The organism is Vibrio sp. DNB22_10_4, from assembly GCF_052879755.1.
Genome location: NZ_JBNNXW010000002.1, coordinates 171453 through 229123, shown reverse-complemented (window position 1 = coordinate 229123; position 57671 = coordinate 171453). Strand labels below are relative to the sequence as shown.

Annotated in this window: 53 protein-coding genes and 1 pseudogene (2 of these 54 cut by a window edge); 33 read left to right on the top strand and 21 right to left on the bottom strand. The window is 47.0% G+C overall.

What is annotated here, in order from left to right; genetic code table 11:
- From ACVA6Q_RS09105 to ACVA6Q_RS09095, 3 genes are all read left to right on the top strand, one after another.
- A protein-coding gene (locus tag ACVA6Q_RS09105) for a Dyp-type peroxidase (protein WP_446647323.1) crosses the window boundary here: on the top strand, window positions 1-678 show its 3' portion. Its footprint begins 228 nt before the window's first position; the window shows 678 of its 906 coding nt (coding positions 229-906); the start codon falls outside the window, past its left edge; its stop codon occupies window positions 676-678.
- A 134-nt stretch (window positions 679-812) separates the two neighbouring features.
- Window positions 813-1949, top strand: a complete 1137-nt coding sequence (locus ACVA6Q_RS09100) for a flagellin (protein WP_446647322.1) — start codon at window positions 813-815, stop codon at window positions 1947-1949.
- Between the two features lie 227 nt (window positions 1950-2176).
- Window positions 2177-3310: a flagellin gene (locus ACVA6Q_RS09095; protein ID WP_353496851.1), complete on the top strand. Its 1134-nt coding sequence runs from the start codon at window positions 2177-2179 to the stop codon at window positions 3308-3310.
- 50 nt (window positions 3311-3360) lie between these two features.
- On the opposite strand, the gene ACVA6Q_RS09090 is transcribed toward ACVA6Q_RS09095, so the two are convergent.
- From ACVA6Q_RS09090 to ACVA6Q_RS09080, 3 genes are all read right to left on the bottom strand, one after another.
- Window positions 3361-3645, bottom strand: a complete 285-nt coding sequence (locus tag ACVA6Q_RS09090; RefSeq protein ID WP_446647321.1) for a SelT/SelW/SelH family protein — start codon at window positions 3643-3645, stop codon at window positions 3361-3363.
- Window positions 3646-3715: 70 nt separating this feature from the next.
- The gene (locus ACVA6Q_RS09085; RefSeq protein WP_446647320.1) at window positions 3716-4234 is read right to left on the bottom strand and encodes a regulatory protein ToxS; all 519 of its coding nucleotides are present in this window, start codon (window positions 4232-4234) and stop codon (window positions 3716-3718) included.
- 13 nt (window positions 4235-4247) lie between these two features.
- Window positions 4248-5072, bottom strand: coding sequence for a winged helix-turn-helix domain-containing protein (locus tag ACVA6Q_RS09080; RefSeq protein ID WP_446647319.1), 825 nt, complete (start codon window positions 5070-5072; stop codon window positions 4248-4250).
- A gap of 259 nt (window positions 5073-5331) precedes the next feature.
- On the opposite strand from ACVA6Q_RS09080, the gene htpG reads away from it, so the two are divergent.
- The 3 genes from htpG (at window position 5332) to hemH (ending at window position 9248) form a co-directional block, all read left to right on the top strand.
- Complete coding sequence (gene htpG, locus ACVA6Q_RS09075) at window positions 5332-7236, top strand: molecular chaperone HtpG (RefSeq protein WP_446647318.1); 1905 nt, start codon at window positions 5332-5334, stop codon at window positions 7234-7236.
- A 290-nt stretch (window positions 7237-7526) separates the two neighbouring features.
- Window positions 7527-8171 carry an adenylate kinase gene (adk, locus tag ACVA6Q_RS09070; RefSeq protein WP_042497123.1) on the top strand — a complete coding sequence of 215 codons (645 nt, stop codon included), beginning with the start codon at window positions 7527-7529 and terminating at the stop codon, window positions 8169-8171.
- 117 nt (window positions 8172-8288) lie between these two features.
- On the top strand, window positions 8289-9248 hold the full coding sequence (gene hemH, locus ACVA6Q_RS09065) for a ferrochelatase (protein ID WP_446647317.1): 960 nt from the start codon (window positions 8289-8291) through the stop codon (window positions 9246-9248).
- Between the two features lie 86 nt (window positions 9249-9334).
- Here the strand turns inward: hemH and ACVA6Q_RS09060 are convergent, their stop codons facing one another.
- The gene (locus ACVA6Q_RS09060; RefSeq protein ID WP_446647316.1) at window positions 9335-10720 is read right to left on the bottom strand and encodes a peptide MFS transporter; all 1386 of its coding nucleotides are present in this window, start codon (window positions 10718-10720) and stop codon (window positions 9335-9337) included.
- Window positions 10721-11048: 328 nt separating this feature from the next.
- Between ACVA6Q_RS09060 and rfaH the strand changes: the two genes are divergently transcribed.
- Window positions 11049-11543, top strand: a complete 495-nt coding sequence (gene rfaH / locus ACVA6Q_RS09055; RefSeq protein WP_446647315.1) for a transcription/translation regulatory transformer protein RfaH — start codon at window positions 11049-11051, stop codon at window positions 11541-11543.
- Between the two features lie 109 nt (window positions 11544-11652).
- Here rfaH and dapD read toward each other — a convergent pair whose 3' ends face one another.
- The 3 genes from dapD to ACVA6Q_RS09040 form a co-directional block, all read right to left on the bottom strand.
- On the bottom strand, window positions 11653-12684 hold the full coding sequence (gene dapD, locus ACVA6Q_RS09050) for a 2,3,4,5-tetrahydropyridine-2,6-dicarboxylate N-succinyltransferase (RefSeq protein WP_446647314.1): 1032 nt from the start codon (window positions 12682-12684) through the stop codon (window positions 11653-11655).
- A 305-nt stretch (window positions 12685-12989) separates the two neighbouring features.
- Window positions 12990-13286, bottom strand: a complete 297-nt coding sequence (locus ACVA6Q_RS09045) for a YebG family protein (RefSeq protein WP_353496842.1) — start codon at window positions 13284-13286, stop codon at window positions 12990-12992.
- A gap of 100 nt (window positions 13287-13386) precedes the next feature.
- A complete protein-coding gene (locus ACVA6Q_RS09040; RefSeq protein WP_446647313.1) occupies window positions 13387-14319 on the bottom strand; it encodes a LysR family transcriptional regulator in 933 nt (310 codons plus the stop codon).
- Window positions 14320-14415: 96 nt separating this feature from the next.
- Between ACVA6Q_RS09040 and ACVA6Q_RS09035 the strand changes: the two genes are divergently transcribed.
- The 4 genes from ACVA6Q_RS09035 (at window position 14416) to recD (ending at window position 25150) form a co-directional block, all read left to right on the top strand.
- On the top strand, window positions 14416-15390 hold the full coding sequence (locus ACVA6Q_RS09035; RefSeq protein ID WP_446647312.1) for a TDT family transporter: 975 nt from the start codon (window positions 14416-14418) through the stop codon (window positions 15388-15390).
- A gap of 68 nt (window positions 15391-15458) precedes the next feature.
- A complete protein-coding gene (recC, locus tag ACVA6Q_RS09030; protein ID WP_446647311.1) occupies window positions 15459-18965 on the top strand; it encodes an exodeoxyribonuclease V subunit gamma in 3507 nt (1168 codons plus the stop codon).
- A gap of 378 nt (window positions 18966-19343) precedes the next feature.
- Entirely contained in the window at window positions 19344-22976 is a 3633-nt protein-coding gene (recB, locus tag ACVA6Q_RS09025) for an exodeoxyribonuclease V subunit beta (RefSeq protein ID WP_446647499.1), read from the top strand.
- Window positions 22976-25150, top strand: coding sequence for an exodeoxyribonuclease V subunit alpha (gene recD, locus ACVA6Q_RS09020; RefSeq protein WP_446647310.1), 2175 nt, complete (start codon window positions 22976-22978; stop codon window positions 25148-25150). The genes recB and recD overlap by 1 nt, the downstream gene beginning before the upstream one ends.
- Window positions 25151-25285: 135 nt before the next feature.
- Here the strand turns inward: recD and ACVA6Q_RS09015 are convergent, their stop codons facing one another.
- Window positions 25286-25471 carry a hypothetical protein gene (locus ACVA6Q_RS09015; protein ID WP_353496838.1) on the bottom strand — a complete coding sequence of 62 codons (186 nt, stop codon included), beginning with the start codon at window positions 25469-25471 and terminating at the stop codon, window positions 25286-25288.
- 204 nt (window positions 25472-25675) lie between these two features.
- A complete protein-coding gene (argA, locus tag ACVA6Q_RS09010) occupies window positions 25676-27013 on the bottom strand; it encodes an amino-acid N-acetyltransferase (RefSeq protein ID WP_446647309.1) in 1338 nt (445 codons plus the stop codon).
- A 145-nt stretch (window positions 27014-27158) separates the two neighbouring features.
- Here argA and ACVA6Q_RS09005 point away from each other — a divergent pair, with 145 nt between their 5' ends.
- From ACVA6Q_RS09005 to ACVA6Q_RS08990, 4 genes and pseudogenes are all read left to right on the top strand, one after another.
- Window positions 27159-27614, top strand: a complete 456-nt coding sequence (locus ACVA6Q_RS09005) for a DUF2850 domain-containing protein (protein WP_446647308.1) — start codon at window positions 27159-27161, stop codon at window positions 27612-27614.
- 70 nt (window positions 27615-27684) lie between these two features.
- Window positions 27685-28776, top strand: a pseudogene (mltA, locus tag ACVA6Q_RS09000) (murein transglycosylase A); the annotation flags it as partial.
- Window positions 28777-28960: 184 nt separating this feature from the next.
- Window positions 28961-29773, top strand: coding sequence for a tRNA cyclic N6-threonylcarbamoyladenosine(37) synthase TcdA (gene tcdA / locus ACVA6Q_RS08995; RefSeq protein WP_446647307.1), 813 nt, complete (start codon window positions 28961-28963; stop codon window positions 29771-29773).
- A 12-nt stretch (window positions 29774-29785) separates the two neighbouring features.
- Window positions 29786-30217: a SufE family protein gene (locus tag ACVA6Q_RS08990; protein WP_446647306.1), complete on the top strand. Its 432-nt coding sequence runs from the start codon at window positions 29786-29788 to the stop codon at window positions 30215-30217.
- A 79-nt stretch (window positions 30218-30296) separates the two neighbouring features.
- On the opposite strand, the gene csdA is transcribed toward ACVA6Q_RS08990, so the two are convergent.
- From csdA to ACVA6Q_RS08970, 4 genes are all read right to left on the bottom strand, one after another.
- Complete coding sequence (gene csdA, locus ACVA6Q_RS08985) at window positions 30297-31496, bottom strand: cysteine desulfurase CsdA (protein WP_446647305.1); 1200 nt, start codon at window positions 31494-31496, stop codon at window positions 30297-30299.
- Window positions 31489-32094, bottom strand: coding sequence for a DJ-1 family glyoxalase III (locus ACVA6Q_RS08980; protein WP_353496832.1), 606 nt, complete (start codon window positions 32092-32094; stop codon window positions 31489-31491). Before ACVA6Q_RS08980 ends, csdA begins: the two co-directional genes overlap by 8 nt.
- Window positions 32087-32980 carry a 2-dehydropantoate 2-reductase gene (locus tag ACVA6Q_RS08975; RefSeq protein ID WP_446647304.1) on the bottom strand — a complete coding sequence of 298 codons (894 nt, stop codon included), beginning with the start codon at window positions 32978-32980 and terminating at the stop codon, window positions 32087-32089. Before ACVA6Q_RS08975 ends, ACVA6Q_RS08980 begins: the two co-directional genes overlap by 8 nt.
- A gap of 135 nt (window positions 32981-33115) precedes the next feature.
- Entirely contained in the window at window positions 33116-33901 is a 786-nt protein-coding gene (locus ACVA6Q_RS08970) for an outer membrane protein OmpK (protein WP_446647303.1), read from the bottom strand.
- A 300-nt stretch (window positions 33902-34201) separates the two neighbouring features.
- Between ACVA6Q_RS08970 and ACVA6Q_RS08965 the strand changes: the two genes are divergently transcribed.
- The 3 genes from ACVA6Q_RS08965 (at window position 34202) to ACVA6Q_RS08955 (ending at window position 36150) form a co-directional block, all read left to right on the top strand.
- The gene (locus tag ACVA6Q_RS08965) at window positions 34202-34798 is read left to right on the top strand and encodes an LON peptidase substrate-binding domain-containing protein (protein ID WP_446647302.1); all 597 of its coding nucleotides are present in this window, start codon (window positions 34202-34204) and stop codon (window positions 34796-34798) included.
- 91 nt (window positions 34799-34889) lie between these two features.
- Window positions 34890-35468, top strand: a complete 579-nt coding sequence (locus ACVA6Q_RS08960; protein WP_446647301.1) for an RNA polymerase sigma factor — start codon at window positions 34890-34892, stop codon at window positions 35466-35468.
- Window position 35469: 1 nt separating this feature from the next.
- A complete protein-coding gene (locus ACVA6Q_RS08955; protein WP_446647300.1) occupies window positions 35470-36150 on the top strand; it encodes a ChrR family anti-sigma-E factor in 681 nt (226 codons plus the stop codon).
- Window positions 36151-36223: 73 nt separating this feature from the next.
- On the opposite strand, the gene ACVA6Q_RS08950 is transcribed toward ACVA6Q_RS08955, so the two are convergent.
- The 4 genes from ACVA6Q_RS08950 to ACVA6Q_RS08935 form a co-directional block, all read right to left on the bottom strand.
- Window positions 36224-37597, bottom strand: a complete 1374-nt coding sequence (locus tag ACVA6Q_RS08950; protein ID WP_446647498.1) for an AmpG family muropeptide MFS transporter — start codon at window positions 37595-37597, stop codon at window positions 36224-36226.
- 95 nt (window positions 37598-37692) lie between these two features.
- Window positions 37693-38241 carry a peptidylprolyl isomerase gene (locus ACVA6Q_RS08945; RefSeq protein WP_042496861.1) on the bottom strand — a complete coding sequence of 183 codons (549 nt, stop codon included), beginning with the start codon at window positions 38239-38241 and terminating at the stop codon, window positions 37693-37695.
- Window positions 38241-38810, bottom strand: coding sequence for a YajG family lipoprotein (locus tag ACVA6Q_RS08940; protein WP_353496825.1), 570 nt, complete (start codon window positions 38808-38810; stop codon window positions 38241-38243). Before ACVA6Q_RS08940 ends, ACVA6Q_RS08945 begins: the two co-directional genes overlap by 1 nt.
- Before the next feature lie 113 nt (window positions 38811-38923).
- Window positions 38924-40060 (bottom strand): methyltransferase, encoded by a 1137-nt coding sequence (locus tag ACVA6Q_RS08935; RefSeq protein ID WP_446647299.1) that lies wholly within the window; start codon window positions 40058-40060, stop codon window positions 38924-38926.
- A gap of 154 nt (window positions 40061-40214) precedes the next feature.
- On the opposite strand from ACVA6Q_RS08935, the gene bolA reads away from it, so the two are divergent.
- From bolA to ACVA6Q_RS08870, 13 genes are all read left to right on the top strand, one after another.
- Window positions 40215-40523: a transcriptional regulator BolA gene (gene bolA / locus ACVA6Q_RS08930; RefSeq protein WP_418642018.1), complete on the top strand. Its 309-nt coding sequence runs from the start codon at window positions 40215-40217 to the stop codon at window positions 40521-40523.
- Window positions 40524-41042: 519 nt separating this feature from the next.
- Complete coding sequence (locus tag ACVA6Q_RS08925) at window positions 41043-42383, top strand: Na(+)-translocating NADH-quinone reductase subunit A (RefSeq protein ID WP_446647497.1); 1341 nt, start codon at window positions 41043-41045, stop codon at window positions 42381-42383.
- A 4-nt stretch (window positions 42384-42387) separates the two neighbouring features.
- Window positions 42388-43629 (top strand): NADH:ubiquinone reductase (Na(+)-transporting) subunit B, encoded by a 1242-nt coding sequence (locus ACVA6Q_RS08920; RefSeq protein WP_446647298.1) that lies wholly within the window; start codon window positions 42388-42390, stop codon window positions 43627-43629.
- A complete protein-coding gene (locus tag ACVA6Q_RS08915) occupies window positions 43619-44386 on the top strand; it encodes a Na(+)-translocating NADH-quinone reductase subunit C (RefSeq protein WP_112462090.1) in 768 nt (255 codons plus the stop codon). The genes ACVA6Q_RS08920 and ACVA6Q_RS08915 overlap by 11 nt, the downstream gene beginning before the upstream one ends.
- Window positions 44386-45018: an NADH:ubiquinone reductase (Na(+)-transporting) subunit D gene (locus ACVA6Q_RS08910; protein WP_112462091.1), complete on the top strand. Its 633-nt coding sequence runs from the start codon at window positions 44386-44388 to the stop codon at window positions 45016-45018. Before ACVA6Q_RS08915 ends, ACVA6Q_RS08910 begins: the two co-directional genes overlap by 1 nt.
- A gap of 7 nt (window positions 45019-45025) precedes the next feature.
- Complete coding sequence (gene nqrE, locus ACVA6Q_RS08905; protein WP_038229250.1) at window positions 45026-45622, top strand: NADH:ubiquinone reductase (Na(+)-transporting) subunit E; 597 nt, start codon at window positions 45026-45028, stop codon at window positions 45620-45622.
- A gap of 17 nt (window positions 45623-45639) precedes the next feature.
- Window positions 45640-46863 (top strand): NADH:ubiquinone reductase (Na(+)-transporting) subunit F, encoded by a 1224-nt coding sequence (gene nqrF, locus ACVA6Q_RS08900; protein ID WP_353496819.1) that lies wholly within the window; start codon window positions 45640-45642, stop codon window positions 46861-46863.
- Between the two features lie 201 nt (window positions 46864-47064).
- The gene (locus ACVA6Q_RS08895) at window positions 47065-48048 is read left to right on the top strand and encodes an FAD:protein FMN transferase (RefSeq protein WP_446647496.1); all 984 of its coding nucleotides are present in this window, start codon (window positions 47065-47067) and stop codon (window positions 48046-48048) included.
- Between the two features lie 12 nt (window positions 48049-48060).
- On the top strand, window positions 48061-48294 hold the full coding sequence (nqrM, locus tag ACVA6Q_RS08890; RefSeq protein WP_042496878.1) for a (Na+)-NQR maturation NqrM: 234 nt from the start codon (window positions 48061-48063) through the stop codon (window positions 48292-48294).
- A gap of 118 nt (window positions 48295-48412) precedes the next feature.
- Window positions 48413-49483 (top strand): DNA polymerase IV, encoded by a 1071-nt coding sequence (gene dinB, locus ACVA6Q_RS08885; protein WP_446647297.1) that lies wholly within the window; start codon window positions 48413-48415, stop codon window positions 49481-49483.
- A 1-nt stretch (window position 49484) separates the two neighbouring features.
- Window positions 49485-49988 (top strand): transcription elongation factor, encoded by a 504-nt coding sequence (locus ACVA6Q_RS08880; protein ID WP_446647296.1) that lies wholly within the window; start codon window positions 49485-49487, stop codon window positions 49986-49988.
- 54 nt (window positions 49989-50042) lie between these two features.
- Window positions 50043-50822 carry a YggN family protein gene (locus tag ACVA6Q_RS08875; protein WP_446647295.1) on the top strand — a complete coding sequence of 260 codons (780 nt, stop codon included), beginning with the start codon at window positions 50043-50045 and terminating at the stop codon, window positions 50820-50822.
- A 393-nt stretch (window positions 50823-51215) separates the two neighbouring features.
- Window positions 51216-52583 (top strand): sodium-dependent transporter, encoded by a 1368-nt coding sequence (locus tag ACVA6Q_RS08870; protein WP_418642023.1) that lies wholly within the window; start codon window positions 51216-51218, stop codon window positions 52581-52583.
- Window positions 52584-52644: 61 nt separating this feature from the next.
- Here the strand turns inward: ACVA6Q_RS08870 and ACVA6Q_RS08865 are convergent, their stop codons facing one another.
- The 3 genes from ACVA6Q_RS08865 to ACVA6Q_RS08855 form a co-directional block, all read right to left on the bottom strand.
- On the bottom strand, window positions 52645-52836 hold the full coding sequence (locus ACVA6Q_RS08865; RefSeq protein WP_112462096.1) for a DUF4250 domain-containing protein: 192 nt from the start codon (window positions 52834-52836) through the stop codon (window positions 52645-52647).
- A 9-nt stretch (window positions 52837-52845) separates the two neighbouring features.
- Entirely contained in the window at window positions 52846-53052 is a 207-nt protein-coding gene (locus tag ACVA6Q_RS08860) for a YaeP family protein (RefSeq protein ID WP_446647294.1), read from the bottom strand.
- Between the two features lie 137 nt (window positions 53053-53189).
- Window positions 53190-54659, bottom strand: a complete 1470-nt coding sequence (locus tag ACVA6Q_RS08855; RefSeq protein WP_446647293.1) for an aminoacyl-histidine dipeptidase — start codon at window positions 54657-54659, stop codon at window positions 53190-53192.
- Between the two features lie 891 nt (window positions 54660-55550).
- On the opposite strand from ACVA6Q_RS08855, the gene ACVA6Q_RS08850 reads away from it, so the two are divergent.
- Window positions 55551-56843 carry a solute carrier family 23 protein gene (locus ACVA6Q_RS08850; RefSeq protein ID WP_112462098.1) on the top strand — a complete coding sequence of 431 codons (1293 nt, stop codon included), beginning with the start codon at window positions 55551-55553 and terminating at the stop codon, window positions 56841-56843.
- Window positions 56844-56874: 31 nt separating this feature from the next.
- Window positions 56875-57339, top strand: a complete 465-nt coding sequence (gpt, locus tag ACVA6Q_RS08845; RefSeq protein ID WP_042477599.1) for a xanthine phosphoribosyltransferase — start codon at window positions 56875-56877, stop codon at window positions 57337-57339.
- Between the two features lie 108 nt (window positions 57340-57447).
- Here gpt and ACVA6Q_RS08840 read toward each other — a convergent pair whose 3' ends face one another.
- A protein-coding gene (locus tag ACVA6Q_RS08840; protein ID WP_446647292.1) for a DMT family transporter crosses the window boundary here: on the bottom strand, window positions 57448-57671 show its end. The gene runs 715 nt beyond the window's last position; 224 of the gene's 939 nt are visible here — the last part of the coding sequence; its start codon lies off the right edge, out of view — the gene reads right to left on this strand; its stop codon occupies window positions 57448-57450.

Here is a 57671-nt window from a genome sequence, read left to right as displayed (position 1 = left end):
CCGTTCCCAGAGCTAGGTGAAGGCGACACGTTTGCACCATCAACGGATGTGGATGTATTAATCCATTGCCACTCACAGCGACACGATTTGCATTTTTACCTGCTGCGTAAGCTAATGGGACAAATTTCTGAGCACGTCACCGTTGTCGATGAAACACAAGGCTTCCGCTTTATGGATTCGCGAGACATGACAGATTTCGTTGACGGTACTGAGAACCCGAAAGGCGAACAGCGCGCTGAGGTAGCTCTAGTGGCAGACGGTGAGTTCGCTGGTGGCAGCTATGTCATGGTACAGCGCTTTGAGCATAACCTACCAGCTTGGAACCGTTTGAACGTTGCTGCGCAAGAGAAAGTAGTTGGCCGTACTAAGCCAGACAGTATCGAGCTCGAGGATGTTCCAGCTGCCTCGCACGTGGGTCGAGTTGACATTAAAGAAGAAGGCAAGGGACTGAAAATCGTTCGTCATAGCCTGCCTTACGGCACGGTTAGTGGCCCTCACGGTCTTCTGTTCATTGCTTACTGCAATACGGTTCACAACTTCGACGCAATGCTAGAAAGCATGTACGGCGCTACTGATGGCAAAACGGATCAATTGCTTCGCTTTACTAAAGCGGTCACAGGTGCTTACTTCTTTGCTCCGTCACAAACAATGCTAGCGGCGTTAACCGTCAAAGGTTAAGCACAGCCAATTTTCCATAAGATACTCTCAAAGGCATATCACTTGTCTTTGAGAGTTCCTCTCTATATCTCTCAAGTTTCCAAAGTGTTGGTCGATAACTAAGCTATTCAATTCATCCTGTTTTTGGAAGCGACATGTCGATCACTGTAAATACCAATGTCAGCGCAATGGTGGCGCAAAACCACTTAGGTGCGGCGAGCAAAGCGCTCAGCCAGTCCTTAGAGCGTTTGTCGTCTGGGCATCGTATTAACAGCGCCAAAGACGATGCTGCGGGATTGCAGATTGCCAATCGACTCGATGCTCAGATCAGTGGGCTTGGCGTCGCACAGCGCAACGCCAATGACGGTATCTCCATCATGCAAACAGCAGAAGGGGCGATGAATGAAGCAACACAAATCCTACAGCGCATGCGTGATCTTTCTCTGCAAAGTGCCAACGGTGCTAACTCTTCACAAGACAGACAAGCGTTAGAACAAGAGTTTGTTGCGCTAAATGATGAACTAAACCGTATCGCAGAGACTACAAGCTTTGGTGGTCGGAAGCTCCTGAATGGCACGTTTGGTAGTTCAGCGTTTCAAATTGGTGCTCAATCGGGAGAAGCGCTGCAAGTCGGGCTTGCGAATTTGCGAACAGATCAATTGTCCATGGGCGGTGCTGTGTATCAAGCCGGAAACAGCGCACCACCTGAATGGCGAGTCGGGCAGAGTAATAATGCTCTGGCATTCAGCTATGTTGATGCTCAAGGTGTCAATCAATCTGTCGCGATTGAACTCAAACAAGGTGACGATATAGAGCAGGTCGCCACTTATATTAATGGTCAAACCGATGTGTTTGCCGCTTCGGTGGATGAGAATGGCCAACTTCAGATTTTTGCTGATTCGGACAAAGTGACCGGAGCGGTGAGTTTTTCTGGCACCTTTGCCAGTGAAGTCGGTTTGCAGACTGGCCAAGTCGTGACCGTCAACGACATGTCCATTGGTACTGTCGGCGGCGCGCAACTGTCAGTGTCCGTGCTAGATAAAGCGATGAAGTTTGTTGATAGCCACAGAGCAGAGCTTGGTGCGACTCAAAATCGTCTCAACCATACCATCAATAATCTCGCCAATATGGAAGAGAACCTTTCCGCATCACAAAGTCGTATCCGCGATACCGACTATGCCAAAGAGACCACTCAAATGCTTAAGCAACAAATCTTGCAGCAAGTGAGTACGACGGTATTAGCTCAAGCGAAACAAACGCCGAACTTGGCGTTAACTCTATTACAAGGCTAAGGGCATCGACCGTTTAAAGTCGAACTTTAGTCTTTTTTTGATAAAACATTTCTTTTTACCATTTCTGTCACATCTTCTATTCGATAGCTCAAAAAATCACAATTTTGTTCATTTTTTATCTCAAGTGTTAGGTTTTAAGGACGATAAAGAAAGTAACTTTGAGAGAACTACTTGGTTTTCCGAGACGTCGGAAACCGCTACACCGGAAAATCAATTGGAGAAACAACATGGCAGTGAATGTAAATACAAACGTATCAGCGATGACAGCGCAGCGTTACCTAAACAACGCGAACCAAGCTCAACAAACCTCAATGGAGCGTTTGTCGTCTGGTCACAAAATTAACAGCGCTAAAGATGACGCAGCGGGTCTACAAATCTCTAACCGTTTGAACGTGCAAAGCCGTGGTCTTGATGTTGCCGTTCGTAACGCGAACGATGGTATCTCAATCGCACAAACCGCTGAAGGTGCGATGAACGAGACCACCAATATCTTGCAACGTATGCGTGACTTATCACTTCAATCATCAAACGGCTCTAACTCAAAAGCTGAGCGTGTTGCGATTCAAGAAGAAGTAACAGCACTAAACGACGAACTAAACCGTATCGCAGAAACAACCTCATTCGGTGGTAACAAGCTGCTCAACGGTACTTATGGTACTCAATCATTCCAAATTGGCGCTGATAATGGTGAAGCTGTGATGCTAAGCCTTCGTGACATGCGTTCTGACAATGCTCAAATGGGTGGCAGTAGCTACCAAGCAGGCAACGCAAAAGACAAAGACTGGACAGTAGCGGCAGGTACTAACGACCTAACGATTGACCTAACAGACAGCTTCGGTGATGCGCAATCCATCACTATTAACGCCAAAGCGGGTGATGACATTGAGCAGTTAGCGACGTACATCAATGGTCAAACGGATTTAGTCAAAGCCTCTGTTGACCAAGACGGTAAGCTGCAAGTGTTTGCTGGTAACAATAAAGTTGATGGCGCAGTGGCTTTCTCTGGCGGCCTAGCGGGCGAGCTAGACATGCAAGCAGGCAACGCAGTCACGGTCGATACGATTGATGTAACATCTGTTGGTGGTTCGCAAGAATCGGTTGCTATCCTAGACTCGGCACTAAAATACGTGGACAGCCACCGTGCAGAACTTGGTGCTTTCCAAAACCGTTTCAATCACGCAATCAACAACTTGGATAACATCAACGAGAATGTGAACGCATCGAAGAGCCGTATTAAAGATACTGACTTCGCGAAAGAAACGACGTCGATGACCAAGAGCCAAATCCTATCGCAAGCATCAAGCTCAATCCTGGCACAAGCGAAGCAGGCACCAAATGCAGCATTGAGCCTACTGGGCTAGCCCATTCTAAAAATAAAAAAAACAGAGCTTTTGCTCTGTTTTTTTTATTTTTAGCGGTTCGTACTGTCCACATGTCCCAAGTCGCGATCTGGCGCGATAATATCTCGCACTTTCTGCTTAAGAACTTTTGCTTCTGGAAAGCCGCCATCACGCTTACGCTCCCAAATTTGAACTTCGTTACAATAGATCTCAAATCGCCCACCGGTGTCTGGGTGTAGACGGATCGTTTCCACTTCTTCGCTAAAAGTGTGTAGCAGCTCTTGGGTCATCCAAGTGGCGCGCAGCATCCAGTTACACTGACGGCAATAGTAAATGTCGATGGTCGCTTTTTGCATATTCATCCCTGTTGTCATGACTAAAAAAGGAGGCTTGCGCCTCCTTTGAATACTTCATATCTGAACTGAATTAGTTTGAAAATAGGATTGAAGAACCTTGGTTCAAACTGGTCAGCAGCAGTGTTTTCTCGTTTACAATATCGATACGGCGACTTTGCTGCGCTTCCATTTTCAGAAATTGCTTAATCATCGCAAGTTGCTCATGAGTAAACTCATCAGATTGTGCGGTCGCTGTGTCCTTAAACTCACGAGGCGAAATCAGTAGATAGTTGTCACTGATAGTCCACGCACCCATTTCAGAAATTTTAATCAGCGTATGAGTTTCTGGATCATCGCCAAACAGACGCATAGAGGACTCACGAATATACTCACCACCCGGTAGGTATTTCACGTTTGCTGACATTTCTAGGCGGCTTAACGGGCCAATATCGGTATCAGGGTAATGCCTTGCTGCAATGATGCCAACCATGTTGGATTGCCATTCATTTGAGGTGAGGACTTGCTCCAACTTGAGGTCGCTTCCCCAATATAACCAGGCGCTCAATGCAGTTGAGATTGCCAGTAGGATAGCGGCGTATTTCATTTTCATCAGTTACGACTCCTTACTGGCACACTTTAGACAAGTCAGATTGTTCAGTGAAAATACGCATGGTGCTGTTTTCACGTGAATGCTCGACTTTGTGGATAAAGTTAAGCGCGATTTGATCGCTTTGGTCGCCAGTGACAATGACCTCTTCTGGTAACATATCACCAGTGTGGGTCTCTACATATTTTGCCACGCACTGTTCAATTTTTGGTAGCCAGCTCGTCACGTCTGGGTGGCTTTCCGGTGTCACAATTTGAACCTCATTGACTATGCTCAGTGGTTTAAAGGTCGATTGCGCTGGATTGGTGCCCATTAAGACTAAAATTGGTAGCAAAATAGCAGCGGCGACCATAGCCCAAACACTTGGTGGTGTTTTTGGCCTTGATGCAACAGTCGCAGTGGCTGCTGGTGCAGCTACGCTAGCTACGGTTTCAAGCTTGTCTGTTGGCAATTCAGCAACCGGCGCTTCATCCACTGTGTCTGAAGAGGCTTTTGGCGCAGAGCGTTCAACGGCTGAGATCAACTGGTAGCCACGTTTTGGCACCGTTTTAACAAACTGAGGAGATTTTGTAGGGTCTTTCAGCATTTTACGCAGCGTAGAGATAGCTTGTGTAAGGCTAGAGTCGTCAACCTCGAAGCCTTGTTCACGCCAAACGAAATCATGCAATTCGTTTCGAGTGATTACTTCATTCGGTCTTTCAGCAAGTAGAAGTAGGATGCGACTTTCATTACTACCAAGACGAACGACTTCATCGTTATTGGTTTGGTCGACCAACGAATTGCTGTTTGGGTCAAAAATGTACCTCTGGCCGAGTATAAACTTAGTGCCTATGTTACTCATTGCATTCTTCTTTTTAATGCCGCAGGGCGACGGAACAGATATTCAGGCGCTGCATGTCTTCAGAGCCAATTATAGAATTTTAGGATTTTTTTATAGTCAGGTGCAGTAGGATAATAAAAACAAATCAAAAAAACAGTATTTTTATTTATCTTTACCTTGAATTTACAATCTTCATCCTCATCTCTTTAATCAACTAATCATAGAGATATCGAGTGTGACTTTAGCGAAACTCGATATGAAATGTGTAAATGGAGATAGCATGAGCACCGTTGAGACTAAGAACAAAGAGACCCGTGGCTTTCAGTCTGAGGTAAAGCAACTTCTTCACCTTATGATCCACTCTCTGTATTCAAACAAAGAAATTTTTCTAAGAGAGCTGATTTCAAACGCATCAGACGCCGCCGACAAGCTGCGTTTTCAAGCCCTATCTAATACAGAGCTATATCAAGGCGATGCTGACCTGGGCGTTAAGTTATCGTTTGATGAAAAGAACAATACTTTGACCGTTTCGGACAACGGTATTGGTATGACTCGTGACGATGTGATTGAGCATCTTGGAACGATCGCTAAATCTGGAACCAAAGAGTTTTTTGCCAAACTGTCTGAAGAGCAGAGTAAGGACTCACAGCTTATTGGCCAGTTTGGTGTTGGTTTCTACTCTGCCTTTATTGTGGCTGATGCAGTGACCGTGCGCACTCGTGCTGCAGGCACGTCAGCGGATCAAGCTGTGCAATGGCACTCTGCTGGTGAAGGTGATTACACCATCGAAGACATCACCAAAGAGACTCGCGGTACGGACATCGTGCTTCACATGCGTGAAGAAGGTAAAGAGTTCCTATCAGAATGGCGCCTGCGTGATGTGATCAGTAAGTACTCTGATCATATCGGTATTCCAGTGTCTATCTGGACCCTTGAGCGTGACGAAGAAGGTAAAGAGACCGACCAAGGTAAGTGGGAGCAAATCAATAAAGCTCAAGCGCTTTGGACTCGTAATAAATCTGATATCAAAGACGAAGAATATCAAGAGTTCTACAAACACGTTTCTCACGATTTCGCAGATCCACTGGTGTGGAGCCACAACCGTGTTGAAGGCAAAAACGACTACACCAGCCTGCTTTACATCCCAGCAAAAGCACCATGGGATATGATGAACCGTGACCACAAGAGCGGTCTAAAGCTTTACGTGCAACGCGTGTTTATTATGGATGACGCTGAGCAGTTTATGCCGTCTTACCTGCGTTTTGTGCGCGGTTTGATAGATTCAAATGATCTCCCACTAAACGTTTCTCGCGAAATCCTTCAAGACAACAAAGTGACTCAATCGCTGCGTGGTGCCTGTACTAAGCGCGTGCTCACTATGCTTGAGCGCATGGCGAAGAATGACGAAGAGAAATATCAGTCTTTCTGGAAAGAGTTTGGCCTAGTGCTAAAAGAAGGTCCTGCCGAAGACATGGCGAACAAAGAGAAAATCGCCGGTCTAATGCGCTTTGCTTCGACGGAAGTGGATTCAGCTGAGCAGACGATTTCTCTAGCGTCTTATGTTGAGCGCATGAAAGAAGGCCAAGATAAGATCTATTACCTAACAGCAGACAGCTACGCAGCCGCGAAGAACAGCCCTCACCTTGAGCAGTTTAAAGCGAAAGGCATTGAAGTTGTGTTGATGTATGACCGAATCGACGAATGGCTAATGAACTACCTCACTGAGTTTGATGGTAAGCAGTTCCAGTCAATCACTAAAGCGGGTCTTGATCTGAGCAAGTTCGAAGGCGAAGAAGAGAAAGAGAAGCAAAAAGAAACGGAAGAAGAGTTCAAGTCAGTGGTTGAGCGCACGCAAACTTACCTAGGTGAGCGCGTTAAAGAAGTTCGCACCACGTTCAAGCTAGCAAACACACCAGCGGTAGTCGTCACTGATGATTTCGAAATGGGTACACAAATGGCGAAGCTGCTAGAAGCGGCGGGTCAAGAAGTACCAGAGGTGAAGTACATCTTTGAGATTAACCCTGAGCATGAGCTGGTTAAGCGCATGGCAGATGAAGCCGATGAAGAAGCGTTCGGTCGTTGGGTTGAAGTGCTACTTGGTCAAGCGATGCTCGCAGAGCGTGGCTCGATGACCGACCCTTCGCAATTCTTGGGTGCGATCAACAAGCTTTTGGCTAAAGTCTAATTCCCTTGCAGAGTCTGACACCCTAGTCTAATTCAAGAGCTCGAGGATTCGAGCTCTTGTTTTCTCAGGGCTAAACGCACACTTTTAGGTAACTTTAGAGTGCAAAGCAGGATCTTTAGACACTTTTGGCGTCAAGCAAGCGATTTCTATGATAGAATGCGCGCCAAGTAAAAGATTCAACTATTTTTGAATAAACCGTTTATACCGAAACGTATCGCAGCAAACATGCCAATAGGGCATCAAAGCAGTAGGCTTCGGTATAAATCTTTTTTTATATAAGAGGACAAGTCATGCGCATCATTCTTTTAGGTGCTCCAGGTGCAGGTAAAGGCACACAAGCTCAATTCATCATGGAAAAATATGGTATCCCACAAATTTCTACTGGTGACATGCTACGTGCAGCAATCAAAGCAGGCACTGAGCTTGGTAAGAAAGCGAAAGCAGTTATCGATGCAGGTCAACTTGTATCTGACGACATCATTCTTGGTCTAATCAAAGAGCGTATCGCTCAAGACGATTGCGAGAAAGGTTTCCTACTTGACGGCTTCCCACGCACGATCCCTCAGGCTGATGGCCTAAAAGAGATGGGCGTAGATGTAGACTACGTGATCGAATTTGACGTTGCTGACGACGTAATCGTAGAGCGTATGGCTGGCCGTCGTGCTCACCTAGCTTCTGGTCGTACTTACCACGTTGTTTACAACCCACCTAAAGTGGAAGGTAAAGATGACGTAACAGGTGAAGACCTAGTGGTACGTGATGACGACAAAGAAGAAACCGTTCGTGCTCGTCTAGGTGTATACCACGATCAAACTGCACCACTAATCTCTTACTACGGTAAAGAAGCAGAAGCAGGCAGCACTAAGTACCTAAAATTTGACGGTACTAAGCAAGTGGCTGACGTTAGCGCAGACATCGAAAAAGCACTGTCTTAATCGACATTTGTGAATTCGCTAAAAAAACGACCTTTCGAGGTCGTTTTTTTTGATCCAAGAAAAGCGCACATAGGTATATAATTCGCTTAGAAATACTATTAAAAACAAAGGAAGTCTATGAGCGATTCGTCAAAAATGGGTGTGTTGTTGGTTAACCTTGGCACGCCAGATGAACCGACAGCAAAAGGGGTGAGACGCTTTTTAGAGCAGTTTCTTCACGATCATCGCGTCGTAGATATGACCCGCTGGATTTGGTGTCCGGTGCTGCACGGTATCATTCTTCCTATTCGCTCTCCTAAGGTCGCTAAAGCTTATCAATCGGTATGGATGGACGAGGGCTCACCGCTGATGGTGTACTCTAAGCGTCAGGCCGATAAGCTGGCTCAATCAATCAACCTCCCTGTTGAACTAGGCATGAGTTACGGCAATCCATCGCTGCAAAGCGGGATCACTAAACTGCTCGACCAAGGTGTAGAAAAGATAGTGGTACTGCCGCTTTATCCGCAGTACTCGGGCACCACAACAGCAGCCGCGTTTGATGGTATCGCGAAGGCGTGTAAGTCGATTTCAACCTTACCGGCCTTTTCTATGATTCGTGACTATCACGATCATCCAATGTACATCAAAGCGCTCGCTGACAAGGTCAGAGCTCACTGGGAGCAAAATGGCCGTGCTGATTACCTGTTGTGTTCCTACCACGGCATACCAAAGCGCTATGCAGACAACGGGGATGTGTACCCACTGCATTGTCAGGCAACCACTGACCTGCTGCGCCAAGAGCTCGGTTTGGATGAATCGCAGATGGGAATGAGCTATCAATCGATATTCGGTCGTGAAGAGTGGCTGCAGCCCTACACTGACAAAACCTTAGAGAAGATGCCAAGCGAGGGTATCAAAACCATCGATGTTATGACGCCAGCATTCTCGGTCGACTGTTTGGAAACTCTGGAAGAAATCGCTATAGAGGCCAAAGAGACCTTTATTGAAGCTGGAGGTGAGCGCTTTAATTACATCGAGTGTCTTAACGACTCAGATGCCCATGTCGCCATGATGGCAGAGTTGGTGAATAATGCTTAGCGCGTCAAATTAAACGAGTTTAAACAAATAAGGCCAGTCATGTTGACTGGCCTTTGTCATTTCTATTCGATCCAACGAATAAACAATTAAGCGATTTGAGCTTGCTGCTCTTCTACTTGTTCTGCATTGCTCACTGAGCTTTGCTCTGCGCCGTGCATCCATTTTACTAAGGTATTAGCAAACAACAGTAGGATAACGCCACAGATAACGGCTGTGATAGCGATACCACTAAAGATTGCCATAGCACCTAGCTCGCCTACGTGTGAGCCGACTACACCTGCGACGTAGTTCGCAATGGCGTTGAAACCAAACCATGCACCCATCATCAAAGATGCAAGGCGCAGTGGCGCAAGCTTAGTCACCAGTGATAGACCAATTGGAGATAGACACAGTTCACCTAGTGTGTGGAAGAAGAATGCGCCGACTAACCATAGCATTGAGGTTTTAACGCTGGTGTCGCCGCCTTGCTCAAGTACTGCGCCAACCATGCAAAGGAAGCCTGCTGCTAGGAAAAACAGTGCAAGTGCAAATTTAACCGGAGAGTTTGGTTCACGCTTGCCCAGTTTCACCCAGATAGCGGCAAGTACTGGTGCAAGAGTGATGATGAAAAATGGGTTTAGAGACTGGAACCAGGCTGCTGGTACTTCAAAGTCGCCAATCATGCGATCGGTGTACTGCTGGGTGTAGATGTTCATCAAACCACCCGCTTGCTCGAAGCCCGCCCAGAAAACGATAACGAACAGACCCATAATTAGGATAACCTTCAAGCGATCCATCTCTTCTCGAGTGAGTGGTGCTTTAGTTTTTGATGGGTTCAGTTCACGAGCACGCGCAGCTGCAGGTACGTTACCAATGTCGCCTAGCCATGAGTTTGCCATGGTCATTTGCATTATTAGGCTGATTACCATGCCGACACCTGCCACGATAAAGCCTGCTGACCAACCGAACGAGTTGGTTGCTGAGCCAACAACGATACCCGCTAATAGTGCACCGAGGTTGATACCCATGTAGAAGATAGTGAATGCGCCATCACGACGGTTGTCGCCTTCAGCGTAAAGGTCACCTACCATGGTCGAAATGTTTGGCTTAAACATACCGTTACCAGCAATAAGCAGTGCTAGACCACCGTAGAACATCTCGGCACTTGGTGCACCAGATGCCGCAGCAGCTAACACAAACTGGCCTGCAGCCATTAGTACGCCACCGATGATGATGGACTTACGTTGACCTAGGTAGTTGTCGGCAATGTAACCACCGATAAGCGGAGTGATGTAAACAAGTCCAGTATAGATACCATAGAGATCTAGAGCATCTTTAGTAGACCAGCCCATACCACCATTGATTGTGGTGTCTGTTAGGAACAAAACTAATATTGCGCGCATAGCATAATATGAGAAACGTTCCCAAAGTTCGGTACCGAACAGTAGGAATAGGCCGCGAGGGTGGCCGAAGATGTTGCGTTGTGCTGTCATAAGTTTTACTAATTTTTATCATCAAAGAATTTAATGTGCCAAATGGTATACCTGACAACATTAACATCCGCAAGGGGTTGATTTTGTAGAGTTTGTGAAATAAATGTTTAAAGCAATGAAATGTAAGAAAATTTTTCAGTGATGGTACGTAATTTTCGTGCTGCAATCTAACTTTTCATTTTTACCGTTCACCATCCATTCGGATTTTTCATCGGTTTGATCGCAGACAAGAGAGGGTTATACGGGCACAGTGTTGGGTTTAGTGGTACGATGCAGACAAACAAAAACATCGAATAATCAAATTAAATAGTTAAATCGAACAGTTAAAATGAAACGTTGGTATTTGCTTTATTGTAAGCGCGGTGAACAAGGCCGAGCGAAAATGCACCTCGAGAATCAAGGCTTATCCTGCTACTACCCTGAAGTAGAAGTAGAAAAGATCCTCAGAGGAAAAAGACAGAAGGTGAAAGAGCCGCTCTTTCCTTCTTATGTGTTTGTAGAATTTGATTACGAACAAGGTCCATCTTTCACCACAGTGCGCTCTACGCGCGGTGTGGTCGATTTCATCCGTTTTGGCTCTCATCCCAAAGAGATCGACTCTGCACTTATTGACGAGTTGCAGCTGTTAGCGGAGCTTCCGGATGAACCGGAAACAGACAGTTTACCAAAGCACGGTGAGACAGTTCGCGTAACGGGTGGTCAGTTCGCGGGTATCGAAGCGATTTTCCAAGAAGCTGACGGAGAAGCGCGTTCGATCATGTTAGTGAATATGATAAGTCGCCCGGTTGCCGTGAGCATCGAGAACAAAGATCTGGATATCTAGCGCGCTCAATAACTTAGTGTTAGGGCGTTAGTTGATATAAAAAACCTCAGTACCAAAAGATGGACTGAGGTTTTCTGTTTTGGGGTATTAACCCTTCAGCAACCGATAATTAGTTGTTGCTGTGAAGCTCGCTGTTCAGTTCAACGGCTGTTTTGTTCGTCAGGCATTCAATCTGACCGGTCACTGAGTTGCGGCGGAACAGAAGATCCGGCTTGCCAGCTAGGTCGCGAGCTTTAACAATTTCAACTTCTGCACCAGTCGCATCTAGCATGCGAACTTTAGAGCCTGCTGTTACGTAAAGACCAGACTCAACAGTACAACGATCGCCTAGTGGGAAACCAAGACCCGCGTTTGCACCTAGTAGTGAGTTTTCGCCGATAGAGACAACAACCGTGCCGCCACCAGATAGCGTACCCATGATAGATGCGCCGCCGCCGATGTCTGAGCCGTTACCAACTACAACACCTGCAGAGATACGACCTTCAACCATGCTCACGCCAGTTGTACCTGCGTTGAAGTTGATGAAACCTTCATGCATAACCGTTGTGCCTTCGCCAACGTGAGCACCAAGACGTACGCGAGACGTATCTGCGATACGAACGCCTGTTGGAACCACGTAATCAACCATTTTAGGGAACTTGTCTACGCAATCGACAGTGAGTGTTTCGCCTGCTAGACGCGCTTCGATTTGACGCTCAGCCAGCTCTGGAAGGTCGATTGCACCTTGGTTAGTCCAAGCGATGTTGTGAAGTAGACCGAAGATGCCATCAAGTACTGTACCGTGAGGCTGTACTAGGCGGTTTGAGATAAGTTGCAGTTTTAGGAAGCCTTCTGCAACAGATTGAGGCTTCTCGTCTGTTGCCAGTACAACCAGTACTAGCGGCTGTGACGAGCTTGCTGCTTTTTCGGCAAATGCGGCGTTTTCTGCGTCATCATTGCTAGAGAATGCGGTTGCTAGAGCCGCGCTTTGCGCTGCAGAAATTTCGATAGCTTGGTTGCCTTCCGCGTAACCTGACACCTCTGCCACTGCTGCGATAAGCGCATCAGATGGGTTTAGACGTGGGTGAGGGAAGAATGCTTCGATGATTTTACCGTCGCGGTTTTTGGTTGCAGTACCAAAAGCGATTGAGAATGCTGCCATGACTCTATGTCTCCATGTATAGATTTGTCTCAAAGCCGCAGCGATTGGCGGCGACCTTGACTGATTTGTTAGCAATCATCTTAAAGAGACGTGATGGCAGATGAAAGGGCAAAAACGACAAAAGTCTGTAAAACGATACCCTTTGTCTTTTCAGCGATGTTTTTTCCTAATAAGAAATTTTAACGGCTTGCATTCGCTTATTCGCTCGCAAATACTTACTTAGGCGCAAAAAGCAAAATAGCCAGTAAAACTCTGCGTTCTACTGGCTATTTGATTTACTTTTGCAATTTTAGCAAGTTAACGCATTAGGCTGCGTCTTCTGCATCTTGCTCTTCAACAGGCTTAACCACTTTTGGCTTTTTTGGCGTTGGCTTGCGCTTCGCACCAAGAGCGTAAAGCACTTCTTCTTTACGCTGTGCAAGATATAGCGATAGCTCTTCTTGCTTCTCTTCATCTTCGATAAGCTTGCTTTCACTTAGCAGAGAAAACAGCTCATCCGCCATATCCAACATTTTGTCATAAGCGTCAGCTTCTGCTTTAGAGGTAAAAGTCATCTTTTCTTCTCCGTTGCGTTCCACCACGTACTTGACGATTACAGCCATGGTTAATCCTCTAGTTAAATTTAAGATTCTAATACTGTCTGTTTATACAGAGGGTCAAAGTTAATGTCCAGTCGAGGGCGCAAAAGTGAGAGCTGTTTGCCTAATTCCTACTCGTATTGCGGCGCGTTTTTTTGGCTATAGTCGTCGCACGCCATTGCTGGCAAAACAAGATAAAGCGTTCCAGTAGGGGGCTTTGGTACTTCTCCTTATGAACCAGCAGCCAAAAGCGGCGTTTCATGTCGAGCGAAACTGATATAGGTACTAAGCGACCATCATCAATGGCGCTTTGTGTCGCTAAAGTCGAGAGGCAGGCCAAGCCAAGATTGGCGGATACGCTGTTAATAATGGCTTCGGTGGTATTGAGCTCAAAGGCTTCATGCCAAATCTCAATTCTAGGGGCAACCGTTCGTAGGAAAAACTCCCGAGTGCCGGAGCCTGGTTCTCGTAAGATCCAATCACTATTTTCCAAGTCTTCAAGCGTGACGTTCGATTTGTTGGCAAGAGGATGCTTGGGAGACACCACTATGCACATTTCATCTTCACTAAATGGGTAGCTATCAAGCTCAGGGTGCAAGGTTTTACCTTCGACTAAGCCGATATCGAGTTGATAGTCGATGAGCTTTTGACAAATCAAAGCGGTGTTGGAGATAAACAGTTGCTGGGACTTATGCTGATGCTCTTCGCGAAAATCACTGAGCAGGAATGGTGCGACTTGGTTACCCACAGTGTCACTGGCACCGATACGCAGTACGCCGCGATAACTCTGCTCATCACCAAACAGTGATTCAATATCTCGGCTTCGGCTGAGCAGTTCATCGGCAAGGGGCAACAGTTTTTGTCCCTCTTGGTTAATGACCAAGCGGTTGTTGACCCGATCAAACAGGGCGTGACCTATCTGTTTTTCTAGCTCACTCAGCGACATGCTGACCGCCGCTTTAGAGAGAAAAAGCGTGTCCGAAGCTGCAGTAAGCGTTTGGTGCTGAGTCACCGCAACAAAGACCTTGAGCTGTTTTAACGAGATATGTGGCTTCATGTTCAGTTTAACTTAACGAATAGATTGAATAATTGAATATATATAAACATAAGCAAGGTTTACAATCACCGCAACTGAAGAATTGAGGTGATTGTGATGATTGCGAGAGTGACAAAAGCACATAACAGAGTAAAAGCAGCGCCAACCCCAATGGCTGGATTGGCTCTAGGTATCGCCAGCCTTGGCTGGTGCTGGGAAAATGCGCTGCCGCTACATCATGTCGCGCAGTGGACTGGCGCTGCAATTGCCAGCGTGTTGCTCGCTATCCTTGCTTATAAATACTTGTTCCATAATCACGTGTTGCGTCAGGAGCTAGCACACCCTGTGGTAGGCAGTGTTGCCCCAACGTTTGCTATGGCGACCATGGTGGTGTCTCACTCTGTTGGCCAATTTGCGCCCAATGTCGGTGATGCACTCTGGCTTGGCGCTGTGGCGCTACACATCGTGTTCTTGGCAAGTTTTACTTACCACCGCATGCGAGACTTCGAACTGCATCATATGGTACCAAGTTGGTTTGTGCCACCGGTCGGCATTATCGTGGCGGATGTGGCCTTCTCGGGTAATCCAGACTTAGCGTGGATTGCCAACAGCGCTTTAGTATTCGGCCTTGTTGCTTACGCGGTCATGCTACCAACCATGATCTACCGTTTGGTGTTTACTCATGAGATCCCAGATGCAGCCAAACCAACCATGGCGATTATGGCAGCGCCAGCGAGCCTATCGCTTGCCGGTTACCTAACCGTAGCTTCAGAGCCATCTGCCATCATTATTGCGCTGCTATTTGGTATTGGTGTGTTGATGACACTGTTCATCTACCTTGCGTTTATCAAACTGATGCGATTGCCATTCAGCCCGGGTTACGCTGCTTTTACCTTCCCAATGGTGATCAGCGCAACGGCGCAATACAAACTCGCAGCTTGGATGAGCGCACAGCACGCGCCAGTTGAGATGGTGAAACAGATCACCGCGCTTGCCAATATCGAGCTTGTTGTGGCGACGATTGTTGTCAGCTATGTTGCGATTCGTTACCTCGTTGCTTATTTACCCAAACAAGCAAATATCACGGCGTAAAAGGTCTTAGATACACAGGGACTGTGTTAACCTTGAGGGAGGAAAATTAGCGAAAGGCGCGCCGTCACGTGTTCACCGTTTACCACTCAAATCAGATAGATGTGCTTAAATCCTTGTTGGTTCAGCTCATCAAACTCGACCCTATTGAAAACCCGTTTGAGAAAGAACAAATTCTCGTCCAAAGCCCAGGCATGTCTCAATGGCTGAAAATGGCGTTGGCACAAGAGTTTGGTATTGCGGCCAACATTGACTTCCCACTTCCAGCCACCTTTATATGGGATCGCTTTGTTCAAGTGTTAGATGATGTGCCTGCGCGCAGTGCATTCAACAAAGAAGCGATGACGTGGAAGATCATGCACCTTTTGCCTGAGCACTTAAACGACCCGGACTTTGCGCCGCTCGCCCAATATTTAACCGATGACCAAGATGCATCGAAACGCTATCAACTGGCAGAAAAAATCGCCGATATCTACGATGGATACTTGGTATATCGTCCCGAATGGATAGCCGCGTGGGAAGCCGGTTTACCGGTTTTTGAGCTTGAAGACGAGCAGCCGTGGCAGCCAAAACTTTGGCAAGCACTGTACGATCATACTGTGGCGCTTGGTCAGTCCCCTTATCACCGTGCCAACCTATATGAGCACTTCATTGACGTACTCGCCAATAACCAAGATGTCAAAGCGCAGGGACTCAACCAGCTTCCTAAGCGTTTGTTTGTGTTTGGTATTTCTTCACTTCCGCCTCGTTATCTCGATGCACTGAAAGCCCTTGGTGAGCATATCGATGTTCATCTGATGTTTACCAACCCGTGCCGATTCTATTGGGGTGAGGTGCGCGATCGTAAATACCTAGCAAAACTCGCCGCCGCCAAGCGTAAGCAGCTCAATGATCTTGATGCTTTTGCTGACAGCCAGCAGTGGCAAGAAGGCGAGTGGGAGTTAGCGCCGCAGCTTAAAGGCGATGTGGAAGCGAACGTTGATGACGAGCTGCATCTCTCTGAAGTGGGTAACAGCTTACTGGCATCGATGGGTAAACTGGGTAGAGACAACCTGTACTTGTTGTCACAACTTGAATCCAACGAGATTGAAGCCTTTGTTGATGTCGATAGAGCCACCCTACTTGGCAATCTTCAGGCAGATATTCTCAATCTAGAAGAGCATCAAGACGATGCTTCGTTACTCTCATCTAGCCACAAACCCGCGATTGCCGCGGGTGATACCTCGCTATCGGTGCATGTTTGTCATAGCCCAATGCGCGAGGTGGAAGTGCTGCACGATAATTTGCTGGCGATGTTCGACCGCAATCCGGAATTGAAGCCGCGTGACATCATCGTCATGGTGGCTGATATCAATGCCTACAGCCCGGCGATTCAAGCGGTGTTCGGCAATGCCTCTGGTGAGCGTTACATTCCGTTCTCTATTTCTGATCGCACGGCCGATAAAGAAAGCCCGCTACTCAACGCCTTTAACCAGCTTTTGCAACTGCCTGACTTACGCTGCACCAGCAGTGAAGTGCTTGAGCTGTTGGAAGTGCCTGCAATCATGGCGCGATTTGATATCAGCGAACATGAGTTTTCGCTGCTGCGTGCTTGGGTGGAAGAGGCGCAGATCCGCTGGGGTATTGATAACCAAACGGCAAGCGAATTTGATTTGCCTGAATTTGGTCAAAACTCTTGGATGTTTGGTATTTCTCGTATGTTGGCGGGTTATGCGGTGAGTGAGCACGCAGGCCTACTCATGGTCGGCGACGAGAGCATTTCTCCTTACGAGCAAACTCAAGGCATGCAAGCCGAGACCGCCGGTAAACTGGCGCAGTTTATCGATAAGCTGGCGCATTATCGCAAGGTGTTAAATCACACCATGGGTATCGAGCAGTGGCAGCGCGGCATCAATCAATTGGTTGATGACTTTTTTGCCGTGGATATTGAAGGTGAGGTCGTTGTTAAGTCGATTCGCGATACTTTGTCGGCACTTGGCGATCAGTTATTGGATGCGCGATACGACGAGGCACTGGCACCGCGCATCGTGCGTCAGTACTTCATTGATAAGCTTTCTGGCTCACGCGTTAGTCAGCGCTTTTTGGCAGGACAAGTCAATTTTTGTACCCTGATGCCAATGCGCTCTATCCCGTTCAATACCGTGTGCCTGCTTGGTATGAACGACGGTGTATACCCGCGGAGTGTGCCGCCTGAGAGCTTTGACCTCATGGTAGGACGAACCAAGCCAGGCGATCGCTCAAGACGCGACGATGACCGTTATCTATTCCTAGAAGCGCTGCTTTCAGCGCAGCAAAGCCTCTACATCAGTTACGTTGGGCGTTCCATTCAAGACAATACTGAGCGCGTGCCATCGGTGTTGGTTTCAGAGCTTTTAGAATACTGTGAGCAAAACTACTGTTTGCAAGGTGATGAAGCGTTAGACGTTGATAGCTCTGGCGCCAAGCTCACTCAATCACTGCTGCGTGAATACCCTATGGTGCCATTCAGCGCTGCTCAGTTTGATGCTACGAGTGCACTACAAAGTTACGCCGCTGAGTGGTTACCATCGGCGCAGCAAACAACGCTTGAGGCGACGCAAAGCTTATCGCTGCCGTTTAATTTAGAGCCCATTGCCCGAGCGCAAGGTGAAAAGGTCGAATTGGAGTTGACCGAGTTACAGCGCTTCTGGCGCTTGCCGGTGCAGTATCTGTTTAATCGACGTCTGCAAGTTAACTTTGAGGAAAGCCTTCTCGGACTAGAAGATGAAGAGCCATTTGCGCTGAGTGGATTGGAAAGTTTTGGTCTTCGCAAATCTTTATTAGATGCCATGATAGAGGCCAAAGGTCACATTGAAGGCGATAAACTGAACGCATTTAAAGCGGAACAAAAAGCCAAGGGCTATTTGCCCGTCAATGAGTTTGGCGAGCTGGAGTTTGCCGCTAACGTGTCGCAAACCCAAGAGTTGGCGCAGGCCATTGCGCCGTTAGTGAGCCAAGAAGCTGAAGATGTCGAAGTCGATTTGACCTTAGACATTGATGATTGTCATGTCGCGCTGCAAGGCTGGGTAACCGGGTGTTATCAAAGTGGTGTAGTGCGCTATCGAAGCGGTAGGCTGCGCGCTACCGACTATCTCGCCGCATGGATAGATCATCTGTTGGTGGCCGTGGCAGGCAGACAAAGTAAAACTCATATGCTGGCTTACGATAAAAAAGAAGGCGTAGTGCATCGCATTTATCCAGCGCTTAGTGCTGAGAGTGCCAAGGATTATTTAACCCAGCTAGTCCGCTTGTATCTGCAAGGTCTAGATAAGCCGCTTTGCTATTTCCCTGAAACGGCACTGGCGGGTATTGAGGCTAACTACAGCCGCGGCCAGTGGACACCGAGTGATGAAAAAATGCTCAGTAAAATGGCTGGCCGTTTCCAAGGGGGCTTCATGCAGATCGGTGAAGGAGACAACCCTTATATCTCTCGGGTTTGGAATGAATGGAGTGAAGCATTGGCTAGTGAAGCTAAAACACTCGCGCACTTAGTATTGGAAGCGCCGCGAACAATGAGTATCAGTGCAGAAGAGTACTACTCGGCAAGCTCAACGGGCTGAAGCCTTTATCCTTGAGAGCCTTTCTAATCGAAAGAAAGGCCTTTGAAAGGGAGTGGCCGCCAGTCTTAATTATAGTGTGTAGGGAGAGTGCTGGACGGCCGGGGAGGGTCAGAGGGACCCGTATTTCTGAGCGGAATAGTAGAGTGTGAGGGTGATTAATTCCGTGAATGGGATCGCAACTTACATAGTTATTAATTATATCCGCTTGTTTTAAATTAGATTTTAAGCGTTAGATCACAGTAGAGTTCAGACATGAAGCCAAATGAGCACTCTTCAGACAACCCATTTTTGGATAGCGATTCGCCACAGTATTCAGAGAATGCGGCAGGCCAAGCGTTAGCTAGTGCATCGGTATCGAAACCGACTGCGCTGAACACCATGACCTTTCCATTGCATGGTGCCCGGCTGATTGAAGCATCCGCGGGTACGGGTAAAACCTTTACTATCGCAGGTCTCTATCTAAGATTGCTGCTCGGTCATGGCAAAGATGGCAGTGGTCATCGTCAACCGCTAACGGTTGACCAGATCTTGGTGGTGACCTTTACCGAAGCGGCGACGGCAGAGCTTCGCGACCGTATTCGCGCCCGTATCCATCAGGCACGTATTGCTTTTGCTCGAGGAGAAAGTGACGATCCGGTTATTCAGCCACTGCTTTTGGAAGTGAGTGATCATCGCTACGCCACAGAAACCTTGCTTCAGGCTGAGCGCCAAATGGATGAAGCGGCGGTATACACCATTCACGGCTTCTGTCAGCGCATGCTGACCCAAAATGCGTTCGAATCAGGCTCTCGTTTTAACAACGAGTTCGTGACGGATGAAAGCCGGTTAAAAGCGCAGGTCGCCGCAGATTTTTGGCGCAGTCAGTTTTATCCGCTAAACCTTGCGATGGCGTCTGAAATCCGCAAAATTTGGGCAACGCCAAGTGCGCTACTAAGTGATATCGGCCGATACCTGACAGGCCCTGCGATCACCTTGCAAGATATTGACTCAGCCACGGATAGCGATGGTCAAGGTGTCGACATTGCCGCTCTACATCAAGCCAATTTAGATACAATTAAAGCCCTAAAAGCTAGCTGGTTGGCAGTCAGTGACGACGTGGTGACTTGCATCGCCCAGTCTGATGTGAATAAACGCAGTTACACCAAAAAATCCCTGCCGACTTGGGTGGCAAGCATTACTGAATGGGCTCAGCAAGAGACGCTAGATTACAGCTTACCAAGCGCACTTGAAAAGTTCTCCCAAGCGGTACTGATTGAAAAAACGCCCAAAGGCGAGCCGCCAACGATGGCAATTTTTGCCGAGATTGAAGCCTTTCTAGCCACGCCTCCTGAGCTGAAAACCCCGTTACTCGCAATGGCGATTAAAGCGTGTCGACAGCGATTAGCGTTAGCCAAACAGCAAAAGCAGTGGCTCTCTTTTGATGATCTGCTGACTCAGCTTAGCGCGGCTTTAGAGCTGGAATCCGGCGAGCGCTTAGCCGAAAAAATTCGCAGCCAATTTCCAGTGGCGATGATCGATGAATTCCAAGATACCGATCCACTGCAGTACCAAATATTCAGCTCAGTGTATTTGGATAATCCCGAGTGTGGCTGGTTTATGATTGGCGATCCTAAACAGGCGATTTACGGTTTTCGTGGCGCGGATATCTTCACCTATATCCAAGCCAGAAATCAGGTTGTGGATCACTACACCTTGGGCACCAACTGGCGATCCAGTGAGCGTATGGTCAGCAGCGTCAATGCGCTGTTTGAACAGGCAGATTCGCCGTTCTTGTACGACAGCGACATACCCTTTTATCCGGTCAATGCCAGCCCTAAAGCTGGAAAACGTCGGTGGCTACAACATGGTGAGAGTCAACCTGCGCTGCAGTTTTGGCTCCAAGACGCCGATGCGCCTGTCGCTAAAGGTGACTATCAGCAGCATATGGCTGCTGCCACGGCTCAGCACATCAAAACGGTGCTGATGGAGTCGCAAACCAAACAGGTAGTGCTTGCCGATGGTGATAGCGAACATCCGGTTGAAGCGGGTGATATTGCTGTGCTGGTTCGAACCGGAAGTGAAGGGCAACTGATCAAACAAGCGCTGGCTGAGCGCGGCATTGCCAGTGTTTATTTGTCGAATCGAGATAGTGTGTTCTCCAGCGCGGTAGCAGAAGATATGCTGCACCTGCTACAAGCGATTTGGTATCAAGACGATGAACGACTACTAAAAAGTGCGCTCGCCTCAGAGTTGTTTGCGCTACCCGCTGACGTGCTTGATGGCCTGAACAACGATGAGAATTTGTGGGAGCAAGTGATTGCGGAGTTTCGTGATTACCGTCAGTTGTGGCAGTCGCGCGGTGTATTGCCCATGCTGCGCTCGGTGCTGTTTAAGCGAGAAATGTCGAATCGGCTATTGGCTACCGTAGGTGGAGAGCGTTTACTGACCGACTATTTGCATTTGGGTGAGCTATTGCAAGCCGCTAGGCAAGATGTGGAAAGTGACACCGCATTGCTACGTTGGTTTGCCCAGTCTATCGAAGATGCTAAGCAAGGGTTAGGTGCATCCGATGAGCACATTCAGCGTTTGGAGTCGGAGCGAAATCTAGTGCAAATCATCACGATTCATAAGTCGAAAGGCCTTGAATATGATTTGGTTTACTTGCCGTTTGTGGTCAGCTATCGCGAGGCGATGGAAGCGAAATACTATGATGCTACAAATCAGGAATCGGTGCTGGATCTTAGAAAGTCCAAAGCTGCACTGGCTCAGGCAGACAAAGAACGCCTAGCGGAAGACTTACGTCTTATCTATGTAGCGCTGACTCGAGCTGTGTATGGCTGTTTTATCGGTATTGCGCCGCTTCGCAACGGCCGCTCTACTAAAGAGCCCACCGGCGTGCACCACAGTGCGCTAGGCTTCTTGGTGCAAAATGGCCAAGAACTGGGCGTCAGCGAGCTAGAAACCATGCTGAACCAATTAGCTAAATCTTGCAGTGATATTGCCATCACTGCGCCACCAGAGCCCGATGGTGAGTCGTATCGTTTACCGTTAGCATCCACGCCTGAGCTCGGCGCGAAAATTCAGCGTCACACCATTGACCGTGATTGGCGTCTGACGAGCTATTCGGCCTTGGTAAAACAGAGTCACCATGGCAACAGTGATGAGGTGTTTATTGAAGAGTCGGGTTTAGATATCGACTCTTCAGACGAACAGCAGCTTGACCCGCTGTTGGAGCCGGAGAAAACCATCTTCCATTTTCCAAAAGGCGCTCGTCCAGGCACCTTCCTTCACACGGTATTTGAAGAAATTGAGTTTACCGAGCCCGCTGGCTCTGAGCATAACGCAAAGGTCATCGCCGAGCTGCTAGCCAAAGAGCAGTATGACGCAGAGTGGCTGCCAGTGATTGTTTTGCTGGTGGATCAGGTGATGAACACAGCGCTAGACGGTGAGAACCTATATCTTAGAGATAAAAGCCCCGTGCAGCGCTTGGTGGAGATGGAGTTTCTATTGCCGATAGATGTGCTGGATGCCCCTTCGCTTAATCGAGTGATTCAGCGCCACGACAGCTTATCTGCCAAGGCTCATGAGTTGGGCTTTTATACGGTCAAAGGCATGTTGAAAGGCTTTATTGACTTGGTGTTCGAGCATCAAGGCAAGTACTACGTCCTCGACTGGAAATCGAATCACCTTGGTGAAGATAGCAGCAGTTACCAGCGAGCTCAGCTCGAACATGCCATGGTCGACCATCGCTATGACTTGCAATACCAACTTTATGCGTTGGCGCTGCATCGCTTCTTAAAAACGCGTATTCGTGATTACGACTATGAGCAGCATTTTGGCGGCGTCTACTATCTGTTCTTACGCGGCATTGAGCCGAACTCCGACGCGGGAATTTTCAACGCGCGTCCTACCAAGGCAATGATTGAAAACCTTGATGCGCTTATTTCCGGTGAACTATCGGCGAATGCCATCGATACTGATAACAGTGATACCGGCGACGGAGAGAATCAACAAATGGGGCTTGGATTTTAATGACTGCACAGCGCGCTTTTTCACATTGGATTGCCGATCTGGTTGATAAAAAATGTTTGCGACCGCTGGATCATCAGTTCGCCAAGTTTGTCGCATCTATTGAAACTGAGTTTCCTGATGAAGTGATGTGGCTGGCGGCACTCGCAAGTAGCCAGCTTGGTCAAGGCCACATTTGTGTCAACTTAGATAGTGACTTAGATAGCGACGTAGCTGAGCAGGCTCTACCACCGTTACCAAGCCTGATTGGACTCTATGGCGCCGCTGCTACGCCGTTGGAAGATAAGGTCAATCAGGTTGATTGGCAGCAGGTCATGGAAAGTGCGTCAACGATCAGTGTGTTGGCGCCTGGTGCATCCTTAGAAGGCACGGTCACACCTCTAGTCTGGCAGCAAAATCGGCTCTATTTACAGCGCTATTTTTACTATGAGCAAACCATCGCAGAGCGCCTGTTGTCGATGGCGACGCCGATTGAGTTGCCGAACTCTCAACTTAAGCAAGCGGCGCAGATCCTTGATCAGCTGTTTGCCCGAGAGTATCACTATTTGTACTCGGCAATCGCTTTGATCCCTGCAGAACAAAACAACCAAGTTTCACGACAGCAATTGGTGTGTGATTTCCTAGACGTTGTTGATGATGGCTCGATCGATTGGGATCAGGTGGATCGCATTGTGACGTCAGCGAACTCCGCCAGTGAGCTTCAATTGTTGGATGTTGCAATTCCGCTCACTGCCTGCTTGAACTGGCAAAAGGTAGCGGCTGCGGTAGCGCTAACGCGTCGTTTCGCCGTCATTTCCGGAGGCCCTGGTACCGGTAAAACCACGACAGTCACCAAACTGCTCGCGGCAATGGTGCATCAGGCGAGCGCGCAAGGAGAAACGCCCACCATTAAGTTGGTTGCGCCAACGGGGAAAGCGGCGGCGCGTCTGACTGAATCGATTGGTAAAGCGGTGGATGTCTTGGCGCTGTCACCGGATCTTAAACAGCGCATTCCAACCGATTCGAGTACCCTGCATCGATTGCTTGGTGCCATTCCTGGCCGTGTTGAGTTTAGGCACGATAAAACCAATCCTTTGCATTTGGATGTGTTGGTGCTCGATGAAGCCTCTATGGTCGATTTGCCTATGATGCACCGATTACTCGATGCCCTGCCAAGCCACGCGCGGCTTATCTTATTAGGTGATAAAGATCAGCTCGCCTCAGTAGAAGCGGGTGCGGTGCTATCCGATATCTGTGACTTCTCGTCTCAAGGTTACAGCCAAAAACAAAACGAACGGGTGAAAGCACTCACTCAGTTTGATTGTCAGTTTGGGCGTACTGCCAAGCAGTTGGTATCGCCACTCGCTGATAGTCTTTGCGTTCTGCAAAAAAGCTACCGTTTTGACGCGCGCTCCGGCATTGGCCAACTGGCTAAACAGGTTAACGCTGCAAGTAGCCGAGGCTTCGAACAAGTTTGGATCAAAGGGTTTGAGGATATTGAATGGCTGCCACTCAGTGGTGATAGCTATCAAAAACTGATTGATTCTATGGTGCGGGCTTACAAGCCGTATTTGACCGAATCCAGAGCAGCGTCACCACAAGGTGAATCGTTGCAAAGCGCGGATGCTTTGGTGAATTGGCAGCACGGCGTGGCGCGTCAAGTCTTAGGTCTATTCGCACAAAACCGATTGCTGTGTGCAGTGCGAGAGGGCGATTTTGGCGTGACCGGACTCAACCAGAGAATAGAGTCGCGTCTTAAGCAGCGCGGTTTGATTTCGCGCGGTGAGGAGCTTTGGTATGTGGGCCGACCATTAATGGTGACGAAAAACGATCATGGGCTTGGACTTTACAACGGTGATATTGGAATTTGTCTATGGGATCATAGTGCGCAAACACCAAGGCTGAAGGTCTTCTTTGAGCTCCCTGATGGCAGCATAAAGTCGGTATTGCCGAGTCGAATGCCAGAGCATGAAACGGCTTATGCCATGACGATTCATAAATCTCAAGGCAGTGAGTTTGCCCATACCTTTATGATATTGCCGGGCGAATTTAGCCCGCTGCTCACCAAAGAGCTGATTTACACCGGAATTACCCGCGCAAAAACTCGTTTCACCTTAGTGGCCGATGGCAAAGTCTTGGGTAAGGGGATACGTCATAAAACGCTGCGTCACAGTGGGCTGTCATTGCGTTTGGCGTAATAGAGGTTGGTTTAATAAATAGTTTTGGGAAAGATAATTGTGTGGCTAAATCGGAAAGTGGCTAAGGGAGAAGCTCTACCGTCCTTGGCAGTACCTATTCTGGTAATAATTTGGTCTGGGAATAATTAGGCCGCGTTAGGCTGGATTAAAGACCTCAGAGTAGGTGATTTGCTTGATCCGATACTGCTGCTGGTAAATCGCCATTAACGATTTGACTTTTTCGGATACAGGAAAAACACAGTGGACGTTGAGTCCTTCTAGGAAGTGGTTTTCCGCCATATCCCAGAAACTTTGAATCGAATTACAAATAACCGTTCGCATAGATGTCACTCTTGAATGTGGTGTTCACCTAGCATTCCTTGCACTGCCCGCCAGCACGTTGCTTTTTGGGAGTCCTGTCACATAAATAGCTGTGATTTGGGTGAATTTTAAACAGGAGTTGACCTTTTGTAAAACGATTTGTGCTAATTCATGACGGCAATCGATTTCATAAATTGAAAGTCGCCATGAATGTTTCTGTAAAAGCTACACCGAGACCGATAGGATCTTTGAGCGCCTTTGTAAATTATAGAGGTCTTGTTTCGCCATCGGCAGCGATTCTACTCCTACTTCGAGAAAACCTTGCTCTCTAAACCAGTGCAGGCTGTGTGTGGTGAGTACGAATATATGCTCAATCCCCATCATTTTTGATTGCTGCTTCATATGATTCAGGAGCAGGACGCCGCGATTGCCATCGCGATAATCAGGATGGATCGCTACACAAGCCATTTCGGCCATCTTTTCTTGCTGGTAGGGATAAAGTGCTGCGCAGCCAATGACCAGACCATCTTTTTCGATCAAGGTGAACTGGTGGATCTCTTGCTCAAGCTGCTCTCTAGAGCGGCGAACCAGAATCCCTTTTTCTTCCAAAGGTCGAATCAGCTCAAAAATGCCGCCAATATCATCAATGTCAGCCTGTCTGACTTGCTCAGCACTGGCCATCACAATCTGTGTGCCGATACCATCAATAGAGAACAGCTCCTGAATCAGAGCGCCATCGATTTTATAACTAATTAAGTGGCAACGTGGAATCCCTGCACGACAAGCAGATTGCGCACCGCGTAAGAAACGCAGAGTCCCGCTACTATGGCCTTCATCAGACAGCTCTTTGACTTCAAGCTGTTCAATCAGTTGATTGACTTCAGAAGGGAACAGCTCAGCGATGGCATTGCCGGCTTCATCGAGCACCCCTTGCTCTGAACAAAAGCCAATTAACTTATCTGCATTTAATTTTATAGCAACTTGGGTCGCCACTTCTTCAGAGAGAAGATTGAAGGTCTCGCCGGTTACCGAGCCCGCTACCGGACCGAGTAGAGCGATTGAACCTTGCTCAAGAACGCGATTGATACCTTGAATATCAATGCGGCGTACGCGACCACTGTGGCAGTAGTCTATGCCATCATCAACGCCGAGCGGTTGGGCAATGACAAAGTTGCCACTAATAACATTGAGCTGGTTGCCCGCCATGGGGGTGTTATTCAGGCTCATAGAGAGACGTGCAGTGATATCCAGTTGCAGACGCCCCGTTGCCTGCATCACATAATCTAAGCACTTTTCTGTCGTAACGCGAATGCCCTTGTGATACGGACAGTGACAATCATTGTGTTCAAGAAGTTGGTTTATTTGCGGCCTTGCGCCATGCACCAGCACTAACTTGACGCCCAAACTGTGTAGTAACGCGATGTCACTCACAATATTGGTGAAGTTCTTGTCGGTGAATGCTTCTCCACCCAGCATGATGACCATGGTTTTGTTGCGGTGAGCATTAACATACGGAGTGGACTGCCGAAATCCTTTTACGAGGGCGGTACTGCGGATCTTCACAATGATTACTCGTAGTTTATTTATGTTGAAATAATGACTTTTTATTCAATGATGCGCAAGGAAAATTTAGCATGGAGCAATGGAGAGACTTGCCCCGTTATGAATCAAGTGACACACTGACCCAGAATAGAGAAGAAGGCGAACTATGAGTGAAGGCAAAGAGAGTGGTATTGTCAGTAACGTGGATGTCACGTTAACGCCTCGCAGTACGATTAGACCCAATAAATGGTTGGAACGAGCACTAATTTTGTTGGCATTAGTGGGCACAGCCTCTGTGGTTGGCCTATACAACGATTTATATGGTCGAGTTCAAGACCACATCAACCCTAAAGCGGGGGTGTTTGGGGTGTGGGTAGAGAAAGATGTAGCTCCTTATGCGAGAGCGTCGTTTGAGCTTGGTGACAACAAGGTGGTGATCAATAACCGAGTGGTCGCCACCTCTTTTGAACTGTCCGCGACAGAGCTTTGGTTTACCGTTGGGGTGACCGAGTATCGTTATCAATTTCTTAACCGCAACAAGACCGAGATTCGACAGCTTTCACCAACTCATTACAACCCAACGTTTGTTTTGTCAGGAAAACACAAAAAAGACCTGAGATAAGCGTCGGTTTTATTGCGCTTTTTTATAGAGTTTGCCATCCTGAATGCACGAACCATAAGGGATGACTAACTTGATCAAACGTATACTGCCTCTTGCTTCTGTTTTATTGGTGTTTGGCTGCGCGCAAAGCGATCGCGCTCAGCAGAAACACGATGGTGATTTCACTAGCCTACTAAATAAAACAGAGCAAATTGAATCCAACAAACCTCGTAACTTTCATACATTTGCTGCCCAAGCGAATGAGGTGGTCACTGCCTCGCCATCTATGGCGAAAACCTATCAACCATTATACGAACAGCTAGAAGTATGGGCTGTGCAAAGTGGTGATCCCAAACAGTTGGCAAATTACGGAGTTCAAGCGGCGCAACTTGGCGGTGGTGATAACAAAGGTAATGTACTTTTCACTGGCTATTTCTCACCTGTAATGGAGCTTCGTCACGAGCCGGATGAGAAGTTCCGCTATCCGGTGTACTCGATGCCAGATTGTCAGCAAGAATGTCCAACTCGCGCAGAAATTTATGGCGGTGCACTCAATGGCCAGGGGCTTGAACTAGGTTATGCCGAAAACCTCATCGATCCATTTATTATGGAAGTGCAAGGCAGTGGCTTCGTTCACTTTGAAGATGACGACACCTTAGAGTATTTTGCCTACGCAGGAAAAAACAATAAAGCGTACGTGAGTATTGGCCGTGTGTTGATAGAACGCGGTGAAGTGCCAAAAGAGAAAATGTCACTCAAAGCGATCAAAGATTGGGTGATGGCACAAGATGAGAAAACGGTTCAGGCATTGTTAGAGGAAAACCCATCGTTTGTATTCTTCCAGCCTCAAAATGCAGCGCCAGTAAGAGGTACTGCAGGTATTCCACTATTACCGATGGCATCGGTTGCGGGCGATCGCTCTGCATTTCCAATGGGGACTCCGATACTGGCGGAAGTGCCGCTGCTTAACGCTGATGGTACGTGGAGTGGCGCACACGAGTTAAGACTGCTAATCGTGCTGGATACAGGTGGTGCAGTGAAAGGTAACCACTTCGATCTTTATCACGGTATGGGCGAGTTTGCCGGTACTCAAGCCGGTCACTACAAGCACTTTGGTCGCGTGTGGAAATTGGGGTTAGAAAACTCGACAACAGCAGACCCATGGTTGATGCCGGGAGAAAAGACCTCTCCAGCAACCACGCCGGAGGCGTCGGTTAAGCCTTCAACATCTTCGCAAGACAAGCCTGATACCGAAAGCAAATAGGCCATTATGAGTAGCGGCTTCTAAGCGGACAGAGTTGACCTTTTTAGTAAGAGTGCGTATAAATCGCACTCTTCTTTTTTACTTGGACAATGCAAGGTAACCCATGCGCGAATTGAACCAACCTGCCTCTGACAGCTACAACCAACGTTTTGGTGGCACACGCCGACTTTATGGTCATAGTGAGGTCGACATTTTACGTGCAGCGCACGTGTGTGTGGTTGGTATTGGTGGCGTAGGCTCTTGGGCAGTAGAAGCGTTAGCGAGAACCGGTGTGGGTGAGTTAACACTCATAGATATGGATGACGTTTGCGTGACTAACATTAACCGTCAAATCCATGCGATGTCGGGTACCGTAGGTCAAAGTAAAATCGAAGTGATGGCAGAGCGCGTTAAGCTCATTAACCCTGAGTGCAAAGTGAATCTGGTGGATGACTTTATTACTCCAGACAATGTAGCCGAGTACATCAGCAAAAATTTTGATTACGTGCTGGATGCGATTGATAGCATCAAGCCGAAAGCTGCGTTACTGGCCTATTGCCGCAGTAACAAAATTAAGGTCATCACGACCGGCGGTGCGGGCGGTCAGGTTGACCCAACGCAAATCATGGTGGCGGATTTGACCAAGACGATTCAAGATCCGCTAGCTAAAAAGCTTAAAGATACCTTGCGTCGTCATCATAACTTCACTAAGAACCCTGCTCGTAAGTTTGGTATCGATTGTGTGTTCTCGACCGAGCAGCTTAAATATCCTCAAGCGGACGGTAGCGTGTGTGGCGTGAAATCCACAGCAGAAGGTCCAAAACGTATGGATTGTGCCAGCGGTTTTGGCGCGGCAACGGTTGTGACTGCGACATTTGGTTTTGTCGCGGTATCGCGCATTGTTGAAAAAATTCTGCAAAAGTACGCAGCGAAGTAATAGGCAGTCGAGATGAGTAATAGCAATCCATTTGGCAGTGAAATCCAAGCGCAGCAAATTGTCGATACGATGACTCAGTTGAAAGGCTGGGAAGATCGTTACCGCCAAGTCATTCAGTGGGGTAAGAAATTACCCATCATGGATGACGCTGATAAACAAGAGCAAGTGCTGGTGGCGGGCTGTGAAAGTTCAGTGTGGCTAGTGCTTGAACAGGTTGATGAGGCTTGGGTAATTAAAGCGGATTCTGATGCACGTATCGTTCGTGGTTTGATTGCGATTGTGTTGGCCGCCTTCAATGGCAAAACCTCACAGCAAATCGTTGAGTTCGATCTCGAAGGCTATTTCGAGCAGTTGAACCTCATCAACCACCTTAGCCCTTCACGCGGGAATGGCCTCAAGGCCATCGTGAATACGATTCGCGAACAGGCGCAGCGCTCTCTCTAACAGCGTTTAGCAGCCGCATCGAATGCAGTGATTATAAAAAGGCCATTGGCGGGCATTCCTACCAGTGGCCTTTTGCGTTTTAAAGCATATCAACGGCTTTTTCTACCGCCGCAATAAAGCGGTCAACATCTTGCTCAGAGTTGTAGATTGCGAACGAGGCTCGCACGGTACCTTTTACGCCTAGCGCGTCCATAAGCGGATGAGCGCAGTGGTGTCCAGCCCGTACGGCTACATTTTGCTGGTCGAGTAGCGTGGCCAAATCTTGATGATGCACGCCATCCATGACAAAGGTGATGACGCTAGCACCTGGCTGATAGCCGATGATTTGAATTTCATCGAGTTGGTTAAGGGCGTCGTAGGCGCGTTTTTGTAGCGCACAGATGTGCTTTTCAAGATCGGTATGGCTGTATTGACTTAGCCATTCAATAGAGCAGGCAAGCGCCAAAGCGCCGGCAACATTGGGTGTTCCAGCTTCAAACTTACCTGGCAACTCACTAAATGTTGTCCCCTCAAACGAGACCTTCTCGACCATTTTTCCGCCGCCATGCCAGGGTGGCATTGCTTCGAGCAGAGCGAGTTTTCCATACAGCACGCCAATACCTGCAGGTGCATAGAGTTTATGTCCCGAAAAGACGTAGAAATCGGCATCCAGCGCTTGAACGTCAGTCGGTTGATGTACCACGCCTTGCGCGCCATCGACCACTACGATGGCTTGGCTATTGGTGCGAGTAATGGCGATGATGTCGTTGAGTGGCAGCACGGTGCCAGTCACATTGGTGACTTGAGCCACGGCGACGATTTTAGTTTGGCTGCTTACCAATGTTCGGAATACATTGAGGTCAAACTGACAACCTTGACCCATTGGTACCTTGACCACTTTGGCACCGGTTTGCTCGGCGACAATTTGCCACGGAACGATGTTAGCGTGGTGCTCCATTTCAGAGACCAAGATCTCGTCACCTGGCTGTAATTGATTACGAGCGTAAGTTTGAGCGATGAGGTTAAGCGCCTCGGTCGCTCCCCGTGTCCAGATGATCTCTTTCTCGCTGCTGGCGTTAATAAAACGTGCGACCGTTTCACGTGCCGCTTCAAAACGCGATGTCGCCAGTGCAGTCAGCGAGTGGGTACCACGATGGACGTTGGCGTTTTGATTGCGATAGTAGTTGGTAATGCAATCGATCACCGCTTGCGGCTTTTGTGTCGTCGCCGCGCTGTCTAGATAAACTGTCTCGCCATCAATCGCTGGGAACTGGTCACGAATTGCTTGTAAATCAGTCATCGTACTTTCCCATTTTGTGGTAATGCAACGTTGGGTTGGTAACCATTGGTTCAGCCACTTCCCATGCCTTTTCTTTACCGCAGAGTGCAATGATGATCTCGATGGCAAACTCAAGCGCAGTACCTGGTCCTTGGCTGGTGATCAGGTTGTGGTTGATATCCATGGTGACGCGCTTATCGCGCCAACGATTTTCAGAGATATGAGACTTAAAACTTGGGTGGCAAGTCATTAGGGCATCTGGATATAGCTGATGATGTTGCAACACAAGAGCAGGCGCTGCGCAAATGGCTGCCAAGAGTTTGCCATCGTATTTGTGTTGGCGAACCATCTCTACCAATAGTGTGCTATCACGGAATACTTCCGAACCACCGACACCGCCAGGCAGTGCGATAACGTCGAACTCGTCGTCAGCAATATCTACCAATTTACAATCGGCCGTTAAGGTCACCCCACGGGAGGCTTTCATCGTCAATGCGCCATCGAAGTCAGCGCTCGCCACGGTGACGTCAAAACCTGCTCTCACCATAATATCTATGATGGTAATGGCTTCCATTTCTTCCGTGCCTGGGGCGATAGGGACAAGTACCTTTTTAGTCATGCTGGCTCCAGCTTGCTTCTATTTGCTTAATTTTTTGATACAGGGATAAGTTATTCGGTATATCGACATGGTGTTTAGTAGCAATATTGACCACGTAACCGTTGATAAAATCGATTTCACTTTGCCTTTTATTATAAATGTCTTGGTGCATAGACGAGTAGTTTTGTGCCGTAGATTTAGCCACATTCACTACGGTGTCGAGTAAAACCGGTGCATCTAACTCGACCCCATCGAACCTTGCGCAAGTAACCGCTTCTTTTACGATACTAAATAGTTGCTCTCGATACTCATGGTTTGCCAGTTGACCATTGCGACAGTCGAGGATGGCGGTCAACGGGTTGATTGCGCAGTTGATTACCAGCTTAGTCCATAACGCTTGTTGGATAACGCTGTGCCACTGTGCCGGAGAGAAACCATGATCAAAGACCTCGGCGACAAATTCGCACTGCTGACCTTTTTTGTTCCATGCGCCGATGAGTGTTTGTCCGATACCTGTATGGTGGATGGTAGAGCAGTTTACCTTGAGAGCACCGTGTGTGCTCGTACCCAGCAGCACAGGCCGATGTGCCAGCTGCTCCGATAGGCTATCAACGGTTCCCATCCCATTGTGCAAAAACAGAATGATAGCGTCTGGGTGAAGATGAGTCAGGAGCGGCAGTAGCGCGCTTTTCACTTGCCACGCTTTTACAGTCACAACCAACAGGTCACATCGTTCCAGATCTTCAAGGCTTTGATTGTTGAACGCAATGCTTTCCCCATCATCGAGAGTTACCTCGATTTTGCTAGATGAAGTACGTCCCCAAAGAGAAATAGAATGACCAGCGAGATGAAGTTTGTAAGCGTATAAGGAACCAACGGCACCAGGGCCTAGAATGGTAATGTTCACAATTATCTACGGGTAGTGAATGAAGCGAGAAGGATAGCAAAGTTAGCTAAGTTGGTCGAAAGCTTAGTGCGCGAATTTTAGATACAAAAAATGGCGCGAGAGCGCCATTTTTTCGAACTTCTAACATTCTGAGAATTAGAAGTTGTACTGCATACGGTAGATGATAGCGTCACCGTAATGTTGCTGGTTGCTACCTGATGAACCGTAAACACCAAGTTTGTTGTTGAAGTAACGGTATTGAATAGCAGCAGTTAGGTGCTCAGTTGCGTGCCAGTTGAATAGCAACGCACCGTTTAGGCCGTTTTTACCGCCTTGGTTTTGAGCGTATTCGTCGTTGCGATCGAACTCGATCTCGTTCCAGTTAACGAATGAGAAGTTTTGACCAAATGCTTCGAAGCCGTAGCGTGCGGTCCAACCAGCCATGTAACCGTTGCTACCATTAACGTTTTGGTTTGGTGAGAAAGAATCCCAAGACGTGATGTCGTGAACACCAACCCATGGTTTGAAGAACCAGTTATCGCCTTTAAGCGCTGTGTAACCAAGACCAAGAACGCGGTTAGTTTCGCTTTGGTTAGGGTTATCGTGGTGGTAAACCTGACCGTATAGAGAAACGCCAGAGTCACCTAGGTAAACGTGCGCAGTACCTTTCATCGAGTTTTTCTGCTCAGAAGAGCTTTTCTCTACGCTCTCGCGGTCGTAGAAACCATATAGCTCACCCCAAGTGAAACCTGCACCACCTTCGATACCTAGTACGAATTGGTTACGACCTTTGCCGTCTTGGCCATCTTGGATTGCGTTTGGACCGTGATCCCAGCTCTGGTGATCAAGGTAAACACCACCAAAACCGTATAGATATTCTGCAGATGCTGGCACTGCAGCAACTGCTGCAACAACGCCAAGAGCTAAAAGTGATTTACGCATAGTGTGAAAACTCTTCAAGTTGTACTGTAAATTGGCCGCTGTCCGTGCGAACTCATCCGATGGGTGGGCATGATAGCGATTTATATCCCAAAGTAAATGTGCAACACCGCAAACGTTTACTAAAGTTTGTGAGACCTATCACAAAACAAGAAGGATTAAGGGAACTTCTATAAAGCGTACACAAATCGATCAATTTTTTGTGGCTGGAAGTTAACATTCAATTGCACTTGTTAACAATGTGGTGCTGATCGTATTTTAATTACAGGCGTAAACATTGATGTAGTAACAAAGGGAACAATCATGTCACAGATTATGCTTTTTCCACTGCGCTCAGTGGTTTTGCCAGAAGGAAAAATGAGGCTGAGGATATTTGAGCCTCGCTACAAAAGAATGGTCACCGAATGCCTCAAGAACGAAACAGGCTTTGGTGTCTGTCTTATAAGTGGAGACGCAAGCACCATTCCAAAGAATGTTTCGGAGATCGGTACATTCGTTAGCATCGTCGATTTTGAGACGCTTGATGACGGTATGTTGGGAATTACGGTATCCGGTATCAAAAAATTTCGGGTGACCGATGTGGAGGCATATGACGACGGCCTCAGATTTGCTTCGGTAAATTGGTTAGAAGGGTGGGCTACAGAAGAACTCAGCGATGAGAACCAATTTCTCGGAGAACGCTTGCAAGACGTCTATAAGAAATTCCCTCAAATTGGCGACTTATATCTTCATCGTTTTTTTGACGACGCTGCTTGGGTCAGTCAGCGATGGCTTGAAGTCTTGCCGTTGGAATGCAACCACTTCGAACATTTAGTGACGCAACCTGATTGCAGTACCGCGGTCAGCTTTCTCACCGAAGCGTTCAGGTCGGGGGATATTCAAGAGGAAACGCGGCACTGAGCTGACTAATTAGTGATCCCATTCGTATAACATGGCGTATCATGAATTGGTAAGGCAGTAATGTTGCGATATCAACTTTAGGGACATAAGCATGATAGTAGAGAGTCCAGAGGCGCTCACCAAGCAAGAGTGGGCAGAGTGTATGGAGAAGGTAAAACAGCGCGATAAGCGCGCCTTTGCCACTGTGTTCAGTTACTTCTCTCCTCGCCTCAAGCAGTTCACCTACAAGCACATGGGTAATGAGCAAGTAGCGATCGAAATGGTTCAAGAGGCAATGGCTACGGTATGGCAGAAAGCACACCTTTTTGATGGTAGTAAGAGTTCGCTGTCGACTTGGATCTACACTATCGCAAGAAACTTGTGTTACGACATGCTTCGCAAACAGAAGGGTAAAGAGTTGCACGTGCATGCTGACGATATCTGGCCAACAGATTATTGCCCGCCAGATTTTGTTGAGCATTATTCGCCTGAGACTGATCGCTTGAAAGAGCAAATTTTGAAGTTTTTGGAGGATTTGCCAAAAGCACAAAGAGAGGTCGTCAGAGCTGTGTACTTAGAGGAGCTTCCTCACCAGCAAGTGGCCGATATGTTCGATATCCCGCTGGGGACTGTTAAGTCCCGTCTCAGATTAGCTGTAGAAAAATTAAGACATTCAATGGAGGCGGAGTAATATGAGTTACCACCCAGATAAACAAGTTTTGAAGTGCTATGCGACTGGGGAGATCGATTCGGCTCATGGAGCTGCCGTCGCTACGCATTTAGAAACATGCTCTCACTGCCGTCAATTGGTGGCTAAGTACGAGGAAGAGGCTGCTGAGGATTTGGTCGCCAGCGGTACTGAGGGCGCCATCTCTGATTCTGAGCTCGCTCTAGTGTTCGATAACATGATGAACGACATCATGACGTTAGATGCCGACTTTAGCAAACCGAAGGCTAGGTCGGCAGCAATCGTTGAGGTGAATGGCAAGTCGTTTAAGGTACCTGCCACGCTTAAACCTTTGGTAGAGCGAATGGGAGAGTGGAAGAGTTATGGCGGTAAAGTGTTTACCTCAAACATTGAGATTGACGAAGACTGCAGGGTGAGTTTGTTGTATATCACTGAAGGCGTACAAGTACCTCAACATACGCACAAAGGTTTTGAGTCGACTCTGGTTCTCCATGGCAGTTTCAGTGACGAGAATGGTGAATATCACGAAGGCGATTTCATTCGCGAAGACGGCGACACCAAGCACGCGCCTCAGACAGCATCCGGACAAGATTGTTTGTGTTTATCAGTTCTGACCGAGCCTATGATCTTCACCCAAGGGGTGGCGAGAGTCTTTAACCGCTTCGGAAAAGGGATGTATCCTTAGAGCTTGATATAAAAGCTTCAACCAAATGAAAGGCTCGCATTGATGCGAGCCTTTTTTCGTTGTAATTGCAGTACTACTGAGACAGGTTTTCTTGCTCTTTAGATGCTGGGCTCTCGTCTCTATGTCTCGCTTTTTCAAGTAGGTCATTAAAATAATGACGCAGTGAATACAGCATGATAAGGCTAGGGATCACCATCAGCGATGTAATAATAAAGAACAAGCTCCAGTCATTGAGGGCGTCTACCATTTCACCGCTGAACGATGCCAATGTGGTCCTACCGAAGTTACCCAGAGACGCGAGTAGCGCGTACTGAGTAGCAGAAAATGCTTGGCCGGTAAGGATGGTCAGGAAGGAAACAAATGCTACGGTCGAAAATGCCGTTGTGAAGTTATCAACAATGATTGTAGCCAAGAACAGAGTTTCGCTTGGTCCTACTTTTGCTATCCATGCAAACATCAGATTACTGGCACTCATTGCAATGCCGCCGATCATCAAGCCTTTTACAATGCCAAAGCGAACGTTGACCATACTGCCTAGTAGTGTAAAGACGATGGTCGCCCCCCAACCAATAAGCTTAGAGTAGTAGCCAATTTGCTCGTTACTAAAGCCAATTTCTTTGTAGAAGGTAATCGACATGCGCCCTAAGAAGGCTTCCCCAATCTTAAACAAGAACACGAACAGCAGTAAGGTGATCGCAACTTGAACGCCATTGCGACGAAAGAAGTCCAAAAATGGCTCTACGACCGTGACGGAAATCCAGCTGGTAAAGCGACTGCCGACCACTTTGTTGTGACGAGCTTCCGCCTGAGCCTGTAGTGCTTCGCGATCAGTTTTAGGTTCACTAACGAATAGAGTAAACAGCATAAGGATGACAACAATGCCTGCCATGCCATAGTAAACGCCATTCCATCCCATAGAGTCAGCATTAACAAACGCTAAGTAGCCAGGCAATGAGTAACCCGTCCACCAACCGATAACAGCCATTGCAGAAGCTTGTGGTAGTTTATTGGACTCTGATTTTGGAAAAGTATCGATACGATAAGCATCAATCGCAATGTCTTGCGTCGCTGATGAAATGGCGATGCACAGTGCCAACATAGATGTAAACATCAGGTTGTTCGCTGGGTTTACGCCTGCAATAAACAGTGTCCCGACCAAAATAAAGCTCTGGCAAAGGAAAATCCAGCTGCGGCGCTGACCAAGTGTACTATGCAGAATAGGAAGCTTTACCCTGTCGACCAAAGGTGCCCAAAGAAAATTGATGGCATAAACCGCAAACACAGAGCCAAAGTAACCGATAGCAGCACGAGTGAGTCCAGCATCTTTTAGCCAGCCAGACATATTCGAGCCAATCAAAACCCATGGGAAGCCGCTTGAGCACCCCATCATAAAGACCCAAAGTAGCCTTTTATCCCAGTAACTTTTGACCGTATCAAGCCAAGTCATTTTTTGTTCCACAGGTGTGCTCCTTGCGAGTGCAGCGAAAAGGAATGGATACGCATAACAAGCAAAGAGAGAGGCGAACCTCTCTCTTTTTGGTGTTAATCGCTGATTTTTTCCATTTTAGTGATAATGATGGGATCGAGTGGCACATCGCTCATTCCGCGGGTGCTGCGAGTTGGTTTTTGCCCCATTTTTTGTACTACGTCAAAACCTTCAACAACCTTACCGAATACGGCATAGCCAGGGTTAGTCACGCTGTAGTTGAGGAAATCATTGTCAACGAAGTTGATAAAGAACTGGCGTGTCGCTGAGTTTGGATCGCGGGTACGCGCCATTGCAATGGTTGCTGCATCGTTATCCAAGCCGTTTGATGCTTCATTTTCAATAGGCGCATAGGTTGGTAGACGTTTAAAGTCTTTAGCAAAGCCACCGCCTTGTGCCATAAAGCCTGGGATCACACGGTGGAACTGGCTGTTAACGTAGCTGCCGTCATCCACGTACTTTAGAAAGTTCTCAACGCTTACCGGCGCTTTTTCTTGATTAAGTTCAACCACAAAGCGGCCTAAGTTGGTATCCACGGCAACTTTAGGGCCAGCGAATACGCTCGTTGCAACAAGCGCTAGGGTAGCAATAGCCGTTTTTAGCATTAGAAACGCTCCTTCATGTAGTCTTGCAGCTCTTTGTCGTTAGCGATCTCTTTGAGTACCAAGTTAACAGTGTCGTTCAGTACGGTTTCGATATCGTCGTTAGATGCGCTCATAAGGCCTGAGCGCTTCGCCGTACCCGTGTAAGTTTTTACCAGCTTACCTTTGGCATTCTCGGCGGTAACTTCGAGCACAACATTTGCAGTCATGTCATTTTCCATCACGGTATGTTTAACCGAGACTAATGCCTCCTGCACTTCAACTTGAAGCGCATTTTCGCTGTTGACGGTGACTTGGTAGCCCTGCGATGAAAATTGATTCACTAGCGCATTTTCAATGCCGATACGAAGATTTTGACGAGTATGTACTGGCGTAATGTTAGAGCGGCCATTGTCGAGCAGTGCGACGTATTGAGCTGTTCGTACGTCTTTACTAGAGAGTGACATCGATTTGTTTTCGACGACTTTAGCGGCACTAGTGGTCGCTTTAGGCGCAAAATTGACTTGTTCTTGTTGAGGGCTTGCACATGCAGCAAGCAATACGACGGAAGCCGCTAAAACGAGCTTTTTCATTAATGATTCCTTTTCACACTCTAATACTATTGAAGCCAAACCGAGCGATGGCTGGCATCATAGCGAATTCTTATTTTTATGCACGTTGCCTAGAGACAACTATGACTCAATCTTTACTTAGTTGCCTGTAAAATAACAAATTTGGCATTGGAGGCGACAAGCTTAACATTGTGCTTGCCAAAGAGACGCGCCAGTTTTTTATCGTAGCCTAGGTGACGATTGCCGATAACCATTAATTCGCCTTTAGGGCGAAGAACATGCTTTGCATCACAGAACATTTGCCAAGCGATGTGATCGGTGACGGCTTGCTGTTGATGGAAGGGTGGGTTGCAGATGACACGATCTTGTGAGGCCGCTTCAAAGCCATCCAAGCAATTGTTCGTGATGAACTTGCATTGAGCGTCGTCTAACTGATTAAGTTTAAAGTTATGTTTTGCCGAGGCTGATGCCATAAAACTCTCATCGACCGCAGTAATGCGAGCGGTTGGGGAAAGCTGCTTGAGTTTTATCGATAAAACGCCATTGCCACAGCCAAGGTCGACGACATCTTTATTGTCCGCATCGAGTTTGGATAGATGTTCTAACATGAAGCGAGCGCCCAAATCCAAGCTTTCACCGGAGTAAACATTGGGTAAGTTCGCAAGAGTTAGCTCGTGTCCTTCAACTGGCCAAGTCGTATACGCCTCCACAGCGGTTTTTTGTGCAGCACGAGATAGCTCAGTAAACACTAGGCGGTGTTTTTTCCACGCCAGCGAGGTCGTGGTGGAGCCTGCAAACTTCTCAAACAGTTTCAGTGTTGAGGAGTGGATCTCTTTCGCTTTATTCACCGCAATTAGCTGGCAGCGGCCTGCGTACTTTTGGGCAAGTTGGTCTAACTGCCAAGTTAAGTAGCGATTATTGCGTGGGATTTGCATCAGCACGAGGTCGATGTCACTTGGCCACGCATCCGTAGAATTGAGAAGGGTCACTCCACTGAGTTGGTTGGCCGACAAGTTGCTTTTGATACCTTGCAGGGAAACAAAAGAGTCCGTGACGGTAGTCACCTTATGCTCTTTACTAAACCAACAGCTAAGGGCTCCAAAGTTATCGTTGAGGATCAGAATATTCGATGACTTGGGCAAAGCGAGCTCTTCAACGTGTTGAATCAGATACTCGTCACCCGCATCCCATGCTTGGAGCTGCTCATTGGCAAGTTTTGGGTAGCGAAAAAGCGAGTAGCTGCGCTCAAGTAGGTTCAGTTCAGTTTTCATAATTTCTTGAATTGGTGACAATGGTTGTATTTTGACAAAATCCTCTCAACTAAGCCAAGCAGAATGTGATTTAAGGGAAGATTATTGATTAAGTAAAGTATATACTTTACCGACAATATAAAAATAAATGTCGGTTTCAGCCCAAGGAAGTAAGATGATTCAACAATCTATCGAGCACAAGCTCCATCAAGCTTTCCATCCAACACATCTCGATGTTCGCAATGAAAGTCACACGCATAATGTCCCGCCAGGCTCAGAAAGTCACTTTAAGGTCATTATCGTCAGTGAAGATTTTTCTAGCGAGCGTCTTATTACTCGGCATCGTAAGGTCAATACTGTGCTTGCTGAAGAGCTCGCAGGTTCGGTGCATGCCTTAGCGATCCACACCTACACTCCTGAAGAGTGGAACGAAGAGAACCAACTTGCCCCCGCTAGTCCAAATTGTGCTGGTGGCGGTAAGTAACGGCATACCTGTTTAGTGGTGCGGTACCAACAATAGATACTTAGGACACAGTTTAGCAACAAGGTAAGGGTTTACTGATAATTACCGTCAATTTGTTCAGGTAAAGTCACGACTTTGCTTACCTCTTTGGGGGTAAATCATTAACAGCGTATCAACATATAATGTTATGTGATTTTGATGATGGTGAATGTTTCAGATTGTGAAAAAGCCAATTGCTTATTTTTAAAAGCATTAATAGCAGTTTGTGCGTTTGGTCAAAGTTACACATATTCGCAACCCCAGATGTAGCAAAAGTTTCCAAATAAAGCGGCTATTGCTGGGATTGGTCGTGGCATACCCTTTGTAAAAGATGCTAAACTACCGCTCCAGAAAAATCTCGCATCGATCCCATGACGAGATTGTTAAAGTGATGTTGCTGCTTTGGCCAAAAAAGAAGCCAGAGCCAGACACTCAATGTCGTGTCTAAATGTTACGCAATTTAAAAGAATCTTTTTCCCGATAAAAGTAGTGCAAGTGCGTATGATTACAATAAAGAAGGGTTTGGATCTTCCTATCGCAGGAACTCCTTCCCAGGTGATTAATGATGGTAAGTCCATCACTAAAGTCGCCTTGCTTGGCGAAGAGTACGTGGGTATGCGTCCAACGATGCATGTTCGCGTTGGTGATGAAGTGAAAAAAGGTCAGGTTGTTTTTGAAGACAAAAAGAACCCAGGCGTTAAGTTTACTTCTCCAGCAAGCGGTAAGGTTATTGAAGTTAACCGTGGCGCGAAGCGTGTCCTACAATCCGTTGTGATTGAAGTGGCAGGCGACGAGCAAGTTACTTTCGATAGCTACACAGCTGACCAACTAGCGGGTCTTGATCGCGACGTGATCAAAACTCAATTGGTTGAGTCTGGTATGTGGACTGCGTTGCGTACTCGTCCGTTCAGCAAGGTTCCGGCGATCGATTCTACGACTCAAGCGATTTTCGTGACTGCTATGGATACGAATCCACTAGCAGCAGAGCCTGAATTGATTATCAACGAGCAAAAAGACGCGTTTGTTGCAGGTCTTGACCTACTGTCGAAACTGACAGACGGTAAAGTGTATGTCTGCAAATCAGGCACTAGTCTTCCTCGCTCAACTCAATCCAATGTCGAAGAGCATGTCTTCAATGGTCCGCATCCAGCAGGCCTAGTAGGCACTCACATGCATTTCCTATATCCAGTCGGCGCGAACAACGTTGCTTGGAGCATCAATTATCAAGATGTGATTGCATTCGGTAAGCTTTTCACTACAGGTGAATTGTATACGGATCGCGTTGTGTCTCTAGCTGGCCCTGTAGTCAATAACCCTCGTTTGGTTAGAACTCAGATTGGCGCTAGCCTAGAAGATGTAACAGATAACGAGTTGATGCCTGGTGAAGTTCGAATCATTTCTGGTTCTGTGCTTTCTGGTACTCATGCTACTGGTTCACACGCCTACCTAGGTCGTTACCACCAGCAAGTGTCTGTACTTCGTGAAGGTCGTGAGAAGGAACTATTTGGCTGGGCAACGCCTGGTAAGAACAAGTTCTCAATCACCAAATCATTCCTTGGTCACCTATTCAAAGGTCAGTTGTTCAACATGACAACCACAACCAATGGTAGTGATCGTGCAATGGTTCCAATCGGCAACTACGAAAAAGTAATGCCTCTAGATATGGAGCCTACGTTATTACTTCGTGATCTATGTGCAGGTGACCTAGACAGCGCTCAGCGTCTTGGTGCTCTTGAACTGGATGAAGAAGATATGGCGCTATGCACCTTTGTTTGTCCAGGTAAGTACGAATACGGTCTACTCCTACGTGAGTGCCTAGACAAGATTGAGAAGGAAGGGTAATCCCATGCTTAAGAAATTCATCGAGGATATCGAGCATCATTTCGAGCCAGGTGGCAAACATGAAAGATGGTTTGCACTGTACGAAGCAGCGGCAACGCTATTCTACACGCCGGGTCTTGTCACGAAGCGCAGCTCGCATGTCCGTGATAGCGTTGACCTAAAACGCATCATGATCATGGTTTGGTTCGCAGTATTCCCAGCAATGTTCTGGGGTATGTACAATGCGGGTAACCAAGCGGTTATGGCACTTAACCATCTTTACACTGGCGCAGAGCTTGCGGGTGTTATCGATGGCAACTGGCACTACTGGCTAACTCAAGGTCTTGGCGGCACGCTAGGTACCGACGCGGGTTGGGGCAGTAAGATGATCCTAGGTGCAACTTACTTCCTACCTATCTACGCAACCGTGTTTATTGTTGGTGGTTTCTGGGAAGTGTTGTTCTGTATGGTGCGTAAGCACGAAGTTAACGAAGGTTTCTTTGTAACTTCTATTCTTTTCGCATTGATCGTTCCGCCAACACTTCCACTATGGCAAGCAGCGCTAGGTATTACCTTCGGTGTTGTTGTTGCAAAAGAAATCTTTGGTGGTACAGGTCGTAACTTCCTTAACCCAGCGCTTGCTGGTCGTGCTTTCCTATTCTTCGCTTACCCAGCGCAAATCTCGGGTGACGTGGTATGGGTTGCAGCTGACGGCTTCTCTGGTGCAACGGCTCTTAGCCAATGGGCACAAGGCGGCGAAGGCGCACTAATCAACAACATCACTGGCCAAACAATCACTTGGATGGACGCGTTCATCGGTAACATTCCAGGCTCGATTGGTGAAGTATCAACGCTAGCACTTATGATTGGTGCGGCAATGATCGTCTACATGGGCATTGCGTCATGGCGCATTATTGCTGGTGTAATGATCGGTATGGTTGCGGTAGCGACTCTGTTTAATGTTGTTGGTTCTGACACAAATGCTCTGTTTGCTATGCCTTGGCACTGGCACCTAGTTCTAGGTGGTTTTGCATTCGGCATGTTCTTTATGGCAACAGACCCAGTATCGGCATCGTTTACTAACAATGGTAAATGGGCATACGGTATTTTGATTGGCGCAATGTGTGTCATGATCCGTGTAGTCAACCCGGCTTACCCAGAAGGTATGATGCTAGCAATTCTATTTGCTAACCTGTTCGCACCTCTATTCGACCACTTTGTGATCGAGAAGAACATCAAACGGAGAGAAGCTCGCTATGGCAAGTAATAACGATAGCATTAAAAAGACGCTGTTTGTTGTTATCGCGTTGAGCCTAGTTTGCTCAATCGTTGTATCGACCGCTGCAGTCTTTCTAAAAGATAAACAGGTTGCTAATGCGAAATTAGATAAGCAGTCTAAAATTGTCGACGTAGCAGGTATTACCGCTGAAGGCTCTGTTGCAGACTTATACCATGAGTTCATCGAACCTCGTTTGGTTGATTTCGAAACAGGTGAGTTCGTTGACGGTAACGCTGAAGCATATGACCAGCGTCGCGCTGCTAAAGATCCAGCTCAGTCAGTTCGTCTTACCGCAGATGAAGACAAAGCGAAAATTCTTCGTCGTGCAAACGTTGGTACTGTTTACCTAGTTAAACAGGGTGGCGAAGTCACGAGTGTGATTCTACCGGTACATGGCAACGGCCTTTGGTCAATGATGTACGCGTTCGTAGCAGTGCAAACTGATGGTAATACTGTTAACGGTATTACTTACTACGAGCAAGGCGAAACCCCTGGACTTGGTGGTGAAGTTGAGAACCCAACGTGGCGTTCACAATTTGTTGGTAAGAAACTCTTCGATGAGAACTTCAAACCAGCAATTAAGATCGTTAAAGGTGGTGCTCCAGAAGGTTCTGAGCACGGTGTTGATGGCCTATCTGGTGCAACACTGACTGCAAATGGCGTTCAAGGTACTTTCGACTTCTGGTTGGGTGACATGGGCTTTGGTCCTTTCCTAGCAAACGTTCGTGACGGAGGTCTAAACTAATGGCTGATGCTAAAGAAATGAAGAAGAGCTTGCTCGCACCGGTGTTGGATAACAACCCGATTGCGCTTCAGGTTCTTGGTGTTTGTTCTGCATTGGCAGTGACCACCAAACTTGAGACAGCATTTGTTATGACGGTTGCGGTTATTTTTGTAACTGCATTGTCTAACCTGTTTGTTTCTCTTATTCGTAACCACATGCCAAACAGTGTGCGTATCATCGTTCAGATGGCGATTATCGCTTCATTGGTAATCGTGGTTGACCAGGTGTTGAAAGCGTATCTTTACGACATTTCAAAGCAGCTTTCAGTATTCGTTAGCTTGATCATTACTAACTGTATTGTAATGGGTCGTGCTGAAGCGTACGCAATGAAGTCTGCACCTCTACCGTCATTCATTGATGGTATCGGTAATGGTCTAGGTTATGGTTTTGTGCTGCTAACTGTTGCGTTTTTCCGCGAACTTCTAGGTTCTGGTAAGCTATTTGGCATGGAAGTATTGCCACTAGTGAGCAACGGTGGTTGGTATCAGCCAAACGGTATGATGCTTCTAGCACCTTCAGCGTTCTTCCTAATCGGCTTTATGATTTGGGCAATTCGTATCTTTAAGCCAGCACAAGTAGAAGCGAAGGAGTAAGGTAGTCATGGAACATTATATTAGTCTACTCGTTAAATCGATCTTCATTGAAAACTTGGCGCTTTCTTTCTTCTTAGGTATGTGTACATTTTTGGCCGTATCTAAGAAAGTTAAGACCTCTTTTGGTCTAGGTGTAGCAGTTATCGTTGTTCTTACCGTTGCGGTTCCAGTGAACAACCTATTGTACAACCTAGTTCTAAGAGAAAATGCTTTAGTAGCTGGTGTCGATCTTAGCTTCTTGAACTTTATTACCTTTATCGGTGTAATCGCAGCGCTAGTGCAAATCCTAGAGATGGTACTAGACCGCTTCTTCCCACCTTTGTATAACGCACTGGGTATCTTCCTACCGCTAATCACGGTGAACTGTGCGATCTTTGGTGGCGTATCATTCATGGTACAGCGTGATTACAACTTTGCAGAATCTGTCGTATATGGCTTTGGTTCTGGTGTGGGTTGGATGCTAGCTATCGTTGCGCTAGCAGGTATCCGTGAGAAGATGAAGTACTCTGACGTTCCTCCTGGTCTTCGTGGTCTTGGTATCACGTTCATCACGGTAGGTCTGATGGCACTGGGCTTCATGTCATTCTCTGGTGTTCAACTGTAAGGTATAAGGAATAGTCAATGGACATTATTCTTGGTGTAGTGATGTTTACGCTGATTGTTCTAGCCCTAGTTTTGGTGATTTTGTTCGCCAAATCTAAGCTAGTACCAACAGGCGACATCACGATCTCTGTAAATGAAAACCCTGATCTCGCGATCACCACACAACCAGGTGGCAAACTGTTGAATGCACTAGCTGGCGCTGGCGTATTCGTATCATCTGCTTGTGGTGGCGGTGGCTCTTGTGGTCAGTGTCGCGTAAAAGTGAAATCTGGCGGTGGTGACATTCTACCAACCGAGCTTGACCATATCTCTAAAGGTGAAGCACGTGAAGGTGAGCGTCTAGCGTGTCAGGTAGCAATGAAGACTGACATGGACATCGAGCTTCCAGAAGAGATCTTCGGCGTTAAAAAGTGGGAATGTTCTGTTATCTCTAACGATAACAAAGCGACATTCATCAAAGAGCTTAAGCTGCAAATCCCAGATGGCGAATCAGTACCTTTCCGTGCTGGTGGTTACATCCAGATTGAAGCACCAGCTCACCACGTTAAATACTCTGACTTCGACGTACCAGAAGAGTACCGTGAAGATTGGGACAAGTTTAACCTGTTCCGCTATGAGTCTGTCGTTAACGAAGAGTGCATTCGTGCATACTCAATGGCTAACTACCCAGAAGAAGAAGGTATTATTATGCTGAACGTGCGTATCGCTACGCCGCCGCCTAATAATCCTGATGTACCACCTGGTATCATGTCTTCGTTCATCTGGTCACTGAAAGAAGGTGACAAGTGTACGATTTCTGGACCATTTGGTGAGTTCTTCGCGAAAGAGACTGACAACGAGATGGTATTCATCGGTGGTGGTGCTGGTATGGCACCAATGCGTTCGCACATCTTTGACCAGCTTAAGCGTCTGAACTCTAAGCGTAAGATGTCATTCTGGTATGGTGCTCGTTCTCGTCGCGAAATGTTCTACGTAGAAGATTTCGATGGCCTACAAGCTGAAAACGATAACTTCCAGTGGCACGTTGCACTGTCTGACCCAATGCCAGAAGATAACTGGGATGGTTACACAGGCTTCATCCACAACGTAATCTATGAGAACTACCTCAAAGATCACGAAGCGCCAGAAGATTGTGAATACTACATGTGTGGTCCACCAATGATGAACGCGGCTGTAATCGGCATGCTGAAAGATCTTGGTGTAGAAGATGAAAACATCCTTCTAGATGACTTCGGTGGTTAATCTTCCTTGAAGTAATGAACATGGCTGGCTCATGGGAGCCGGCCATTTGTTTTTAAATAGATACAAACAGAGTGCTTTCATTTGCGACAACATCAATAGCTGTGGCAAACGTAAGTATTTTAAATTCATTAGGTGAGTAAAGGCATGTTTCATCTAACTAAGTTTCATATAACGAAACAGTTGAAATTAGTGCTAGCCGTAATGCTAGCTGCGGTACTTCTAACCGCTTGTGGTAACAATCGTGAGCAAGTGCATTTGAGCGGCCCGACAATGGGGACGATTTATAATGTGAAATACATTGCGACCGACCATAGCCCAAAACCGGAAACCATTCAGGCAGAGCTTAATCGCTTACTAGAACAGGTGAACGACCAAATGTCGACTTATCGCCAAGATTCTGAGTTGAGCCGCTTCAACCGTTTCTACGGCACAGAGGCATTTCCTGTATCGAAACAAACCGCGATTGTGGTGAAAGAAGCAATCCGCCTCAATGAAGTCACATTGGGCGCTTTGGACGTTACGGTAGGGCCTTTGGTGAACCTTTGGGGCTTTGGCCCAGAAGCGCGTCCAGAAGTAGTACCAACAGCAAAACAACTTGCTGAGCGCAAAGCGCAAACGGGCATTCAGCATCTCTCTGCAACTGACACGACGTTAAAGAAAGATCTGCATGGTTTGTATGTGGACTTATCGACTATCGCAAAAGGGTGGGGAGTAGATGTCCTCGCTGAATATCTAGAGCGTATCGGCGTTCAAGATTATATGGTTGAAGTCGGTGGTGAGATGCGCTTGAAAGGTCTTAACCGCGAGGGCGTGAAATGGCGTATTGCGATTGAAAAGCCAGCGACGGATGAACGTAGTGTTCAAGAAATCATTGAGCCAGGTGATATGGCTATCGCGACTTCAGGCGACTACCGTAATTACTTTGAGCAAGACGGTGTTCGCTACTCGCACATTATCGACCCGAAAACCGGTAAGCCTATCAACAACAAGGTGGTGTCAGTGACGGTTCTTGATAAGTCTTCTATGACAGCAGACGGTTTAGCGACAGGTTTGATGGTTCTGGGTGAAGAGCAAGCACTGGAAGTTGCCGAGCAAAATGGCATTCCAGCGTTTATTATTGTAAAAACAGAAGATGGGTTTGATGAAATCGCGTCAAGCGCGTTCAAGCCTTACCTCAACAAGTAACGGGTGACAACTATGAGTACATTTCTAATTACTTTCGGCGTTTTTCTTGCGGTGATTGTTGCCATGTCTGTTGGTTACATCTTCCAAAAGAAAGTAGTAAAAGGCAGTTGTGGCGGTCTTGGTGCCGTTGGTGTCGACAAGGTATGTAACTGTCCAGAGCCATGTGATGCTCGTAAAAAGCGCGAAGCACGTGAGCAAGCGCGAGCAGAAAAGCTAGCAGCTTGGGAAAAAGATCGCATCGCTTAATCGACAAGCTAACCGATAACTGAGTAACTAAGACCAGAGCAACGCTCTGGTCTTTTTGGTTGGTTCTCGCTCAAAATCGGCGTATACTTTTAACTGTATAAATAAACAGTTCAATGCCGTGTCTGACTCTATTCGAAAATTCATCCATGTGGATATGGATTGCTTCTACGCTGCGGTAGAGATGCGCGATAATCCACATTATCAAGGTAAGCCCCTTGCCGTTGGTGGCAGTGAGCGCCAGCGTGGGGTGATCAGCACTTGTAATTATGAAGCGAGAAAGTTTGGCGTTCGTTCGGCGATGCCAACGGCTCAAGCCGTAAAGCTGTGCCCCAATTTGCTGCTCGTCCCTGGGCGAATGGAAGTCTACAAAGAAACCTCAAAGCACATTCGTGCGATTTTTGCTCGCTATACCTCGCTCATTGAGCCGTTGTCACTAGATGAGGCCTACCTGGATGTCACAGACTCACCTCACTGCCAAAACTCAGCGACGCGCATTGCTGAGCGTATTCGCGGCGATATCTGGAATGAATTGCAACTGACTGCTTCTGCAGGGGTGGCGCCGCTTAAGTTTTTGGCCAAGATTGCCTCGGATATGAATAAACCCAATGGGCAGTTTGTGATCCCACCCGATAAAGTACAACAAGTGGTCGATGAGTTGGATTTGGGCAAAATACCGGGTGTCGGTAAGGTCAGCTTAGATAAGCTCAATAATGCCGGCTTTTTTACCTGCTTGGATATTCGCAATAGTGACTACCGAGACTTGATTGTGCGTTTTGGTCGTATGGGCGCTTCTTTATGGAAGAAAAGTCATGGCATTGATGAGAGACAAGTTGTCGTTGAACGGGAAAGAAAGTCGATTGGCGTCGAGAGAACCTTTAGCGTCAATATCTCCAGTTTCGATGAGTGTTGGCAGGTGATTGAAGACAAGCTGTATCCTGAACTCGAATCTCGCCTCGCAAGAGCGACGCCGAAACGTAATGTCATGAAACAGGGAATTAAGGTAAAGTTTGCAGACTTTAAGTTAACCACCATTGAACATGTGCACAACCAGCTCGATCTCCCTTATTTCAAAGACCTGCTTCGCGAGGTACTGGAGAGACAACAAGGGCGAGAAATTCGACTGCTGGGGCTGAGCGTGATGCTAGAGCCTTTAGAGCAAGCTCGGCAACTGTCAATGTTTGAGGAATAATATGGACAAGCGCGCGCTGCTGACCGCAGTGATTTATGAACTTGAAAGCAAAGTGACAACACTGGTCTCTGCCATGGAGCAAACCGTGGATGCCGCGACCAATGAAGAAACCGTACCAGAGCACAAATATGACACGTTAGCACTAGAAGCGTCCTATCTGGCACATGGCCAGGCGATGCGTTTAGAGCAAATAAAGAACGACATCGCAACGTTAAAGCGTACGACGTTGCGTGAATTTTCTGAGCAAGAAAGTGTTGGATTAACAGCTTTAGTCTGTGTCGAGAATGATGATGAGCAAATCGCATGGTATTGGATGTTGCCCTGTGGCGGAGGCGTCACAATAAAGGATGCAAGGGTATTAACGAACTCTGGGTTGGCTGAACTCACTGTGGTGACTCCACATTCGCCACTCGGTAAGGCTTTGCTTGAGCAGAATGAAGACGACGAAGTGAGTCTGGCCATCGGTGATTCCGTGCAGCACTATGCTATTATCTCGATTCAGTAAAGACTTTGGATCGCTTTGAGAATTGTACAGACGATCTGAACAATAGGGTGTGCTATGAAATTACCTCAACTTTTTCCAACTACAACAGCGCTGCTTAGCGGTGTCGTACTTAGCAGTGCATTAGTGGCGGGCAATGCTTATGCTTTTGGACAGTGCGCAGTGGACATTAAGAACGAAGTTCACCTAGATGGCGAGCAAGTCGAAATCGTTAAAGCCAGCTCTAAAGTCCTAATTGATGAAGACAACAATCTGTTCATTGACGGTAAAGCGATTGAATTGAGTCAGCTACAACAAGATGCCTTGGAAAGCTATCGAGAGAATATGAACAAGTACGTGCCGCAAGCGAAAGAACTCGCGGCCAATGGTCTTGAGCTGACCAATGAACTCATCGATGATGTCGCAGAGAGTTTCGATAACTCTGAGGCGTTTCAAAACGTCAAACAAGCGGTCGGTGAGTTTTTTGCTGATGTGCAATCTCGCTACGAAGACAACGGTGATTTTGTTCTCAAATCGGAAGCCTTTAGCAGTTTTATGGACAATTGGGAGCAAGATTTAGCCAAGGCAAAAGAGGTCTTCAACAAAGAGTTCTTTAGTAGCGCATTTACCGCATTACAACAAAAGATGAGTGAAGAGGGTGGGTTAAATCTTACAGAGCTCTCTAAGCAGATGGATGAGCTCAAAGCAAAAATGTCGGACACCATGAAAGAGCAATCAGAGTCGTTAAAGCAGCAGGCAGAAGACTATTGTGACTCGCTAAATGATGTCGCAGAGCAAGAGCAGCAGTTGCAGAAAACTATTCCGGAGCTTAAGGACTATCAAGTCTTTACCATCTAATCTCTAAGTCTGCACCAAGCCTTGAGTAGATTCCTGCCCACGCAGGAATGACGAATGTAGCTTGTTCAACGAACTCAATTAAGTCGTCACCCCTGCGCAGGCAGGGGTCTTCTATACGCGATCACCAAGCCTCAAATAGATTCCTGCCTGCGCAGGAATGACGAACTAGGGGGGGCTTACGCTCAACATGAACTGACCGAGCAGACGGGTAACAGTGTTAACCGAACAAATAGCGTGCAAAAAACAGCGAGTCGAACTTATTCTAAGTATTGTTCGTAAATTAATACTTACGGTTGCATTTTTTGTCTACATTAGTTTATTGCGCCAAATTGATTGCTTATAATCGATTTTTATCTTAATGTACCAGCAAACTAGTACACAAGAATCTTTACAGTGGATAATTCAAACTTAGCGACGGCTCCAAGGGAGCATTTCGGTTCTCGTTTAGGCTTCATTTTAGCCGCTGCAGGCGCAGCCGTAGGATTGGGTAATATTTGGGGCTTCCCAACACAAGCCGCCAGCAACGGTGGTGGTGCTTTCCTATTGGTGTATTTAGTCATGATATTGGTCGTGGCGTTTCCTATGTTAGTGGTGGAAATGGCCATCGGTCGACATGGGCAAGCCAACCCTGTCGATAGCATGAAGTCTCTTACCTCCCATCCTATCGGCAAGGTGGTTGGTGGCATAGTCGGTTGGATTGGCCTCGCGGTGCCTTGCGCAGTATTGGCGTTCTATTCCATCGTCGGCGGCTGGCTGATTTGCTTCTTGTTTGGCGCACTGGCAGACATTGCCGGTCTGACGTCACTTGCGGACTGGTTCAAAGGTTTTAGTGTCGAAAGAAATGTATTTGGTACAGTGCTTTTCTATTTGCTGACGGTGTTGATTGTTCAAGGCGGGGTAAAGAAGGGCATTGAAAAATGGTCGACACGTTTGATGCCATCGCTGTTCATCCTTTTTGGATTGCTGTTTATCTATATCATGATGCAGCAGGGCGCAGTTGAAGGGCTTAAACATTATCTGATCCCAGATTTTGAAAAAGTGTGGGACAGAAAACTCATCCTCGCGGCCATGGGGCAAGGCTTCTTCTCGCTGACGATTGGTGGCTGTTCGATGCTTATTTACGGCTCTTACTTGTCGAAAAAAGAAAACCTGCCGAAAATGGCAATGAATGTGACCTTGGTGGATACCTCAGTGGCGTTTATTGCAGGCCTTGTGGTGATGCCGGCGATGTTTGTCGCGATGCAAAAAGGCGTTCAGATTTATGCAGAAGATGGCTCTCTATTGAGCTCAGATACCTTGGTCTTTACGGTATTACCGTTGATGTTTGAATCATTGGGCATACTTGGTTTAGTGTTCTCAGTGGTGTTTTTCTTGCTATTGACCATTGCAGCGTTAACGTCATCTATTTCGATGCTAGAGTGTCCGGTTGCCCTTGTCGATGAGCGCTTTAACACCGGCCGCAAGAAAACCAGCTGGGTACTCGGTGCGCTTATTGCGCTGTTTAGTATCTACATCGTATTTAACTTTGGTGATCTGTTTGGATTTGTCGCTATGGTTGCGACGCAATACTTACAGCCTATTGCCGCACTGTTATTCTGCTTGTTTGGTGGTTGGGTTTGGAGCCGCGCGAGTAAGATTAAAGAGCTTGAACAAGGCTGCCCAGAGTTCCAACTTGGCTGGTTTGGTAAGGTATGGCCTTGGTACGTGAAGTTTGTGTGCCCAGTACTTGTTGTTACCGTGATTTGGGCGTCATTTGGCTAAACACTGACTGTGAATCAAGAATGAAAAAACACCGCTAAGGGAAACCTAGCGGTGTTTTTGTCTATCGGAACTGACCTGCATCTTCTAGGAAGTCAAAGCCAGCACTGGCAAGCTTCTCGATAAGAGCAGGTTTACTGATGTCGAAGTAGTTGACGAGTTTATCTAAATCTCCTCCAAAGTCGTCACGCAGTTTCATGTTGACGATACTCATTAGCATCACAGGATCCATAGTTTCAAAGTTGGCTAGATTCATCTTTAGTTTCTACTTATCTTCAAAATCCGAAATCAAAAGGTTTGCTGCCGCGAATGCCGCTTGCTCACGGACATCTTTTGGTAGGCTTTCATTTGCAGCCACTTCGTTTAGCGTACGAACGGCACATGAAATTGCTTGTGGAATGTAGGCTTGATCGCCACTGCCAATTTGTGCGTAGATTTCGCGAACCAAATCACAACAACCGTAAACTTGCATAATGTCTTTCTCTATAAATGATAACTGGTCTCAATATACACAGGCTGCAGAGGAAACTCAAAAGGCACAATTGATGTGAAACAAAAAAGCCGATGTTTTGGTTAAACATCGGCTTATCAATCACAATTCTGACTTAATTAAGCTTTCGCTGGAATCGCTTCTAGTAGTGCCACCATTTGGTTCCAGAATAGCTCAACCGTGTCGATTTTCACCTTCTCGTCAGGCGAGTGAGGGAACTTAATAGTTGGGCCGAAAGAGACCATGTCCATGTTTGGATACGGTTCTTTGAATAGACCACATTCAAGACCCGCGTGGATCACCATGATGTTTGGTTTGTGACCGTAGATACCTTCGTACATATCACGGAAGATAGCCATGATCTCTGACTCTGGATCTGGCTTCCAACCCGGGTAGGCGCCAGAACATTCAATCGTCGCACCCGCAAGCTCTGCGACCGATGCCAACATGCCTTCTACTTGAGAGCGGCCTGAATCGATAAGCGAGCGAATAAGGCATAGTACTTCAACTTTATCCGCTTGCGTCGTGATCACACCAACGTTTAGTGAGGTCTCAACGACACCTTCAATGTCATCACTCATACGAATAACGTCATTCGGGCAAGCATTCAGTGCTGCGATAAAGCGCGATTGAGCGTTAGACTCGAACACATCGCTAAGATCAGTTGCTTCGTTAAAGCTAACAATGTCAGTTTCAATAGCGCCTAGCTCAGATTTCACTAGCTCAGTGTAGAAGCTGTAAAGTTCTTCTAGCTTCGCTAGGTTTTCTTCTGGTAGCGCTAGAGTAACAAAACCTTCGCGTGGAATAGCGTTACGTAGGCTACCACCACGGAATTCAATTAGGCGAGCATCAAGTTCTTTTGCGTGACCCGCTAAGAAACGGCCAAGCAGTTTGTTGGCGTTGCCGCGACCAGTGTGAATATCACAGCCAGAGTGGCCGCCTTTCAAACCTTTCAGTGTTAGCTGACGTGCAACATAGCCTTGAGGTGCCGCTTCGCGAGTGATGTCGAACGTAATGGCTGCGTCAATACCGCCCGCACAACCCATGTATACTTCGCCTTCTTGTTCTGAGTCAGTGTTTAGAAGAATGTCACCTTCTAGCCAACCTGCCTCTAGACCGAATGCGCCAGTCATGCCAGCTTCTTCATCGATGGTCAATAGAACTTCTAGTGGACCGTGTTTGATATCGTTTGAAGCAAGTACAGCCAGGCAAGTTGCCATACCGATGCCATTGTCAGCACCAAGCGTTGTGCCTTTTGCGGTTACCCACTCACCATCAATGTATGGCTGGATTGGGTCTTGAGTAAAATCGTGGTCAGTGTCTTCATTTTTCTGAGGCACCATATCGATGTGCGCTTGTAGAACCACACCTTTCTTGTCTTCCATGCCTGCCGTTGCTGGCTTTTTAATGAATACGTTGCCTGTATCGTCGCGTTTTACATCAAGACCTTGCTCTTTCGCCCAGCCAATAATGTACTGTGCTAGGGCTTCTTCATGTTTTGAAGGGTGTGGGATTGAGCAGATTTTGTCGAAAAATTGCCAAACCGGTGCCGGTGACAACTTGCTGATTTCAGAATGGAATTCAGACACGGAACTCTCCTTTATGCAGACTAGGCTAGATTGTTATTCCCCAGATGTTTAGATTCGAGGTGAGAACATCTGGTTTTCTAGCTTATTTAAGATAAAGAGAAGGATACCATTAGTTGTAAACAACGAGTAGTAAAAGCAAAGCAATTATGTAATGTCGCGTGTTACTGGAATGATTTATAAAATGCACTGGTGTGCATATTGGTGATAATATCATCCGTAATAAAATTACAGAATGGGCAGTGGATTTCAAGAATTATGAAATTTATGTGACTTAGATCGCCATAAGTCTTGTAATTTAAATCCAATATGGTATTCTTTTGAACAGTTGAGTGATTCAACATAGCTTGTTCAAGGATTGAGCCCGATTTATCGCCTCCAAGGAACCGAGATTCAAAGCAACTTTATCCATTATTTGTTTTGTTAGAAGGTGATGTTATGCAAGGTTTAGCAAGCGCGATGTTTTGGACCAACCAAAACGTATACACGAAAGACTTCGCGTACAATGTCTACTACGGTAGATAGCAATTAAGATTTTCCCCTAAATTGAGAATTTGTTGTTGGTTATATACCCCAATTGATGACCAAATTATTCTACCGCCACTCTCTGGAGTGGCGTTTTTTTTGCCTTTTTCTAAGAAATGCCATCTTAATCTCAAAAAGGATGGTGAATTTTTGTCCAGTTATCTCACCTTATCGCTATGATGAAATAGGGCGCAAACGCGGTAACTATTTCAATTTGTTAGCAGTCGTTACCGAATAGGTTTCATATCAAGCGGAAAATATGTTGATTAGAGTCTAAATTCTAGCTGGAATTTGCGTTTTGATAACCTTATAATTCGCGCCAATCGTTTACGCAACCGTTTACTTTTTACACTTTTTAGGGATTCGATTATGCTCGAGAAGCTGTTCAAGCTCAGTGAAAATGGCACTACAGTGCGCACTGAGATTATCGCAGGTATTACTACCTTCCTGACGATGGCTTACATTATTTTTGTTAACCCAGCAATTCTAGCTGATGCCGGCATGGATCGCGGCGCAGTATTCGTTGCTACTTGTCTAGCAGCTGCGATTGGCTGTTTTATCATGGGCTTTGTTGCTAACTACCCAATTGCTCAAGCGCCAGGTATGGGTCTAAACGCCTTCTTTACCTACGCGGTAGTGCTGGGCATGGGCTATACATGGCAAGTCGCGCTGGCGGCGGTATTCTGTTCTGGTATTTTATTCATTCTATTGAGTGTGTTTAAGATCCGTGAGTGGATCATTAACTCCATTCCTATGTCGCTTCGTACTGGTATCTCTGCGGGTATTGGTCTGTTCTTAGCGCTGATTGCTCTAAAGAACGCGGGTATCGTAGTTGATAACCCAGCGACGCTTGTATCTCTAGGTCACATTACCTCTCTTCCAGCTACGTTAGCTGCTGTAGGTTTCTTCATTACTATCGCTCTTGTTCACCGTGGTGTGAAAGGCGCGGTAATGATTGCTATCCTTGCAGTAACAGGTCTAGGCCTTATTTTTGGTGATGTTCAGTGGGGCGGCATTATGTCTACGCCACCAAGCATTGCACCAACGTTCATGCAGCTTGATTTCTCTGCAGTGTTCGAAATCGGTATGATTTCTGTTGTGTTTGCTTTCCTATTTGTTGACTTGTTCGACACGGCAGGCACGCTAGTAGGTGTTGCTCAAAAAGCAGACCTTATCGGTAAAGATGGTAAGATCCCACGTCTTAATAAAGCACTACTGGCTGACTCAACAGCAACATCAGTAGGTGCGCTACTCGGTACATCAAACACGACTTCTTATGTAGAAAGTACAGCAGGTGTTGCGGCAGGTGGCCGTACTGGTCTTACTGCAGTTGTTGTTGGCATTTTGTTTGTACTTGCTTTATTCTTCTCGCCTTTGGCGGGTATGATCCCAGCTTACGCAACCGCGGGTGCGCTATTCTATGTAGCAATTCTCATGATGTCTGGTCTAGTTGGTATCGACTGGAGAGACATTACTGAAGCGGCACCGGTTGTTGTAACTTGCTTGCTGATGCCATTTACATTCTCAATTGCAGAAGGCATCTCACTTGGCTTCATCGCTTACGCTGCTATTAAGGCATTGAGTGGTAAAGGTCGCGACGTATCTATGAGTGTATGGGTAATGTCTGCAATCTTCGTCATCAAGTACATTGTGGCTGCTTAAGTCTCGAATACGGTTTAATTAGGTTATTATTATGGCTAACAAATTCATCATCACTTGGGACAATATGCACGCATATTGCCGTCAACTCGCTGAGCGTCAAATGCCAGCTGAACAGTGGAAAGGCATTATCGGTGTAAGTCGTGGCGGTCTAGTACCAGCAGCGATTCTAGCTCGTGAGCTAGGTATTCGTTATGTAGATACAGTATGTATCTCTAGCTACGACCACGATCACCAACGTGATATGACGGTACTGAAAGCACCAGAGCACGACGGTGAAGGTTACCTAATCGTTGATGATCTAGTGGATAGCGGCGACACGGCTCGTAAAATCCGTGAAATGTACCCTAAAGCTAAGCTAGTAACAGTGTGTGCTAAGCCTGCTGGCGTTGAGCTAGTTGACGAATACATTGTTGATATCGACCAAGATTGTTGGATCGAGCAGCCATGGGATATGGCACTGTCTTACGTTGAGCCAATTAACCGTAAGCAAAAGTAAACAGTGATGTTTAAAAAAACCGCGATAGTTGATATCGCGGTTTTTTTTCGTCTAGCGATTACTGGAACCACTGGCGATACACTTTGAATTGTCCTGTCTGTAAATCCGTCAGCTAGATTGTTGGCTGATGTTTTTTTGGCGACGCTTCGGTTCATAGTTCGAAATAGCCACGCCGACAAAGATGATAGCGGAGCCTATCCATTGGCTGACTGAGATGTCTTCCTTGAGATAGAACACCGACAGAAACACGGTAATTACGGGTACTAGATTAATAAACGAGGACGCACTGGCTGCACCAATAACGGAAATTGCTTGGTTGAAAAATAGATACG

Excerpts from the sequence above, each read along its gene's own strand:
- ACVA6Q_RS09100 (WP_446647322.1), top strand. The coding sequence starts at position 813 with ATGTCGATCACTGTAAATACCAATGTCAGCGCAATGGTGGCGCAAAAC.
- ACVA6Q_RS09095 (WP_353496851.1), top strand. The coding sequence starts at position 2,177 with ATGGCAGTGAATGTAAATACAAACGTATCAGCGATGACAGCGCAGCGT.
- ACVA6Q_RS09090 (WP_446647321.1), bottom strand. The coding sequence starts at position 3,645 with ATGCAAAAAGCGACCATCGACATTTACTATTGCCGTCAGTGTAACTGG.
- ACVA6Q_RS09085 (WP_446647320.1), bottom strand. The coding sequence starts at position 4,234 with ATGAAAATGAAATACGCCGCTATCCTACTGGCAATCTCAACTGCATTG.
- ACVA6Q_RS09080 (WP_446647319.1), bottom strand. The coding sequence starts at position 5,072 with ATGAGTAACATAGGCACTAAGTTTATACTCGGCCAGAGGTACATTTTT.
- htpG (WP_446647318.1), top strand. The coding sequence starts at position 5,332 with ATGAGCACCGTTGAGACTAAGAACAAAGAGACCCGTGGCTTTCAGTCT.
- adk (WP_042497123.1), top strand. The coding sequence starts at position 7,527 with ATGCGCATCATTCTTTTAGGTGCTCCAGGTGCAGGTAAAGGCACACAA.
- hemH (WP_446647317.1), top strand. The coding sequence starts at position 8,289 with ATGAGCGATTCGTCAAAAATGGGTGTGTTGTTGGTTAACCTTGGCACG.
- ACVA6Q_RS09060 (WP_446647316.1), bottom strand. The coding sequence starts at position 10,720 with ATGACAGCACAACGCAACATCTTCGGCCACCCTCGCGGCCTATTCCTA.
- rfaH (WP_446647315.1), top strand. The coding sequence starts at position 11,049 with ATGAAACGTTGGTATTTGCTTTATTGTAAGCGCGGTGAACAAGGCCGA.
- dapD (WP_446647314.1), bottom strand. The coding sequence starts at position 12,684 with ATGGCAGCATTCTCAATCGCTTTTGGTACTGCAACCAAAAACCGCGAC.
- ACVA6Q_RS09045 (WP_353496842.1), bottom strand. The coding sequence starts at position 13,286 with ATGGCTGTAATCGTCAAGTACGTGGTGGAACGCAACGGAGAAGAAAAG.
- ACVA6Q_RS09040 (WP_446647313.1), bottom strand. The coding sequence starts at position 14,319 with ATGAAGCCACATATCTCGTTAAAACAGCTCAAGGTCTTTGTTGCGGTG.
- ACVA6Q_RS09035 (WP_446647312.1), top strand. The coding sequence starts at position 14,416 with ATGATTGCGAGAGTGACAAAAGCACATAACAGAGTAAAAGCAGCGCCA.
- recB (WP_446647499.1), top strand. The coding sequence starts at position 19,344 with ATGACCTTTCCATTGCATGGTGCCCGGCTGATTGAAGCATCCGCGGGT.
- recD (WP_446647310.1), top strand. The coding sequence starts at position 22,976 with ATGACTGCACAGCGCGCTTTTTCACATTGGATTGCCGATCTGGTTGAT.
- ACVA6Q_RS09015 (WP_353496838.1), bottom strand. The coding sequence starts at position 25,471 with ATGCGAACGGTTATTTGTAATTCGATTCAAAGTTTCTGGGATATGGCG.
- ACVA6Q_RS09005 (WP_446647308.1), top strand. The coding sequence starts at position 27,159 with ATGAGTGAAGGCAAAGAGAGTGGTATTGTCAGTAACGTGGATGTCACG.
- tcdA (WP_446647307.1), top strand. The coding sequence starts at position 28,961 with ATGCGCGAATTGAACCAACCTGCCTCTGACAGCTACAACCAACGTTTT.
- ACVA6Q_RS08990 (WP_446647306.1), top strand. The coding sequence starts at position 29,786 with ATGAGTAATAGCAATCCATTTGGCAGTGAAATCCAAGCGCAGCAAATT.
- csdA (WP_446647305.1), bottom strand. The coding sequence starts at position 31,496 with ATGACTGATTTACAAGCAATTCGTGACCAGTTCCCAGCGATTGATGGC.
- ACVA6Q_RS08980 (WP_353496832.1), bottom strand. The coding sequence starts at position 32,094 with ATGACTAAAAAGGTACTTGTCCCTATCGCCCCAGGCACGGAAGAAATG.
- ACVA6Q_RS08970 (WP_446647303.1), bottom strand. The coding sequence starts at position 33,901 with ATGCGTAAATCACTTTTAGCTCTTGGCGTTGTTGCAGCAGTTGCTGCA.
- ACVA6Q_RS08965 (WP_446647302.1), top strand. The coding sequence starts at position 34,202 with ATGTCACAGATTATGCTTTTTCCACTGCGCTCAGTGGTTTTGCCAGAA.
- ACVA6Q_RS08960 (WP_446647301.1), top strand. The coding sequence starts at position 34,890 with ATGATAGTAGAGAGTCCAGAGGCGCTCACCAAGCAAGAGTGGGCAGAG.
- ACVA6Q_RS08955 (WP_446647300.1), top strand. The coding sequence starts at position 35,470 with ATGAGTTACCACCCAGATAAACAAGTTTTGAAGTGCTATGCGACTGGG.
- ACVA6Q_RS08950 (WP_446647498.1), bottom strand. The coding sequence starts at position 37,597 with ATGACTTGGCTTGATACGGTCAAAAGTTACTGGGATAAAAGGCTACTT.
- ACVA6Q_RS08945 (WP_042496861.1), bottom strand. The coding sequence starts at position 38,241 with ATGCTAAAAACGGCTATTGCTACCCTAGCGCTTGTTGCAACGAGCGTA.
- ACVA6Q_RS08940 (WP_353496825.1), bottom strand. The coding sequence starts at position 38,810 with ATGAAAAAGCTCGTTTTAGCGGCTTCCGTCGTATTGCTTGCTGCATGT.
- ACVA6Q_RS08935 (WP_446647299.1), bottom strand. The coding sequence starts at position 40,060 with ATGAAAACTGAACTGAACCTACTTGAGCGCAGCTACTCGCTTTTTCGC.
- bolA (WP_418642018.1), top strand. The coding sequence starts at position 40,215 with ATGATTCAACAATCTATCGAGCACAAGCTCCATCAAGCTTTCCATCCA.
- ACVA6Q_RS08925 (WP_446647497.1), top strand. The coding sequence starts at position 41,043 with ATGATTACAATAAAGAAGGGTTTGGATCTTCCTATCGCAGGAACTCCT.
- ACVA6Q_RS08920 (WP_446647298.1), top strand. The coding sequence starts at position 42,388 with ATGCTTAAGAAATTCATCGAGGATATCGAGCATCATTTCGAGCCAGGT.
- ACVA6Q_RS08915 (WP_112462090.1), top strand. The coding sequence starts at position 43,619 with ATGGCAAGTAATAACGATAGCATTAAAAAGACGCTGTTTGTTGTTATC.
- ACVA6Q_RS08910 (WP_112462091.1), top strand. The coding sequence starts at position 44,386 with ATGGCTGATGCTAAAGAAATGAAGAAGAGCTTGCTCGCACCGGTGTTG.
- nqrE (WP_038229250.1), top strand. The coding sequence starts at position 45,026 with ATGGAACATTATATTAGTCTACTCGTTAAATCGATCTTCATTGAAAAC.
- nqrF (WP_353496819.1), top strand. The coding sequence starts at position 45,640 with ATGGACATTATTCTTGGTGTAGTGATGTTTACGCTGATTGTTCTAGCC.
- ACVA6Q_RS08895 (WP_446647496.1), top strand. The coding sequence starts at position 47,065 with ATGCTAGCTGCGGTACTTCTAACCGCTTGTGGTAACAATCGTGAGCAA.
- nqrM (WP_042496878.1), top strand. The coding sequence starts at position 48,061 with ATGAGTACATTTCTAATTACTTTCGGCGTTTTTCTTGCGGTGATTGTT.
- ACVA6Q_RS08880 (WP_446647296.1), top strand. The coding sequence starts at position 49,485 with ATGGACAAGCGCGCGCTGCTGACCGCAGTGATTTATGAACTTGAAAGC.
- ACVA6Q_RS08875 (WP_446647295.1), top strand. The coding sequence starts at position 50,043 with ATGAAATTACCTCAACTTTTTCCAACTACAACAGCGCTGCTTAGCGGT.
- ACVA6Q_RS08865 (WP_112462096.1), bottom strand. The coding sequence starts at position 52,836 with ATGAATCTAGCCAACTTTGAAACTATGGATCCTGTGATGCTAATGAGT.
- ACVA6Q_RS08860 (WP_446647294.1), bottom strand. The coding sequence starts at position 53,052 with ATGCAAGTTTACGGTTGTTGTGATTTGGTTCGCGAAATCTACGCACAA.
- ACVA6Q_RS08850 (WP_112462098.1), top strand. The coding sequence starts at position 55,551 with ATGCTCGAGAAGCTGTTCAAGCTCAGTGAAAATGGCACTACAGTGCGC.
- gpt (WP_042477599.1), top strand. The coding sequence starts at position 56,875 with ATGGCTAACAAATTCATCATCACTTGGGACAATATGCACGCATATTGC.